Raw genomic sequence first — 55,771 nt, forward strand, 5'->3', positions numbered from 1 at the left:
GCTCGGCGGAGCGATAACGTCGTGATACAGCGGCCAGAGCGTGTCGTTGGAAAAGCCCTCGTAGTAATCTTCGATGTCGGCTTCATCGAGCCTCACCGGCACGAGCGAGATCCCGTCATTTTCGAACGGTTCGAAATCGCGGGCGGCGACACCCGGCCAGCCGACCCAGGCCCCATGCGAGGAACGCATCAGCGGTTCAAGTGCGGTGACCAGCCCGCCGGGCGACGTGCGCCAGGTGACGGCGCCATCCTTGGCCTCTTCGTAATCTACCGGTAGCCGGTTGGAGACGACGACGAAAGTGTACGTGCCGGCGGGGGTAGGCGCCGGCGCCACGGGGGGCGGGTCGACCAGGGACCGTGTGGGCTCGGCTGAAGTTGTGATGGATCATCCGTTCCGGGCACACCCGAGGTGCACACCTCTGTTGCAGCCCTAAGGTTACCAGTCGGACCACGCCTATTCTCGGGTAACCTGATGCCGGAGGAACACATGCGAAAATTCTTGTTCAGCACCGCAATGATCGGCGTTATCGCCGGTGGTTGGAACACCGTGCAGGCCACGCGGCACGGCCCGCGGGACTGGCGTCTCGTGATGCTGTGGCTCGGCTGGGGCCTGAGCGCCGCCGTCGCCATCGGCACGGTCATCGAAGACGCAAATAAACGTCAGGTCGAGAGCTGAATTCAGCTCCCAATCGGCTAGTTCGGCGGCGTGTCCCCCGGTAAGTCGACGACTTTTCACCCAAAATATAGAGCGGCTCATTTCAGCTGCACACGCGCACCGGAAAGGGGCTTGTCATGTTTGGTCGTCGACGCCGACGTTTGGCCGCGAGTGCGGCGCTGAGCGTGGCCTCCACCCCGGTGCTGCGCGACGAACAGATTTTCGAACTGCTGCACGACAAGCTCACGGCGTTGGTCGGTGAGCACGGCGCCTGGACGCTAGTGGCCCGCAGCGCGGACGACACCGAGGTCATTTTTCACGGGTTGAAGGCCAGAGAGATCGCGACCGAATTGACCGACGCGATCACCACCCAACAAGCCGCTCTGCGCGGCGAGACCAGCGGTGAGCCGACGGCTCTGACCTGGTCTCCCGCGCCAATCACGACCTGGAGCGAACCAGCCGCGAGCCAGGCCCCGGCACGGGACGCTGCACCAATCACCGCTGCATTAGCCGACACTGCCTCGATGCACGCCCTGCTCGCCGAGGCCACGTCGGTTGAACCGAACGACGACGACCCGGCTGCGGCCTCCGCTGCCTGGATTGACAAGGCCTCCGCAACGCTCGCATCGGCCCGCCTCGTCGTCTAACCGCATCAGCAACAATCGACGATGCCCGATCGTCGGCGAATTCTCACCCTGTTGCTGACAGGATGGCCTGATGGCACTCAATATCGAGGACTACGCGCTCATCAGCGATTGCCATTCGGCGGCTCTCGTAGGTCGAGACGGCAGCATTGACTGGCTCTGCCTGCCACGCTATGATTCCGCTTCCATGTTTGGAGCCCTCCTCGGCAGCGAGAACCACGGCCGTTGGCTGCTGGCACCGGCCGACGAGGAAGCCACCGCCACCCGCAGCTATCAGGGTGATACCTTCGTGTTGTCGACGGTGTGGACCACGAAAACAGGCCAGGTCGAGGTACTCGACTTCATGCCGCACGGCAACGGCCGGGCCGATCTGGTGCGCCGGGTGCGCGGCATCAGCGGCACGGTGCACATGACTCAGGATCTGCGCATCCGCTTTGGCTATGCCACAACGATCCCGTGGGTGCGCCAGCTCAAGGGCGAGTCGGTGCACGGCCTCGTGGCGATCGCCGGGCCCGACGCCATCGTGGTGCGCGGCCCTGCCCTGCGCGCCTCAGACCACCGCCACGTGTCCCATTTCGACGTCACCGCTGGCGACACGGTCGACGCCCATCTGACCTGGTATCCCTCGCACCGCGATACTCCAGCCGCCATCGACATCGATGCCGTCCACGCCGCAACCTGCGCCTGGTGGCAGAAATGGGCGTCGAATTGCAGCCACGAGGGCCCCTTACGCGCCCAGGTGGTTCGTTCCCTGCTCGTGCTGCGGGCGCTGACGCATGAGCGAACCGGCGGCATTGTGGCGGCCGCGACTACCTCGCTGCCCGAGCAGATCGGGGGCACCCGCAACTGGGACTATCGCTATGTCTGGCTCCGCGATGCCTCGCTCACGCTCGAGGTTTTACTCAGCCACGGCTACGAGGTGGAGGCCGGCGGCTGGCGGGCCTGGCTGCTTCGCGCCATTGCCGGCGACCCGAGCGACGTGCAGATCATGTACGGGCTCTCCGGCGAGCGCTACCTGCCCGAACACGAACTGACCGCCCTGCCCGGCTACCAGGGCTCCTCCCCCGCGCGCGTGGGTAACAGCGCGGTCGACCAGTTCCAATCCGACGTGATCGGCGAGGTCATGGTAGCCCTGCATGCAGCCCGCGCCGCGGGCGTGCGCGAGAACGAGTTCTCCTGGCCGCTGCAGCGCGCCCTCATGAGCTTTCTCGAGAAGAACTGGCGCCGCGCCGACCAGGGCATCTGGGAAGTACGCGGCCAAGCCCGCGAATTCACCCACTCGCGGGTGATGGTCTGGGCCGCCTTCGACCGCGCCGTGCGCGGCATCGAAGAGTGCGGCCTCGACGGTCCGCTCGACCGTTGGAGGACCCTGCGCGACGAGGTGCGCACCGACATCGAGACTCGCGCTTTTGACGCGAATCGAAATAGCTATGTGCAGTACTGCGGCAGCACCGAAGTGGATGCCTCGCTCCTCGTACTCCCACAGGTCGGCTTCTGCGCACCCACCGATCCACGCATGCTCGGCACGGTGGCTGCGATCGAGGCAGACCTCATGCGAGATGGGCTGTTGCTGCGTTACCGCACCCACGCCGCGGTGGACGGATTGCCGCCGGGTGAGCATCCGTTTCTAGCCTGTTCCTTCTGGCTGGTCGAGCAATACGCCAAGTCGGGAAGACGTGATGACGCCAATGCGCTCATGAATCGACTGCTCGGCTTCGTGAACGATGTCGGGCTGCTCTCCGAGGAGTACGACGTGACCAGCGGGCACCAGATGGGCAACACCCCGCAAGCGCTCTCACACCTGGCCCTGGTGCGGGCAGCGGATGCGATTGAAGCTGCTGGCTCGTGATCCCGATCACGACCTCTACAGTTCGCGGTGTTTTGTTGTAGATATTCTTCAGCGGCGGGTAGGCGCCGAATTCTAGATTTAAAACCATGACCGACACCGCACGTTCGAGCGCCCCGACAAGGCGCATTATGCCCGCCCGTGATCTTGCCCAGATCGCTATCTTCGCCGCCCTCATCGCGGCGCTCGGCCTGCCGGGACCCCTCAACATCGGGCCGGTGCCGATCACCATGCAGACCCTCGGCGTGATGCTCGCCGGGGCGATTCTCGGCCCGCGCAAGGGAACCCTCGCCGTGCTGCTGTTTCTCGTTCTGACAGCGGTGGGTCTCCCCCTGCTCGCCGGCGCTCGCGGCGGCATCGGCGTCTTCACAGTCAGTCCGGCCGCAGGATACCTGTACGGCTGGCTGCTCGGTGCCTTCGTCACCGGATACCTCACCGCCCGCCTGCTGCCGAAATACCCGTTTTGGCCCGCTCTCGGCGCCACGATTCTCGGCGGCATCGTCGCCGTCTACCTGGTTGGTATTCCCGTCATGGCCCTCAACCTCGGACTGCCGCTCGTGACCACGATCGGCCTGAACCTCGCGTTCATACCCGGCGACCTGATCAAGGTCATCGTGACCGTGCTGGTCGCCCGCCAGGTGCACAAGGCCTATCCTGGCCTGATCGCGAAGGGTCGCCGGCCGGTAGCGTGAGCGTCATACGCTTCGACCAGGTCGGGCAGTCATTCGGTGAGCGCAGGGTGCTGCGCAACGTGAACCTCAGCCTGACCGAGCACCGCATCGGTATCGTCGGCGCGAACGGCTCGGGTAAATCCACGCTCGTGCGCATGATCAATGGGCTCGTCACTCCAACGAGCGGCACCGTGACGGTGGACGGGCTCGACGTGGCCCGCCATGCTCGCGACGTGCGCCGCAAGGTGGGGTTCATTTTCACGAATCCCGACAACCAGATCGTGATGCCCACCGTGCAGGAAGACGTGGCGTTCACCCTGCGTCGACGCGGTCTCTCCCCCGCCGAGATCGCCGAGCGCACGGCGGCCGCCCTGGAACAGTTCGGTTTGAGCGAGCACGCCGAGCAACCAGCGCACCGCCTCTCCGGCGGGCAGAAGCAACTGCTCGCCCTCGCCGCCGTTTTGGTGGCACGTCCGGCCACGGTCGTTGCCGACGAACCGACGACGCTGCTCGATGCCCGAAATGCCCGGCGCATCGGAGAGCTACTGCACACGCTTCCCCAGCAGGTCATCGTCGTCACCCACCACCTGCACCTGGTCGAAGAATTCGATCGCGTGATCGTGATCGAAGACGGTACGGTCGTCGCTGACGGCGCACCCGAGCAGTCCCTGGCGGCGTACCGCGCCCTGCTGCAGTGAGCAGCGGCACATGATCGGCCTGTACAGCCCCGGCACCTCGCTCATTCACCGGGCGCCCACCCTGCTCAAGCTGTTTCTGCTCTCACTCTGCGTCGTTCTGATCGGAATCTCGCCCAATCCGTGGGTCGTCGGCGGCGCGGCGGCCGGCGTCGTGCTTTTGTTTTTATTGGCGCAGGTTCCGGTGCGAGCGGCCGCAGCCCAGATCGCCCCGATTCTGCTGATCCTGCTGGTCGCGGTACCAATCCAGGGATTGCTCTCCGGCTGGATGGTCGCCGCTCTGATGGCTGGCCGTCTGCTCGTGGCAGTGGCCCTCGCCGCCCTGTTCACGATGACCACGACGGTCACTGCCGTGCTCGAAGCGTTCCAAGCCCTGCTGCGACCGTTCCGCCGGTTCATCGACGCCGACCGGGTGGGGTTGCTCGTCGCGCTCACCATTCGCTGCATTCCGTTGGTGAGCGACATCGTGCGCGAGGTGCTCGAGGCCCGCACGGCCCGCGGTACGCGGGGCTCGCTCCTGTCGATCGCCGTTCCGGTGGTGGTGCGCTCGCTCTACGCAGCGGATGCCCTGGGTGAGGCCCTGATCGCCCGCGGTCTCGACGACTGACTCTCGCCTGCCCGGTCGCCACGCCGAGGCATCCACTCAGCCCGTTCTGAGGCGAAGCGTGGCAGAGTAGGGATTTGGGCGTTCGCGCCACCCAGACATTCACCCGATCCGTGCCTGCCTGTCTGCAGCTACGTTCTCGAAAGAGGCCCCGTGTCGAAGATTCCCGCCCTGCTCGCCATCGTTGGCCTGACGCTCGCGCTGACCGCTTGCGGAAGCAGCGATACTCCCCAGCCAACGGATACCGCTCCCGCGGCCGATGCTGCCTTTGCCGAATGCACCTCCCCGGGCAAGATCTCGGACGCCGTCGATGTGACCGGCGACTTCGGCGGCGTTCCCGCCGTGGACTTCGCCGAGCCGCTTGACCCCTCGTCTACCCAGCGCACGGTGGCCATCAAGGGAACCGGCACCACCGAGGCAGGCGGCGGTTCCTTGGTAGCTGCCTCACTCTCGGTGTATAACGGAACCACCGGCGCCGTGGTGCAGGAAACGAAATACCCGACCGACGGGTCCAGCGAGACCGTCACCGTCGGCGATACGTTCCTGCCGGGACTCGTGCGGGCCGTCAACTGTGCCGTTGAAGGCGACCGCATCGTGACGGTCAGTACGAGCGACGATGCCTTTGGCACCACGGGCGCCTCCGAAATCGGAATCGCAGCGGGTGACTCGGTTGTCTTCGTCATCGACGTCATCTCTGTGACCAACCTCGCCGACCGTGCCGACGGTGTCGACCAGCCCGCCGTCGACGGCCTTCCCACCGTCACACTCGCCAAGGATGGTGCTCCGACCATCACCATCCCCGACACAGACGCGCCGACCGAACTCAAGATCGCACCCTTGAAGCTGGGTGACGGAGCCGTGGTCGCCGATGGCGACACCGTGTCGGTTGAATACACCGGTGTGATCTGGGCCAGCGGCAAAACCTTCGACTCCTCATGGACCACGGTCGGACCGGCGACCTTTGCCACCAACCGGGTCGTTCCGGGCTTCGGCGCCGCGCTCGTCGGCCAGACCGTCGGATCCCAGGTACTAGCGGTCTTGCCACCGGCCGAAGGCTATGGCGAAGCGGGCAATGATCAGGCTGGTATCAGCGGAACGGATACCCTCGTGTTCGTCGTCGACATTGTGGGCACTGCAGCGACTCCCGCCGCCTAACGCGGACGCCCGGCACGCCGCCCATCGACCCTTCGGTTGGTGGGCGGCGTTTTTTCGTCTACTGACGAGCCGTTCCTGAGTGTCTACCCAGCCGCGCCGGGGGTTGACGTGAGAGTGTGGAGTTCTGAACCAAATGCCCGGCAGCGTGTCGGGCGTGATCTCTCCCATCGAAAGAGGCTATCCACCTGACATCCACACCCGCCCCCATTGCCCCGATCAAGCCAACGGCCAAGCCGTCGAATATTGACGAGTACGTTGCCGTTCCCGCCGAGCCGCTCGCCAGCGTTGTTGACCTGCTCCGGTCCACGTTCGATCTAGGGCTGCCGGAGACCGCAACGGAACTGTGGCACGGACATCCGGTCTGGCTCAACGACGATGTGCCGGTAGCCGGCTTCAAGGCCTACCCTACCTTCGTGACCGTGTTGTTCTGGCGTGGCCAGGCCATCACCGATGACTCGGGCAAACTTAATGCGAGCGGGTCGGCCGAAATGAGCGAGCTCAAGCTGAAAAGCGTCGACGACTTCGACAGCGACCTGTTCGACGGCTGGCTGCAGCAGGTGCGCGAGCTCGAAGCCGCCTAACTCTGCGCCGCGCACAGCACAACAGAACGGCCCGCGTCCGAAGAGGACGCGGGCCGTTCTGTTGTGCAGAAAGCGTGACTAGCTGGTGAGGCCGTCCACGTACTCCTGATTGTCTTCCATCCACTGGGCGACGATCGGGGCGTAGTCCTGGCCGTCGTAGTCGACGAACATGGCGTTCTCGAGCGAGTAAAGCATGTCCAGGTCCATCTCGAAGTTCTCAACCCAGCCGGCAGCCGTCGGGAACTCGGTCTTGAAGTCACCCTTGGCGTAAGAGTGGATGCTCTCGACGCCGCCCAGGGCACCCTGCGGGTCCTCAAGGTTCTTGAGCGGGAACACGCCATAGGCCCAGTGCGGTTCCCACAGGGTGACGACGATGTTCTCGCCGTTGTCGGTGGCCGTCTGCAGTTCGGTGAGCATGGCCGCCGTCGACGAGGTGAGGTATTCCATGCCTTCGAGGCCGTAGCCCGGAATAACGTTGTTCGTGGTCGCGAGGGTCAAGCCGGCGCCGGGCTCGATGCCGACGATGCGGTTGCCGAACAGGTCGGCGTTGGCCGCGAGTTCCTCGAGCGAGTCGATCGGGGCATCCGCGTTGACGGCGATCGCGTTGCGAGACTCCTCGTTCCAGGCTCCGAGGTCAACGATTTTGTCGCCATACTCGTCGAGGTACTCGGCGTGGGTGACCGGCAGCCAGACGTCCATGCTGAGGTCATAATCGCCCTCGGACAAGCCGAGGTAGACCGGCGCGACATCTGCGTATTCGAGCTCGACGTTGTAGCCCTTGTCATCGAGGATGGACTTCCACAGGTGGGAAGCCGCAATACCTTCGTCCCACCCGTTAAACACGGCGATCGACATGTCTTTGTTGTCGTCGTTGCCGTTTCCGACGGTTTCGGTCTCACCGGAGGCGGCGCAGCCGGCGAGGGCAAACATGCTGACTGCTCCGAAGGCAAGGATGGATTTAGAACGGTACTTCATAGGTCTTCCTTTCGTGCCACCTGCTGTGGGTGACTGGGGTTGACTCGTGGTGCATATGGCGGGAGCCATACTGTGAACGGTTGCGGATGCAGCCGTAGATCTGTTGGGCTCGCGTTAGACGCGAGCAGGATGCGGGGCCAGATTCGTGTCGGCAACGGACGCCGCGGCATCCGTTCCCCGGCGCGACCGCAGAACGCGACGGATGCTGCCGAAGAGGCCACCCGAATCGGAACTGCCGAGCGACGCCGTGATGCGGTCGAGGAAGATTGCGAGGATCACCACGGCCAGGCCGGCTTCGAAGCCGAGCGCAATGTCGATTCGGTTGAGGCTCGCGATGACCTGCGCTCCGAGTCCGCCTGCTCCGACCAAGCCAGAGATGACGACCATGGAGAGCGAGAGCATGATGACCTGGTTAATGCCGGCCATGATGCTCGGGGTGGCCAGGGGCAGCTGAATCTGACGCAGGATGCGCCACGGGGAAGCACCGAAGGCCTGTCCGGCCTCGACGACTTCCTGGTCAACACTGCGGATGCCGAGCTCGGTCAGGCGCACTCCGGGGGCCATCGCGAAGATGATCGTCGCGACGATTCCGGGTACCACACCGATCCGAAACAGGATGAGCGCCGGGATAAGGTAAACGAACGCTGGCATGGTCTGCATGAAGTCGAGTACCGGGCGAATGATGTTCGACGCGAGCGTCGACTTGGCCGCCAGGATGCCGAGCGGAACGCTGATCACAATGGCCAACACACTCGCGACGAGCACGAGGGCGAGGGTGTCCATTGCGTTGTCCCACTGGTCGACTCCGAGAATGACGAGCAATCCGACAACGGTGCCCACGGCGAACTTCCAACCACGGATGCCGAGAGCGAGGACGCCCAGCACGAGCATGATCGCCCAAAACGGCGGTGCTCCGAGCAAGAATTCGACGCCCTCGTACGCGCCGTCGAAACCCGCGCGAACGAAGTCGAAGATAAAGCCGAAGGTGTCGGTGATGAAGTCGACGAAGGACTCGACCCATGAGCCGAGAGGAATGCGAAAGTCGTTCATGCGTGTACTCCTTCGGTATCGATCTGTGTATCATCGGCGGTTTCTCCGAGAATTTCGGTGATCTGGCTGATCGAGATGGTGGCCGGCGGCAATACCACCGGCAGTGGACCGGTATTCGACGTGACGTTCCCGATGGCGGCGAGCAGGGTCACGCGAGGAATCACGCCGAGCAGGCGGTTCTTCTCATCGACGACGGCGATCGGCAATTCGCTCTCGACCGAGGGCTCGACGAGATCGACCAGGGCGGTTTCGGGCAGCACCGCTTTAGCGTCATCACGAATGATGCCGCCCAGATCGGTCTCGCCGGCTTTGACCAATTTCAATACATCACGGTCGCGCACGATACCGGCGAAGCTGCGGTCGCGGTTGAGCACAAAAGTGACGGATGTCTGCAGGTCACGCATGGTCCGCAGCGCCGCTCGGGGGCCCGCGGTCTTCGTGATGACCGAACGCACCGGTTCCATCACGCTCGCGGCGGTGAGAACGCGCGCCCGGTCGACATCCTGCACGAACTGAGCGACGTAGTCGTTGGCCGGGTCGGTGAGAATCTCCTCGGGCGTGCCGATCTGCACGATGCGACCATCGCGCATAACGGCGATACGATCACCGAGAAACATGGCCTCGTTCAGGTCGTGGGTGATGAAGATGATCGTCTTGCCGAGGGCGGCCTGCAGCTCGATGAGCTGCTCCTGCATTTCGCGGCGAATGAGCGGGTCGAGGGCCGAGAAGGCCTCGTCCATGAGCAGCACGTCGGTGTCGGCCGCGAGGGCACGACCGAGGCCCACCCGCTGCTGCATTCCACCGGACAACTCGGAGGGCAGGTTGTCGGCCCAGCCAGCCAGGCCGACCAGATCGATGATGATCTGGGCCTTCGCGAGGCGTTCCGTGCGACCCATACCCTGGATTTCAAGGCCGTAGGCGACGTTGTCGATCACGGTGCGATGCGGCAACAAGGCGAAGTGCTGGAACACCATGGAGATGTTCTTGCGGCGCACGTCGCGCAGTTCCCTGGCGGACACGCGCGTGATATCGGTGCCACCGACGGTCACAGTGCCGGAGGTGGTGTCCCAGAGGCCGTTGAGCATGCGAATGAGGGTCGACTTGCCCGAGCCCGACAGGCCCATGACGACGAAGATCTCGCCCTTCTTGACCTCGAAGGAGGCGTCGATGACGGCGGCAACTCCGAGGGAGGAGATTTCAGCGCGGCTCTTGCCGGCCTTGAGCTTCTTGACGATCTCATGCGGGCGGCGCCCGAAGGCTTTGTAGAGGTTATCTGCCTTGACGGCTATGGTTTCTGGACTCTCGGTCACGCGTTCTCCGGTGCACGCCCCCGTAGCCGATCTCACGGTCTACGCAGCGCTGTGCTCTCGTGTCGGACGGGTGGGCACCAAGCGGCCCGGGCGCGAGAATCAGCGTGGGCTGGAGCGATCATGGGATCACGTCCGTCGGCGCCTCACCATACGCATGCGACCGTTCCATCTCAAATGGTGGCTACGCGTGCGCGTCCTGGTGAAGGGTTGTAAGACCGTGCATGAGCCTAACATACCGACTTTTCGGTACACCGAAAGAATGCATAAAAGAAAGGTGTCGCCCGGGAAGACTTCTCCGGACGACACCCGTAGCGCGAGTCGAATACTCGCGATTTGTACTTAAGCGCGTTCCAAAACCTTGGACTGCGCGGCCTGCTCGGCGGTGCGCTGGCTCTCCGCCGCGCTCACGTGACCGTGTGTGAGCATGGTGCGCTCGTCGAACGGTTCGAGCTTGTCGAGCACACGGTCAACCTGCACCCGGTCGAGTTCCTTGGTCCAGGAGCCGATCATGACGGTCGCCACAGCGTTGCCGGTGAAGTTGGTCAGCGCGCGAGCTTCAGACATGAAGCGGTCGATGCCGACGATGAAGCCGACACCACCGACGAGTTGCGGGGCGTGGGCCTGCAGGCCCGCGGCCAGGGTGGCGAGGCCGGCGCCGGAGACTCCGGCGGCGCCCTTGCTGGCGATGATCATGAAGACGAGCAGCCCAATCTGTTCGCCGAGGGCGAGCGGCTGACCGAGCGCGTTGGCGATGAACAGCGAGGCCATGGTGAGGTAGATCGCGGTGCCGTCGAGGTTGAATGAGTAGCCGGTAGGCACGGTGACTCCAACGACGGGCTTGGAGACGCCGAGGTGTTCCATCTTGGCGATCAGTCGCGGCAGCGCGGCTTCGGACGACGACGTCGACACGATCAGCAGGTATTCCCGGCCGAGGTAGCGCATGAGCTTGAACAGGTTCACACCCGTGACCAGCTTGAGGAGGCCGCCCAGGATGACCACGATGAAGAGGATGCAGGTGATGTAGAAGGCGGCCATGAGCGTGAACAAACTGATCACGGCCTGGATGCCGGTGGCACCGACGACCGCGGCGATCGCACCGAACGCACCGATCGGGGCAAGCCACATGACCATGATCAGAATGCGAAAGACCAGGGCCTGCACGTGGGCTAGCCCATCGAGGATCGGCTTGCCGGCCGGGCCCATGCGCTGCAGCGCGAAGCCGGCGATGAGTGCCACGAGCAGCGTCTGCAAAATGTTACCGCTGGTCAGCGACGAGAACAAGGTGGTGGGAACGATCCCGAGCAGGAACGATTTGGTGTCGGCTGATTCGGTGGCCTCGAAGGTGGCATCCGACAGGTTGATGCCCTCACCCGGGTGAATCATGTTTCCCACGACCAGTCCGATGCCAAGTGCAAAGGTCGACATGATCAGGAAGTAGCCGAGGGCCAGGCCACCGATCTTGCCGACGGTGGCAGCCTTGGCGATCGAGCCGATGCCGAGAATGATCGTGCAGAAAATGATCGGGGCGATCATCATCTTGATCAGGGCGATGAACAGGTCACCAAGCGGCTTGAGCGAGACCGCGAAACCCTCGGGCCCGCCCCAGACCAAGCCGACGACGATACCCAGAATAACCGCGACGATGACGGCCATGTACAGGTAGTGGGATGAGTCGATTCGCTTCTTCGGCTTGCCGGATTTGTTAAGTTTGGTTCGGGTTGATGGCGTCGATGCCATGTCAGACTCCTATGTCTAGGCTTAACCTGGTCCACCAGGGGCTCCGGTCGGTGCAATTCGTTCCACACTGGTCGACGCAGCCCGCTCGCGCACGGTTGCGGTCATATTGTTCACGAGCTCACGAAAGAGGCAGGCAGTGCGTAAGGAATGGAGCATCGCTCGACGGCTCTTTTTCGCGCACGCACTGTTCATCGTCGTGCTCACGGTCTTCGTCGGAACGGCCTTCTTCGTCGACACGCGCGATCGCGGCTACATCGAGACCGGCAACCGGATGCTCGCGGTCGCCACCGCCATCGCCGACAGTCCACTCGTGCTCGCGGCGAGTGAGTCGGCCGACCCGAGCGCGTCGTTGCAGCCCTACGCGCTCGAGCTGAGCGCCGACGCGGGGCTCGATTTCATCACGATCATGGCTCCAAACCGCACTCGTTGGACCCACCCCACCGACACAGAGATCGGCCGGGACTACATCGGCGCCATCGAGCCGGCTCTGTCCGGAACCTCCTTCACCGAAATCAGCACGGGAACGCTCGGGCCATCCGTTCGTGCCGTGGTGCCGGTAACGGATGCCGATGGCGCCGTGCGCTCGCTCGTAGCGGTGGGCACCACCACGAGCAACATCACGATCGCCCTGAACGCCCGGTTGCCCTCTGTGCTCGGTCTGGCTCTCGGGCTGCTCGCGTCGGGGTCAGTGGTCACCTGGCTGCTCGGGCGCTACTTACGCCGGGTGACCCTGGGCTGGGGACCGGAACGTCTCGCGCAACTATTCGTCTATTACGATTCGGTACTGCACTCGGTTCGTGAGGGGCTTGTGCTGGTCGACCTGCGCGGCGATCTCGTTCTGTACAACGATCAGGCCGCGCGCCTGCTCGGCATTCCGCCGCGGCCGGCTGCGGGCAGCGACGAGCGGCCGCCAACCCTCACCGAATTGAGTCTGCCCCCGAGCCTCGGCGAGTTGCTGCGCAGCGGCCGCACCGCGCTCGATGAGATTCATGTCACCGACGCGCGGGTACTCGTGGTCAGCCAGGAGCCCGCGATCGCCCCATCGACTTCGGCGACTGGGCCCCGGGCAACCCCGATGGGATTCGTGGCGACGATTCGCGACCACACCGACCTGCAAAACCTCGGCAGCGAATTGCAGTCAATGCACACACTCTCGGACGCGCTGCGGGCGCAGACCCACGAGCATTCCAATCGATTGCACACGATCGTCTCCCTGATGGAGCTCGGCCGCACCGATCAGGCCCTCGAATTCGCCACGAAAGATCTCGAGTTGAGCCAGCAGCTCGCCGATGAGATGGTCGGTTCGGTGGACGAACCGGTGATCAGCGCCCTGATCATGGGCAAATCGGCGCAGGCCAATGAGTTGGGAATCGCCCTGACCGTCACGGCATCCGGCACCCTCACCCGGTCCGGGCTGTCGATTCAGGACCTGGTGACCGTGCTCGGCAATCTGGTCGATAATGCTCTGGACGCGGCGGCCGCCGGCCCGGACCCTCGTCGTGTCTCTGTCACGGTGTCATCTACCGAGCAGGCCGTCGTGATCGAGGTCGCCGACAGCGGCGATGGCGTGAGTCCCGACATTATCGACGACGTGCTTCGACTCGGCTTCAGCACCAAGAATTCCGGCCTCCCGCAAGCGGACCTCCTGGCTGCCGGCGGTCACGAAACAAACATCACGGTGCCGAGCCGATCGAGCGGCGGCCGTGGTCTCGGACTGGCTTTAGTGCGGCAGGCGGTGACCCGCCTCGGCGGCACGCTCACCATCGGGCGGCGCGAGGGCGCCGTCTTCACCGTGACGATTCCGGCCGAAACGCGTGTAGACCTGACCCGGGCGGAGGTCAATCATGGCTGAGGCCGCGCTCCCGGTCATTCGCGTGCTCGTCGTCGAGGACGAGCCGCTCGCTGCCGAGGCTCACGCGGTCTATGTGGGTCGATTGGCCGGCTTCGAGCTGGCTGGCACGGCCAGCACCGGGCAGGACGCATTTCGTCGCGTCGCAGCGGCTGCCTCGGCCGGAACCCCGATCGACCTCGTGCTCATGGACATGAACCTGCCCGACGGCCACGGGCTCGACGTGAGTCGGCGCATCCGTTCGGCCGGTCTCGCCACAGACATTATTGCCATCACCGCGGTGCGTGACCTCGACAACGTGCGCGGAGCCATCGCGGCCGGCCTCGTGCAGTACCTGATCAAGCCATTCACCTATTCGACCTTCGCTGCGAAATTGTCCAGCTACCGGGACTTTCGTGCGGAACTGCACGGGCAGGCATCCGTCGTGACGCAGTCGGCAGTCGATCATGCCTTTGCGAGCCTGCGCGCGCCGACCGATATCCCTCGGCCCAAGGGGCTGGCGGAATCGACATTGAACCCGGTGGTCAGGTACCTGCAGTCGCAGGCCATGCCCGTGTCGGCGAGTGAGCTGATGGAGCCGCTCGGACTCTCCCGGGTGACGGCACGGCGCTACCTGGAGTATCTCGCTGACACCGGCCTGGTGCTGCGCGCTCCCCGTTACGGCACGCCGGGACGACCCGAGAACGAGTACAGCTGGAAGCCGGGTCGTTAGCGGGCGTTCAACGGTTCGTGAAGACCGCAGGCCGCTTCTCGACGAAGGCGGCCATGCCCTCGCTCTGGTCATCGGTGGCGAACACCGAGTGAAACAGGCGACGTTCCAAGTGGATGCCGCCGCTGAGCAGGGACTCGTATGCCGCGTTGACGACTTCCTTGGCGAGCATGGCGATCGGCGCCGATTTCGCGGCGATGTCGGTGGCGGTGGCGAGTGCGTCGGTCATGAGGTCGGCAGCCGGCACGATGCGGGCCACGAGGCCGGCGCGTTCGGCTTCGACCGCGCCGATGGTGCGGCCGGTGAGGATCATCTCCATCGCCTTGGCCTTGCCGACCGCGCGGGTGAGTCGCTGGGACCCGCCCATGCCCGGGATGACGCCGAGCTTGATCTCGGGTTGGCCGAAGGTGGCTGTGTCGGAGGCGATGATGAAATCGCAGATCAGAGCCAGTTCGCAGCCGCCGCCGAGGGCGTGGCCGGAGACGGCGGCGATAACCGGCGTGCGCACGGCCGCGAGTCGGTCCCAGCCGGCGAACCAGTCTGCGAGGTACATATCCATATAGGTCATCGTCGACATCTCCTTGATGTCGGCGCCGGCTGCGAAGGCGCGTTCCGAACCGGTGATGATGATCGCACCGATCTCGGGGTCGGCGTCGAGCCGGGTGGCGGCACCGACGACGTCCTGCATGGTGGCGAAGTCGAGGGCGTTGAGCGCCTTCGGGCGGTTCAGGGTGATGACGCCGACGCGGCCGTGGCGGTCGAGCAGGATGTTGTCGTAGGTATCCGATTGTGCAGCGGTTGGGGTGCTGTCGCTCACGTGGTGGCCTTTCGTTCGGTGGTCGGTGTGGGTTCGAAGTCGCTCGGGCGCGGCAAGCGCAGCGCGCGGGCACCTAGCGGCGCGAAGTGCGCGTGCACGTCAGTGTCACTGACAGCGTCCAGGGTGCTCGGCTGCCACCGGGGAGTGCGGTCCTTGTCGATGACCTGCGCACGAATCCCCTCGATCACGTCGTGCCCGTCCACCATGCGCAGGGACACCCGGTATTCCTGTTCGAGCACCTCTTCAAGGGTGCCGAGGTTCCGGGCGCGGCGGAGCGACTCCAGAGTGACCGTGACGGCGGTCGGCGACTTGGCCAGAATCGCGGTGGCTGCTGCGCGGGCCGCCGCAACGGATGATTTCTGCAACCGGTCGATAATCACGGGCAGGTCGTCACCGGCGTAGCACTCGTCGATCCAAGGCCTCTCGGCCAGGAGCGGCCCCGGGGGCACGACCGTCGCGGCGTGCTCGGCGATAGCGTCGGCAGCGGGCATCCGTGTGAGGGCGTCGACCAGACTATCGAGCCGGGCCGAGTCGACGAAGCTGTCGGCGAGGCCAAGGGTGATCGCATCGGCGCCGGTCATGGTCGCGGCGGTGAGGGCGAGGTGGGTGCCGAGTTCGCCGGGTATGCGCGAGTAGAGGAAGGTTCCACCGACGTCGGGCACGAAGCCGATGGTGGTCTCGGGCATACCGAGCCTGGTGCGTCCGGTCACGACGCGGTAGGAGGCGTGACCGGAGAGCCCGACTCCCCCGCCGAGCACGATGCGGTCCATCAGGGCGACGAATGGTTTGGGGTACCGCTTGATCTGCGCGTTGAGCGTGTATTCATCTGCCCAGAATTGAGCGTTCTCGTCAGGGTCGCCGCCGGTGTCCGTGCGGGCGTCCCGGTAGATCGAGACGATGTCGCCGCCGGCACAGAGGGCGCGATCTCCGCTTCCGGTAAGCAGAACGGTGCGCACGGCAGGATCGTCGGCCCACTCCGTGAGAGCTGTGGCGATAGCGCGGATCATGCCGTGCGTCAGCGCGTTCAGCGCCTTCGGCCGGTTCAAGATGATGCGGGCGAGCGGTCCATCGCGCTGCAGCAGCACTTCTCCGTCGCTATCAGGGGGTGCTGCCGCGCCAACACCCGGCTTCACTCGCGTGCTCTCGCCCGATGTGCTGTTGATCGAATCCGTGCGGGGCATAGAAGACCTTTCCGCGTCGGTGCGGTTGAGTAGGAGTGAACGTGAGCCAGTCTATCGACGTGAATTTTCTGGTCTGCGAGCATTCGAGAAACTGATGCCGGGCTCCGTTCTTTCGCATAAGAACTACCAGTAAGCGAATCGCCCGTTAGGCAGCCCCCTCAAGAAACGGTCGATGACGCCCGGCATGATTCCCGACACGACCTCCCCGAACTGTCGCCCTGAGCGACCGGCTCACGTAGTCTCTGTACCACCGGTGGAGAAGAGACGTCTTTCGCCGGACGTCCGAAAGCGGCCCGTTATTGACTGAAAGCAGCAAAAATGGATGTTTCGCCCCTCGCTTGGATCTTGACCGTCGCGGCTATCGTCGCGCTCCTTGCTTTCGACTATGTCTTTCACGTACGCAAGGCGCATGCGCCGACTCTGAAGGAAGCAGCGATCTGGTCCTCGCTTTACGTGGGGATTGCCATCCTCTTCGGGCTGGGCGTTCTCATCGTGGGCGGTGCCACCCCTAGTGCGGAGTATTTCGCTGGCTACATCACCGAAAAAGCGTTGTCGGTCGACAATCTCTTTGTCTTTCTCATCATCATGACGAGTTTTCGAGTCCCGCGTGAAGACCAACAAAAGGTGTTGCTGTTCGGCATCACTTTTTCGCTTATCGCCCGTACCGGATTCATCTTCCTGGGCGCAGCGCTGATCAATTCATTCGCCTGGGTGTTCTATTTCTTCGGCATCATCCTGTTGATGACTGCGGGCAACATGCTCAAACCGGAGAGTTCAGAGTCCCGATCGTCTGAAAACTTCATGGTGCGAATCGCACGCAAAATTTTTCACACCAGTCCGGACTACGACGGAGACAAGCTCTTCACCGTGCACGAGGGCAAACGAGCGCTGACCCCGATGCTCCTCGTTATGGTCGCGATCGCTGGTACCGACCTACTGTTCGCTCTCGATTCGATCCCCGCCATCTTCGGCCTGACTCAGAACGTCTATATCGTGTTCACGGCGACCGCGTTCTCGCTCCTCGGCCTTCGACAGCTGTACTTCCTGCTCGACGGGCTGCTGGACCGACTGATCTACCTCTCCTTCGGTCTTGCATCCATTCTCGCCTTCATCGGCGTGAAGCTCATCCTCCATGCCCTGCACGAGAACAACTTGCCATTCATCAACGGTGGTGAACCGGTACCGGTGTTCGAAATCAGTACAGCTCTCTCATTGACCGTCATCATCGGTGTGCTCGTGGTCACGGTGCTCGCGTCGCTGCTCAGCCCGGCCGGCCGGGCGCAGACCATTATCGCCAACGCTCGACGCCACGCAATCAACTATTTGGACCTCGACTACACCGAGGACCACACCGAACGCGTCCGCGTGTACTCGGCCTTGATTCAAGAGGAAGAATCCCTCCGCGCACTCCGGCCGAAATATCAGGAGTTGGCCAAAGACAAGGCTGGACTGATGGAACTGCTCCACGCGGCACACGCCGAGCATGACGCGTCGGTGCAGCGCGCAGCGCGCGAATAGTCGAGCATCGGGGTTCTGGTCGCGGTCAGCTACTACAACCCCGGCGCACCGAACGTGTAAACGAAACCGCTGGTGAAGCGCCGGCGAACAAGCTGGATTCAAGAAAACGCCCGGTCAGATTTGACACCTGACCGGGCGTTGCTTGAAGCGTGTGCACCCCCCCGGACTTGAACCGGGAACCCACTGATTAAGAGTCAGTTGCTCTGCCAATTGAGCTAGAGGTGCATGTGCGGCAGCGAAATGACCCGCGGCAACGTGTAACCCTAACACCCCAAGAGGGCTCGATGCCAATCGAGGCCGAACCGGGGCGGAGACCGGCATCCGCTCACGAAATTACTATCCTTGGGAGGGTGACCGAACCGCGAATCTACGCCCTCTCCGATGACCTCCAGCTCGGCCTGGACCTCGCCGAAGCCGCCGACGCCATCTCCAGTGCCCGCTTCACCGCGCTCGACCTGGTCGTGACGACCAAACCCGACCGCACACCGGTAACGGATGCCGACCAGGCGGTCGAGCGCGCCATTCGCGACCTGCTCGCCGAACGTCGCCCCGACGACGGCATCCTCGGCGAAGAGTTCGGTACCGCCGGGTCCACGACCCGCCAGTGGATCATCGACCCCATCGACGGCACCGCCGGGTTCCTCCGCGGTATACCGATCTGGGCCACCCTCATCGCCCTCGCCATCGACGGCGTTCCCGTGCTCGGCGTGGTCAGCGCCCCTGCACTCGGCAAACGCTGGTGGGCGGCAGCGGGTAGTGGCGCCTGGTCAATCGACACGAGGCAGGCGGATGCTGCCCCCACCCGCCTGCACGTCTCCGGCATCGACACTCTCGCCGAGGCATCCATCAGCTACGGCAGCCTGCAGCAGTGGGATCAAGCCGGGCACCTCGACGAGCTCGTCACGCTGTCCCGCCAGGTCTGGCGCACCCGCGCCTACGGCGACATGTGGTCATACATGCTGCTCGCCGAGGGCCACCTCGACGTGGCCGGGGAATTCGACCTACAGCCCTACGACATGGCCGCGCTCGCGCCGATCGTGCAGGAGGCCGGCGGCACGTTCACCTCGGTCGATGGCCAGCCCGGCCCCTGGCACGGCAGCGCCCTGGCCACCAACACACTGCTGCACGCGGCGACGCTCGCGGTACTGAACCCGGAGCGGGCACCCTCACAGACACCGTGACGGTCAGGACGAAACACCCGAATCGTCGGGGAAGATGCCGTCACGCGCCCTGCGCGCGTCGAGCCGACGCTGGCGCCAGACCCGGGGGCTGAGAAGCAGAATCGGCCCCGGAATGCGCAGCGCGTAGCCGGTCGGCAGAATCCAGCCGTAGCGTTTGGCCAGCAGCGACAGCGCAGCGCCGCTGAGAATGGCCACGCCGGTACCGACCGCCACGAACCCGAGCTTGCTCAGAATCACCATCTCGGCGCTGGCCAGCAGGGCGCTCGTGGCATAGAGCGTATTGCCGCCGAAGATCGTCGGCACCTTGAGCAACATGATGTCGCGCACCATGCCGCCGCCGACCGCGGTGATCATGCCGAGCAGGATGGCCGAAAGCCAGCCGAGACCGGCATCCAGCGCTTTCTGCACACCCACCGCCGCCCAGCACCCCACGGCGAGCGCGTCAAGCAGCAACAGCACCCGTCGGGTCCACCGCCCGTTGAACGTGACGAAGAAGGCGATGACCCCGCCGAGGATGGCAAAGATCAGATAGGCCGGGTCGAGCAGTGCGGCCGGGCTGCCCTGCTGCAGCAGGGTGTCGCGGATCATGCCGCCGCCGAGCCCGCTCATGATCGCGAGCACCACGAAACCGACGATGTCGAGGCGGGCCGTGCGCGCGGCGACCCCGCCGAGGATAGCGTTGGCGAGCACACCGGCCAGGTCCACGAAGCGGATTACCTCAAACAGTGTCTCCGACTCAGTGTTCACTTGCCCCATTCTCTCTCATCTCGGCGAAAGTGACGGGCGCATCTACAGTTAAGGCATGAGGATCAACGCTTTTTCGGACGTGTGCCTGCGCGTCATCATGCTGCTCTGCGCGGCGCCGGAGAGCGTGACCTTCACCTCGCGAGTGGTCGCCGCCGAGGTCGACACGCCCTATAACCACGTGGCCAAGGCGCTGTTGCGCCTGCGCGAGCTCGGCCTGGTCGAGGCCATTCGAGGGCGGAGCGGCGGCGTGCGCGTCAGCCCGCTCGGCCGTGAGGTCACCGTCGGGGCACTCCTGCGCCAGCTCGACACGCGCACCGACCTCGCCGCCTGCGACTCGCCCGACGGACCCTGCCCCTTATTGAGCGGATGCGGCCTGCGCGCCGCCCTCCGCCGGGCCCGGGATGCCTTTTACCGCGAGCTGGATGACCTCGTCATCGCCAGTCTTCCGCACGGAAAACCTGCCGGGCCGGTTTTGGTCGAACTCGGATTGCTGCGGTAGGACTAAAGTCCCGACTTTCTACGACTTGTAGAAAGCATCCGTTTAATTGGCATATCAAATGCTACTTTTGTGGAAGACGCCCACAAACGGGAGTCGGTTTATAGAAGGAGTATTCATGCTTTCGGCCCAGTCCCTCCCCCTCATCGAAGCCACCCTGCCGCTGGTCGGCGAGCGGATGCCCCAGATCGCGAGAAACTTCTACAAGCGCATGCTCACCGCTCACCCCGAATTGTTCGATGGGTTGTTCAGCCGCTCGAACCAGAAGAACGGCACGCAGCAGCAGGCCCTTGCCGGCAGTATCGCTGTCTTCGCAACCCACATGGTGCAAAACCCCGACATCACTCCGGAGGCCATGCTCTCCCGCATCGCCCACAAGCACGTCTCCCTCGATATTCAGCCCGAGCAGTATGACATCGTCTACAAGTACCTGTTCGAGGGCATCGCCGACGAACTGAGCGACGTCATCACGGCCGAGATCGCCGCCGCCTGGACCGAGGTCTACTGGCTGATGGCCCACGCGCTGATCAAGATGGAGAAGGGCCTCTACGCGGGACTCGCCAGCGACAAGCCACTGGCCCCCTGGACTGTCGTGAAGAAGGAAGCGGCTGGAACGGATGCCGTCACGTTCACCCTCGAACCGGCCGACGACACCCCCGTGACGCCCGCCCTGCCGGGCCAGTACGTCAGTGTCACCGCCACCATGCCCGACGGTATCCGCCAAGTGCGCCAGTACTCCCTCTCGGCCGGCACGGCCACGACGCGAGTCTTCACCACCAAGCTCGACGCCGACGGCGAGGTCTCCCCCGTGCTGCACCGCGATGTGCAGGTCGGCGATACGCTCATCCTCTCCGTGCCGTGCGGCGATATCACCCTCGATGCGGGCACCGGCCCGCTGATCCTGGCCTCGGCCGGAATCGGCTGCACGCCCAGCGCTTCCATCCTGCGTTCCCTGGTGGACACGGCCTCGAAGCGTGAGGTGCTCGTACTCCACGCCGAGAGCAACCTCGAACGCTGGGCGCTGCGCGACCAGATGAACGAGGACGTCGCCCTACTGGAGGCGGCCGAACTCGAGCTCTGGCTGGAGATCCCGAGCGCGGGCCACCACGAGGGCTTCATGTCGCTGGAGAACGTGACGATCCCGGAGGACGCCTCGGTTTACCTCTGCGGTCCGCTCCCGTTCATGCGCAGCCTGCGCGCGCAGGCGCTGCAGTCCGGCGTGCCGGCCGATCGCATCCACTACGAGATCTTCGGCCCTGACCTGTGGCTTGCCAACGCCTGACCCGGCTTCCCGGGCGCAGCACGGTTCGGCTTGGCCCGGCACGCCCGCGCTAGGCTGAATCGTGGACGCTAACGGTGGTATCGAGATAGAACGCAAATTTGACGTCGACGAGCTGACTCCGGTGCCGCGGCTGAACGACCTGCCCGGCGTGCAGGCCGTCGCGAAACTGGTGACTTTCGATCTCGAGGCCGTCTATTTCGATACGAACGATCTCGTACTCAGCGCCGCGCACATCACGCTGCGCCGGCGTACCGGCGGCGACGACGCCGGATGGCACCTGAAACTGCCAGAGGCCGCTGGCCGTCGCCGCGAGATTCACGCGCCCCTCGGCGGGGAGGGGCAGGGCGAAGCGGATGTCGTACCCGAGTCGCTCGCGCAACTCGTGCGGGTCTACGTACGGGACGCGCCGCTCGTTCCCGTTGCACGCCTTCGCACCACCCGCGACGCGCATGCCCTGATCGGTGCGGGCGGCGAAACCCTCGCCGTGCTGTGCGACGATCGGGTGCGCGCCGATCGACTGATCGACCACCCGGCCTCCGCGGCGTGGCGCGAATGGGAGATCGAACTTGTCGACGGACCGGAAGACATGCTCGACGCGGGGCAGGCTGTGCTCGCGGCCGCCGGCATCCTCGTGTCACGGCACGCGTCGAAACTAGCGCGTACGCTCGGCGACCGGTTGCCGGCAGAACCGCCCCAGGATCGGCGGGGCCCAACGCCCACCGGACCGGCCGGGAACGTCTTAGTGGCCAGCCTGAGCGAGCAGATCAGCGTCATTCGCGCGCAGGACCCGCAGGTTCGCCAGCACGCGACCGGCTCTGTGCACGCGATGCGCGTCGCCTCACGCCGGCTGCGTTCGGTGTTGGCCACCTATCGGTCCCTCGTCGATCCGACCGTCGTGCAATACCTCCGCACCGAACTCGGCTGGCTCGCTGCCGTGCTCGGCGGATCCCGCGACGAAGAGGTGCTGCAACGCCGCCTCACCGGCCTACTCGACCGCGAGCCCCCGGTTCTGCTCCTCGGCCCGATTCGGGCGCGCCTCGAGACTCGCTCTGAAACGGATGCCGATACCGCCGGGCACACGCTCGTCACCGCCCTCAACACCCACCGCTACTTTCGGTTGCTCGACGCCCTCGATGCCCTCGTCGCCACTCCGCCGTTCACGGCTACGGCCGACCAAGATGCCCGCGTGGTCGCGCCCGCCCTGGTCGCGAAGGAGTGGAAGAGACTGCGCCGCGCCGTGCGCCGCGCAGCCGGGACCGTGCCGGGGCAAGAACGTGACCTCGCCCTGCACGAGGTGCGCAAGCGCGCCAAGAGGCTGCGCTACGCGGCCGAGACGGCGCGTCCGCTCAACCCGAAGCGTGCCGCTCGGGTGAGCGGATTCGCCCAGAAACTGCAGACCATGCTCGGTGACCAGCACGACAGCGTCATCGCCCGTGAGCGCCTGCTGCGCCGCGGCGGGGTCGACGCCTACCTTCGCGGCGAGAACACCTTCAGTTACGGCCGCCTGCACGCCCAGGAACAGCAGAAAGCAGCCGAGGCCGAGGCTCTCTTCTGGAAGGCCTGGACAAACCGCCCCTGACAGTTCAGCTCCAGAGCGCCGCGTACACCTGGGAGGCGCGCCGGGCGACGCTGCGTGATGCACCGGGGGCGACACGGCTGCGGTGGCTGGGCGGTCGGGACGTTCTCGTCAGACGTCCGTGTCCCACGGGGTGCTGTCGAGATCGCCGCGCAAAGTTCCGGTAGCCGCATCGACCGCCTCTCCGACAGTGACCGCGAACCGCTCCGGAGGAAACCGCCCGCTCAATCCGTAATCACGCAGGTGGTCTTTCACCGGGCCTTTCATCTCGGCAAAGACCAGCGTGATGCCGCGAGAAGCCAGAAAATTGTCGAGTTCGAGCAGTTCTTCCACAGCGGTCGTGTCAATATCGGTGATGGGCTCCGCCGCGAGGATGACCGTGTGTATCCCGCTACCGGCAGCCGCGACCGTGGCCCGCACATAGTCGTCGAAGATCCCCCCGTTGGCGAAGAAGAGTGGCGCATCGAAGCGAACGATGACGAGGCCGGGCAGCCGTTCGCCCTCCGGATGCCGCGACAGGTCGTGGTAGCCGCGCAGACCGCGGATCCGACCGAGCTCGGCCCGGTAGGGCCGCCAGGCCTGGCTGACGAATGCGCCGAGCGAGAGAACGATTGCCACGGCGATACCCTCGATCACGCCGACCACCAGCACCCCGAGAAAGGCCGCGAGTGAGAGCGTTGCATCGATTTTGTTCATGCGCACGAGCGCGATGAACCCTTTCACATCGACGAGCCCGGCCGCGGCGACGATGACGACCGCAGCGATCGCCGCCGAGGGCAGAAAATCCGTGAGACCGGGCGCGAATAGCATGAAGGCCAGAACGAGGGCAGCACCAACGACTCCGGTGAGCTGGGAGCGAGCCCCCGCCTTCTCGGCGACGGGGGTGCGCGAGGACGACGCCGAGACGGGGAATCCACCGAGCAGTCCGCTCGCGATGTTCGACGCGCCGATCGCCCTCATTTCCTGGCTACCGTTGACATTCTCTCCGCGGCGGGCAGCAAACGATCGCGAAAGCACGGCGGTGTCGGCAAAGGCGATGAGCGCGATACCCAGTGCCGGAGCCACTAAAGCCGCCGCATCCGCCCACTGCAACCCGCCGAGCGCGGGTGCGGGGAGCCCCTGGGGAAGCGCACCGACAACAGGCAGGGCATCTCTCAGCCCGAAGACCGCGGTCACCGCCGTCGCGAGTACGACGGCCGCAAGCACACCCGGAATCCGGGTCCTGCGCCACGACAGGACGACAATGACGGCCAGCGAACCGAGCCCGAAGAGCGTCGCCGTCAGGTTCACCTGCCCGCCGGCGATTCCGGCGAATATCCCGATCGCATCGCGCAGTGCCGAGTCCGGTTCGATGGAGAAGCCGAAAAGGGTGGGCAGCTGCGACACGATGACCAGCAGGGCGAGAGCGTTGAGGTAGCCGACGCGGATAGGTTTGGAGAGCAGGTCGGTCACGAAACCGAGGCGCAGGACACCACCAAGCGCGAGAATCAATCCGACCATGATGGCCAGGAGCCCGGCGAGGGCCACCGCGCGCGTATCATCACCGAGAGCGAGAGGCACAATCGCGGCTGCGATGATCGGCGCCAGTGCCGAGTCGGGACCAAGCACGAGAATGCGCGACGGCCCGAAGACGGCATAAGCGGCCAGGGGAATGATCGTGGCGTACAGGCCCGATGCCGGCGGAAGCCCCGCCACCTCGGCGTAGCCGATGCCGACCGGTATGAGCAGAGCGGTCAGGACGACGCCCGCACGCAGGTCGGGCAGTAGCCAGGAACGCCGGTAGCCGAGCGCCGTGTCGATCCCCGGCACCCACCTCCGCAGCCACGTCGCAGCCATGCCTTTCCTCTCCCGAAACCATCATGGTGCAGGACTCGCTCATGCACCGCGCGAAATACGAAAGTGGCGGCGCCCAACTCCTGCTTGTGCTCTGGTCGACGTTGACAGCCACGGTCGCGGGGAGCAAGCTGAGGCACGACAGTGTCGCGCAACGACGCGCGGTGCCGTGGAAACTTCTCAGTGAGGAGAAGCCCGTGCAGATTCCGGCTCCGTTCGATTACGTTCGTGCCAGTTCGGTTGACAATGCCCTCGCCCTGCTTGATCGCCACGGGGCCGAATCCCGGGTGGTCGCCGGCGGACACAGCCTGCTTCCCATGATGAAGCTGCGCCTGGCCCGGCCCGACTGGCTCATCGACATCAACGACCTCTACGAGCTGGACTACCTGCTGGTCGATGGTCCGGTACTACGCATCGGCGCGATGACCAGGCACACGACCCTGCTCCAATCCGGCGACGTGCGGCGCCTGTTCCCCATCATCTGTGACGCCGAACGCGTCATCGCCGACCCGATCGTGCGCAACCGCGGCACCATAGGCGGCTCGCTCTGCCAAGCCGACCCGGCCGAAGACCTCTCCACGGTGTGCCACGTTCTCGAAGCGGTGGCCGTCGTGCGCGGACCGGCCGGGGAGCGGATGCTGTCGATGGCCGAGTTCCACCGCGGCCCGTACGAGACCGCCGTCGCCCAGAACGAACTGCTCATCGAGGTGCGCGTTCCCATTCGGGCCGGCTCCAGCAGCGCCTACGAAAAGGTCGAGCGGCGCGTCGGAGACTGGGCTGTCGCCGCGGCCGGCGCGAGCGTGACGCTCGGCGCCGACGGCACCATCAGCGAGGTGGCCGTCGGCCTCACCGCGGTCGGACTCGAGCGTAACGTGACCGAGGTTGAAGCGGTACTCGTCGGACAGACACCCGATGAAACGCTCTTCGTCGAAGCGGGGCGTCTGGCGGCACTCGCCTGCGACCCCCTCGCCGACCAACGCGGACCGATCGATTACAAGCGGCACCTCGCCGACGAACTGACCCGCCGTGTGCTGCGGGTCGCGTGCAGCCGCGCCGCGGCATCCGTTTCCGACATCACGATTTAGGAGTTGAGCCCGATGCAGATCAGCATGACCATAAACGGCACCGACGTCACCCGCGAAATCGAACCGCGCGTGCTGCTCGTACACTTCATTCGCGACGACCTGCGGCTCACCGGAACGCACTGGGGCTGCGACACCAGCAACTGTGGCACCTGCGTGGTACTGATGGACGGCCAGCCGGTGAAATCCTGCACCGTGCTTGCTGCCATGGCTGACGGGCACACCATCACGACCGTGGAAGGGCTCGCCAACGGCACCACCCTCGACCCGGTGCAGCAGGGCTTCATGGAGGAGCACGGCCTGCAGTGCGGTTTCTGCACTCCCGGCATGATGCTCACCGCCCGCGCCCTGCTCGACTACAACCCGCACCCCGAACCACTGGAGATTCGCGAGGCCATCTCCGGGCAGATCTGCCGCTGCACCGGCTACGCCACCATTGTGCGGTCGATCCAGTGGGCCGCCGAGCATCCCGCCGGTGCGGCCCCGGAAACGACCACGTCCGAATCAACCGAGCACGAGGTGCACGCATGACCATTCTCGAGGACCGCCCGTCGAACCCGGCCGCCGGCGACCACGATCGGCCCATCGGCCACGGCCGCATGCAGCGCAAGGAAGACCCGCGTTTCGTGCGCGGCAAGGGCCGTTATGTCGACGACATCGTGCTACCCGGCATGCTGCACGGCGCCATTCTGCGCGCTCCCGTCGCCCACGCCCGGCTGGTCTCGATCGATACGACCGAGGCGCTCGCGCACCCCAAGGTGCTCGCCGTGATCACCGGTACCGACCTGCAGGCCCTCGGCTTGGCGTGGGCTCCGACCCTCTCGATGGACGTGCAGGCCGTGCTGGTCACCGACAAGGTGCGCTTCCAGGGCCAGGAAGTCGCTTTCGTCGTCGCCGAAGACCGCTACGCCGCCCGAGATGCCCTCGAACTGATCCAGGTCGAGTACGACGTGCTACCGCCCGTCGTCGACGCCCGCAAGGCGATGGATCCGGGTGCTCCCGTCATTCGCGACGACCTCGAGGGCCGCACCGACAACCACATCTTCGACTGGGAAGCCGGCGACAAAGCCGAAACGGATGCCGTCTTCGCGAGCGCCGACGTCGTGGTGAAGCAGGAGATCGTCTACCCGCGCGTGCACCCGGCGCCGATGGAAACCTGTGGCGCCGTCGCCGACTTCGACCCCATCGACGGCCGTCTCACCCTGTACGAGACGACGCAGGCGCCGCACGCCCACCGCACCCTGTTCGCGATGGTCTCCGGCATTCCCGAGCACAAGATTCGGGTGGTCTCCCCCGACATCGGCGGCGGGTTCGGTAACAAAGTCGGAATCTACCCGGGCTATATCCTCGCCGTCGTCGGCTCCATCGTCACCGGCAAACCGGTGAAATGGGTCGAGGACCGCTCCGAGAACCTCATGAGTACCTCGTTCGCCCGCGACTACATCATGCAGGGCGAGATCGCGGCGACCAAGGACGGCAAGATCCTGGCCCTGCGCACCAACGTACTCGCCGACCACGGCGCGTTCAACGCCACTGCCCAGCCCACCAAATATCCAGCCGGGTTCTTCCACATCTTCACCGGCAGCTACGACCTCGCCGCAGCGCACTGCACCGTCACGGGCGTGTACACCAACAAGGCCCCGGGCGGGGTGGCCTATGCGTGTTCCTTCCGGGTCACCGAGGCGGTGTATCTGGTGGAGCGGATGGTCGACATCCTGGCCCGCAAGCTCGACATGGACCCAGCCGAGTTGCGCCTGAAGAATTTCATCAAGAAGGAGCAGTTTCCCTACGCCAACAAGACCGGCTGGGAGTACGACTCGGGTGATTACGAACCCACCATGCGGCTGTCGATGAAGATTGCCGGCTACGACGAACTGCGCCGCGAACAGAAAGAGAAACGCGAACGCGGTGAGCTCATGGGCATCGGCATCTCGTTCTTCACCGAAACGGTCGGTGCCGGCCCGCGCAAGGACATGGACATTCTCGGACTCGGGATGGCGGACGGCGCCGAACTGCGCATCCACCCCACCGGCAAGGCCGTCGTGCGCATCTCGGTGCAAAGCCAGGGTCAGGGCCACGAAACGACGTTCGCGCAGATCGTGGCGGAGGAGATCGGCATCCCGCCGGAAGACATCGATGTGGTGCACGGAGACACCGACCAGACGCCGTTCGGCCTCGGTACCTATGGCAGCCGGTCCACTCCGGTCAGCGGCGCCGCCGTGGCGCTCGTCGCCCGCAAGGTGCGGGAGAAGGCCCGGTTCATCGCCGCGGCCATGCTCGAGACCCGGCCGGAAGACCTCGAGTGGGCGAAGGGCCGCTGGTTCGTCAAGGGCGATCCGCGCGTGGGCAAGACCATGGCCGAGATCGCGATGGGCGCCCACGGCACGGTCGCGCTGCCCGAGGGTATCGACGGCAATCTCGACGCCGAGGTCACCTATGATCCGCCCAACCTGACGTTTCCGTTCGGCGCCTATATCTGCGTCGTCGACATCGACCCGGGTACCGGTCATGTCACGGTGCGCCGCTTCATCGCCGTCGACGACTGCGGCACCCGCATCAACCCGATGATCATCGAGGGCCAGATTCATGGTGGCCTCACCGACGGTGTCGGCATGGCACTCATGGAGATCATCGAGTTCGACGACGAGGGCAACTGCCTCGGCGGCTCGTTCATGGACTACCTCATCCCCACCGCCATGGAGGTGCCCGACTGGGAGACCGGCTTCACCGTGACCCCGTCGCCGCACCACCCGATCGGGGCGAAGGGCGTGGGCGAATCTGCCACGGTCGGGTCACCGCCGGCCGTCGTCAACGCCGTCGTCGATGCCCTCGCCCCGTTCGGGGTCGTGCACATGGATATGCCCTGCACCCCCGCCAGGGTGTGGGAGGCCATGCAGGGCCGCACGAGACCGCCGGTGTAGCATGCCCGTTGCCCACCCGACCCGCGCGCAAGAGCTCATCGAGCGCCGCGAAGCGTTCGTGCACGCGACCGTCGTGCGCGCCCAGCGCCCGACGAGCGCGCACGCCGGAGACACTGCGCTCGTTCGTGCGACCGGCGAGATCGAGGGTTTTGTCGGAGGAACGTGCGTGGAGGCATCCGTTCGCCTGTACAGCCTGCAGGTACTCGCGAGCCGGCAGCCGCTGCTGCTCAAGGTCGTCGCCGGCGTGCCGTCGAGCACCGTGCGAGACGGCGCGGTCGAGGTCTCCAACCCCTGTGTGAGTGGCGGGGCGATCGAGATCTTTCTTGAGCCGCACCTTCCGCTGCCCCGAATGATCATCGTCGGCTCGACGCCCGATGCCGAGGCTCTCGCCGCCCTGGCACCGCTCGTCGGCTTCGACCTCATCCAAACGGATGGCGCCTCCGCCGCCCCGCAGGTCGGCGACGCCGCCCTGATCGTCGCCTCGCACGGCCGGAATGAGGAGCCCGCCCTGCTCGCCGCCCTCGCCGCCGGAGTGCCCTATGTGGCGCTCGTGGCGAGCCCCAAGCGCGGCGCTGCCGTGCTCGCCTCGCTTGACGTGTCGCCCGAGCAGCGCGCGCGTGTGTTCAGCCCAGCGGGCCTCGACCTCGGGGCGCGCACCCCCGGGGAGATCGCGGTGTCGATTTTCGCGCAGCTGGTGCAGGACCGGGCCGGGCACGGGCAACCGCAAGCCGCGGAGGTGGTTGAGACGGCGACGGCAGTGGACGCGATCGCGATCGACCCCGTCTGCGGCATGACGGTGGCCGCGCTGCCCACGTCGCTGCAGGTGCAGCACAACGGCACGACCGTGTACTTCTGCGCGGCGGGCTGCCGCACGGCGTTTGTCGGACATCCGGAGCAGTATGCGACCGCGCGCTAGGGGCCCGGTTGCCCGGTGCCGGCGATGGTGATGGTGACCGTGCCCGAGTTGGTGCCGTCCGTCGGCGCGCTGCAGCGTGCCCTCGATGCCGAGGACTACCTCGCCGATGAGGGCCTCGCGACCGCCGTATTCCTGGCCGTGCGCATGCAGCAGCCGCTCCTGCTCGAGGGTGAACCCGGGGTGGGCAAGACCGAGATCGCCAAGGCGCTCGCACGGCTGCTCGATACCGAACTGTTTCGATTGCAGTGCTACGAGGGAATCAGCGCTGGAGAGGCACTCTACGAGTGGAACTATCCGCGGCAACTGCTCGGCATTCGCCTGGCCGAAGCGCGTGGGGTGGAACTGGCCGAAACGGAGCTGTTCGGGCGCGACTATCTGCTGCGTCGCCCGCTGTTGCGGGCCATCGAACACGCCGGCCCGCGTCCGGCCGTGCTGTTGCTCGACGAGATCGACCGGGCCGACGCCGAATTCGAAGCCTTCACCTTTGAGCTGCTGGCCGAGGCGGCGGTCACCATTCCCGAGCTCGGAACCGTCACGGCGGAGCATCCGCCGATCGTGATTCTGACGAGCAATCGCACCCGCGACCTGCACGACGCCCTCACCCGGCGCTGCCTGTATCACTGGATCGACTACCCGGAGCCGGAGCGGATCGCGCAGATCGTGCGCCGCCGGGTGCCGAGCAGCTCGCAGGCACTCGCGACCGAGGCCGCGGCGGCGATCACCCGGTTGCGATCGCTCGACCTCGTGAAGCCGCCGGGTATCGCCGAGGCCATCGACTGGGTCAGCGCCCTCGGAGTGCTCGGCATCGCGCAGATCAGCGGCCACGCGGTCGAGCAGACCTGGGGCTCCGTGCTCAAGAACCGGGACGACCTGGATCTCGCTGCTGCCCGCGGCGGTGGCTGGGTGGCGGAGGCCGCGCATGGATGACCGCGGTCTTTATCGACCGATCGAAGCGGCCGCCCTCGCCGCCGGCTTCAGCACGGCCCTGCACCGGGCCGGTCTGCCGGTATCGCCGGACCGCGCGGCCCGACTGGCCGAGGCGCTGCGGCTGGTCCCGCCGACCGACCGGGCCGCCCTGTACTGGGCGTGCCGGATCGTGTTCGTCTCCCGGCACCAGCATCTTGCCCGCTTCGACGCGGTGTTCAGCGCCGTGTTCGACGGCCGGCTCGACCCGGCCGAAGCACGCGGTGACCCGAACGCTCCCCCGGCGATCGGCTCCGAGATGCGCACGAAAGCTGCCCCGCCAACCAACCGCCCGGTCTCTGCCCCCCAGTTGCAGCCAGAAGCTCGCCCGCCGGCTCCGTTGCCCGGTTTCGACGACTCGGGCGACGGCGACGGTCCCGAGCGCGACGCGATCCTTGCCATGGCCGCCAACGACGAGCACTTGCACGAGATCGCGTTCGCCGACCTCGACCCCGAGGAACTGGCCCGCCTGCGCCGGCTCGTCGCCCGCATCGTACTGTCGACGCCGACGCGGCTGAGCCGCCGGACCCATCCGTCGCCGCACAGCCGCGACCGGCTCGATGTGGCCCGCACCGTGCGGGCCGCGCAGGGCACCGGCGGCGACCCGATCACCCTGCACTACGCCCGCCGCCGCCCGAAGCCGCGCCGGCTGGTGCTGCTCTGCGACGTGTCGGGCTCGATGGAACCGTACACGAGGGTCTTCCTGTCGCTGCTGCAGGGTGCGGCGTCCGGCGCCCAGGCCGAAGCGTTCGTGTTCTCAACGCGTCTCACCCGGCTGACCCGCCAGCTGGCCGTACGCGACCCGGACCAGGCGCTCGCGCAGGCGTCCGCCACCGTGACCGACTGGGCCGGCGGCACCCGGCTGGCGGCCAGCATCCGCCGGTTCATCGACGACTTCGGGCGGCGCGGCCTGGCTCGCGGCGCGGTGGTCGTGCTGTTCTCCGACGGATGGGCACAGGACGACCCGGCCGACGTCGACGCCCAGATGGCACGACTGCGCCGGCTCGCGCATCGCATTGTCTGGGTGAATCCGCGCAAAGCCGCCGCCGACTTCCGGCCGCTCGTCGGCGGTATGGCCGCCGCCCTGCCCTACTGCGACGCGTTTGTCAGCGGGCACAACTACGCGGCCCTCGTCGAGGTGGCGGCCGCCATTCGCGGCGACCCGTCGGCATCCGCTCGACCATCCGTAACCATCCAGCAGAGGATACCCTGATGCAACTCGACAGTACCTTCACCGTCATCGCCCCCGTCGACACGGTGTGGAACACCCTGATGGACTTCGAACGCGTCGCCGGCTGTGTGCCGGGCGCGCAGATTCTGAACAAGCTCTCCGACGACAATTACCAGGTCGGCATGAAGGTCAAGCTCGGCCCGGTGACCATGCAGTACCGCGGCCAGATGAACGTCGACGAACGCGACGCCGAGGGCCTCCGCGCTGTCTTCTCCGGCAAGGCGCAGGAGACCCGCGGTCAGGGTACCGCCCAGGCCACGGTCACGCTCGTACTGGTCGAAACCGACGGCGTCACCCGGGGCACGGTCAGCGCCGATCTGTCGCTGTCGGGTAAGGCGGCTGCCATGGGCAAGGGCGTCATCAGCAGCGTCACCGAGCAGATGATGACCCTGTTCGCCGGCAACCTGCAAGATTTGATCACAGATGGTGGCCCCGATGCTGTGTCTGGCCTTGGCGAGAACGTCGACGATCCGGCTGCCGACAGGCTCCCCAACGTTGCAGCGGATGCCCCCGAGCGGGCGACCCCGTCGGCGAGCCCGGTCCCGCCGCGCGTCGCGCCCTCCGGCGAGCTTCAGGCCGCGCCGCACCGGTCTGTACCTACCGCCGCGCCGAGCCTCGACGCGATGAGCCTGGTCAGGGGCGTCATCACCGACCAGCTCAGTGACCCGATGAAACTCGTGGGCCTGCTGGCCACGGTAGCGTTTATCGCATACCGAATTGGTCGGCGCGCGTCCGGCCACTGACTCACCGACCGAAGGGATACCGACATGCGCGAGGTTTTGGATACCCTCCTCACCGGCTGGCAGAGCGGTGCCACCGCGGGCCTCGCCACGGTCGTGCGAACCTTCCAGTCCGCGCCGCGCCCGCCCGGCGCCTCGATGCTGGTCAGCGCCGACGGTACCGTGGCCGGATCGGTCTCGGGCGGCTGCGTCGAGGGAGCCGTCTATGAACTGGCCACCCAGGTGGCCAAGGACGGCGTGCCGGTGCTCGTGCGCTACGGCATCAGCGACGACGACGCCTTCGCCGTGGGGCTCACGTGCGGAGGCATCCTCGACGTCTTCATCGAACCCGTCTCCCGCGCCACCTTTGCCTTGCTCGATGGCGTGCACGACGACATGGCTGCCGGGCGCCCGGTAGGCGTGGCCACCGTGATCGAACATCCGGATGCCGGCTGGATCGGCCGCCACCTCGTGGTGCGGCCGCACGGATTTGCAGGAGACCTGGGCTCTGACCGCGCCAACCACGCCATCGGTGACGACACCCAGGGTCTGCTCGCCGCCGGTCGCAACACCACCCTGACCTACGGTCCAGACGGCGAAAGGCGGGGCGAGGGCCTGCGGGTGTTCTTCGCAAGCTACGCACCCCGGCCGCGCTTGCTGGTCTTCGGGGCGATCGACTTCGCCACCGCCCTGGCCCGGCTCGGCACTTTTCTCGGCTACCGGGTCACGGTCTGCGATGCTCGCGGCGTGTTCGCGACGGCCGCCCGGTTTCCCGGCGTCGACGAGGTCGTGGTGAGCTGGCCCGACCGCTACCTGCGCGAACAGATCGCCGGTGGATTCATCGATCCCCGCACGGTGATCTGCGTACTGACCCACGACCCCAAATTCGACGTTCCCTTGCTCGAAGCGGCCCTGCACGGCCCACCGGTGGCCTACATCGGCGCGATGGGGTCGCGGCGTACCCATGCTGACCGCCTGGAGCGCCTGCGCGCGGTGGGGGTGACCGATGCCGAGCTGGCCCGGCTGCGCAGCCCGATCGGCCTCGACCTCGGCTCGCGCACCCCCGAGGAGACCGCGGTCTCGATCGCCGCCGAGATCATCTCGCTGCAGTGGGGCGGCAGCGGAAAGCCGCTGCATACCCTCATCGATTCCATCCACCACGACGACCTCGTCGACCCCGACCCGCCGGCCGATCAATCAGCCCCCGGCGGCCAGAAGTTGATCGAGGCATGAGCCTGCTCGACCCCGTCACCTCCGTGCTTTTCGTGCACGCGCACCCCGACGACGAGACCATCAGCACGGGCGGTCTCATCGCCCATCTCGCGAGCCGCAACGTCCGAGTCAGCCTGGTCACTGCAACGCGCGGTGAGCGCGGAGAGGTCGTCGCTGGACCGCTCTCAGTGCTCGCCGGAACCCCCGCCCTGGCTAAGGAGCGCGAGCGGGAACTCGAGCGCGCCGCCCGCGCCCTCGGCGTCGACGAGGGCTTCTGGCTCGGTGAAATACCGGCCCGCGCGCCCGGGCTGCCCGCGCGCCGCTACCGAGACTCCGGCATGGAGTGGATCCGCCCCGGCCTGGCCGGTCCAGCCGCAGATTCCGAAGCGGATGCGCTCGCTCGTGCGCCGCTCGCCGAGGTCATCAACGACCTCGTGGCCGTGCTGCGATACGTGCGACCGAGCCTCGTCATCAGCTACGACTCGACCGGCGGCTACGGTCATCCCGATCACGTGCGCGTCCACGACGCCGCCCTCGCCGCCAGCCGCAGCCTCACGATCCGCTACGCCGAGATTCTCGATACTCCCGCAGCGGATGCTGAATGGTTCGACCTCGATGCCGAGCGCGACACTGTCGTGGCGGCCCTGCGCTGTCATGCCAGCCAGCTCACTGTTCACGGAGACGACATCGTGCACTCCGGCGGCCAGCGCGACGCTATCCGCACCGCGATCGGTCTGCGCCTGCGCTGACAGCCGCATCCGGTTAAACACAACTGGCCGCCCGGTGGGGCGGCCAGTTGTGAGAAGAAACTCAACAACGTGTGACAGATCCGATGGTGGAGATGCGGGGAATTGAACCCCGGTCCACTGCTGTGGTCATATGCCTTCTACGGGTGTATCCAGTGAAGTCGCTTTCTCGGCCCCGGAATTTGCCACTGGCATCTACTCCGACAGGCCCAGCCTTCGTTTAAGTCCCTCTACGCCCCGTGGCTCAATGTAGAAGCAAGCTCTCTAACTGGCGTCAGGATCCGGGTAGAGAGCATTCCCGGTCTGGCGGACTTCGTTAGTGCTTTCGCTTAGGCAGCGAGAGCGAAGTCAGTGCGGTTTGATTTGGCACTTATTGTTTTGCAGAGATCGTTTACGAGATAACCCTGCATCCTCGACCCGCTTCTCACAATTGCGCAAACAGTGTCGAAACCGATCATCCCCATACGCATCGCGCCCGGTGTCTTAATCAACACCGTGGCCGGCGATGGGTTCGTGTCACACGCTATTGAATTACCAAACTGCACCTTGCGGTGCAGCCTTCCATCATACAACAGAAGTAACTTAGCTGCAGGTCGCCAGCGACGGCTCCCCGATTGCACGCATCACGGCAAAGAGATCGGCCTTGCCCTCGAAACCGATTCCAGGATATTCGGGCATTGTAATGAAACCGTCGCGCACCTCGACACCATCGGGAAACCCCCCGAAGGGCTGGAACAGGTCAGGATAGGACTCGTTTCCGCCCAATCCCAGCCCCGCTGCGATGCTCAGCGACATCTGGTGCCCACCGTGCGGAATGCAGCGCGAGCGCGACCATCCGTTCTCCTCGAGCATGTCGAGGGTGCGCAGATACTCGACGAGACCATAGCTGAGCGCGCAGTCGAACTGCAGCCAGTCCGTCTCGCGCCGCAGGCCCCCGTAGCGAATCAGATTGCGGGCATCCTGCATCGAAAACAGGTTTTCGCCGGTGGCGATGGACTTGTCGTACACGGCGGCAACGGCGGCCTGCGCCTCGAAGTCAAGCGGGTCCACCGGTTCCTCGTACCAGAACAGGTCATAGGCCGAGAGTGCGTGCGCGTACTCCAGCGCTGTGGCCTGGTCGAAGCGTCCGTTGGCGTCGACCGCGAGCCGCTGGTGTGGCTCCAGCATGTCCAGAACCGCTTCGATGCGGTGCAGGTCGTCGGCAAGCGGCACCCCACCGATCTTGGCTTTCACCACGCTGTACCCGCGGTCGAAGTAGCTGCGCATCTCATCGGTGAGCCCCTGCACACCCTTCCCGGGGTGGTAGTAGCCGCCAGCGGCGTATACAAACACCTTTGGGTTGGCCGCGTCGCCCCCGCCAAAGCGCTCCGCCAGCAGCCGGAACAGCGGCTTCTGCTCGATCTTAGCCACGGCGTCCCAGACCGCCATGTCCACGGTACCCACGGCCACGGAGCGTTCCCCGTGCCCGCCCGGTTTTTCATTGGTCATCATGGCATCCCACACCCGCCCAGGATCGATATTGTCACGCTCCGGATCGAGCAGAGACTCCGGATCAGCCTCGAGAACGCGCGGGATGATCCTCTCTCGAATAATCGCGCCCTGAGCGTAGCGGCCATTGGAGTTGAAACCGTAGCCGACCACCGGGCGACCGTCCCGCACCACGTCGGTGACCACGGCGACCACGCTCAGGGTCATCTTGCTGAAGTCGATGAAAGCGTTGCGAATCGGCGAACTGATCGGCATAGTCTCCTCGCGCACGTCAACGATTCTCATCGCAGCACCGCCTCGGCAGTCACGGCGACGAAGGCGTCGGCGAGGGCGTCGGAAACCTCCTCGGTGGTGGCGCGTCCGCCGAGATCGGGGGTGCGCACATCCGTTTCGACCAACACGTGGCCCATGGTGTCAACGAGGGCGGCCCCGGCCTCGGGGTGGCCGAGGTGGTCGAGCATCATCGACGCAGCCCAGACCTGGCCGAGCGGGTTCGCCGTGCCCTGGCCGGCAATGTCGGGAGCCGACCCGTGCACGGGCTCGAACATCGAGGGGAATTCCCCCTCGGGATTGAGGTTGGCCGAGGGCGCGATGCCGATGCTGCCGATAATGGCCGCGCCGAGATCGGTGAGGATATCGCCGAACAGGTTCGACGCCACGACCACATCGAAGCGGCCCGGGTCGAGCACGAACAGGGCCGCAAGCGCGTCGATGTGGTATTCCGAAATATCAAGCAGCGGATGCTCCTGCCCCAGTTCGCGAAGAATTTCGTCCCAGAACGGCATCGTGTGAATGATTCCGTTCGACTTGGTCGCCGACGCGAGCTTGCCCGCGCGGGACTGGGCCAGATCAATGGCGTAACGCATGGCCCGGGTCACCCCGAAGCGGGTGAAAATCGATTCCTGAATGGCCATCTCCTGCGGCAGCCCGCGGTACAGACGGCCGCCGCTCTCGGAATACTCGCCCTCGTTGTTCTCGCGGACGACAAGAAAATCGATGCCGCCGGCGGGTACGGTGCGCAGCGGGCTTTCAATTCCGGGCAAGAGTTTCACTGGGCGCAGGTTGATGTACTGCTGGAACGCGCGCCGGATCGGAATCAGCAGCCCCCACAGCGAGACATGGTCGGGAACCCCGGGGAAGCCCACCGCGCCGAGCAGAATCTGATCGCACTCGGCGAGCTGCTCGAGACCGGTGGCGGGCATCATCGCCCCGGTCCGGGAATAGTACTCACAACTCCAGTCGAACTGTTGCCATTCGAAGGCGAAGCCGAACCGGGTTCCGGCCAGCTCGAGCAGCCGTTGCGCGGGCGGCATCACCTCGGTGCCGATGCCGTCGCCGGGAATCACGGCAATACGGTGGGTGGGAATGGTCATGGAAGATACCTCCGGGTCAGATAAAAAGTTCGGGAAGATTGACAAACAGAACGCGGGTAAAGGCGAGGTAGAAGCCACCGACTACGACGAATGCCACGGTGAGGTCGAGCGCCACGTTCTTGAGGGTGGGTCGTTCGGTGCGCATGAGCAGGGCCATCAGGGTGAAGAACACGATTCCGCCCACGACGTAACCCAGCAGCGGCAGTGACGCCACCCAGGCTGCAAGGAGCAGGAATGCCCGGGCGAGGCCGCCCCACCCCAGCCGTTCGCCGGCGTCCCATCCGGTTTCGGTGCGCCAGAACACGCCGCGCGCCACGAGGAACAGGCTCAGCACGGCGAGCGTGATCATCACGGCATCCGGAAAAAGACCGCCGTTGTCACTGCTGTAGTCGCGTTGCACCCAGAAGACCAGGCACAGGCCGAGCATGGCCAAACCGCCCACGATGTTGCCCATATCAGTTCTTCCCCCCGCGTTCGGACTGCCCAACGGGAACGGCCGGCACGGCTTGTGCTCGGCGGGCTTCAGCCCGCCGCTTCTGCACAAACGGCCAGACCGCTGAGACAACACACATCACGATGAGCACGATGCTGATCGGTCGGGTGAAGAAGGTGAGCCAGGGCAGGTCTTCCCCAGAGGAGGTAAGAATCCCCTGAACCAACCCGGTTTCGGCAATGGTCCCGAGCACCAGGCCGAGCACGATAGGTGCGCCGCCGATACCGACCCGATTGAGCAGGTAGGCCACCACGCCAAGCGCAAGCATAATGAAGACGTCGAAGACCGAGTTGCGGATCGCGTACGCGCCCACGATGGCCAGCACGGTGATGGACGGGGCGAGGTATCGCACCGGCAGTGCCATGATGCCGCGTTGCAGGCCGCGCCCGGCGATCAGCCCCACCGGCACCATCATCACGGCCGCGACGGCCAAAGCGATGATGAAGGTGTAGACGAGCGGCCCGGAGGTTTCGAACAGCTGCGCGCCCGGGCGCAGCCCGTGCAGCAGGAGCACGCCGAGGATGATGGCGTCGGGCGGGGTGCCCGGAACACCGAGGGTGAGGGTAGGAATAAACCCACCGCCCACAGTGGCGTTGTTGGCCGTTTCCGAGGCGATCACCCCGTCGATCTCGCCGGTTCCGAAGGTTTCCGGATGCTTCGACGCCCGTTTGGCCTCATTGTAGGCGACCAGGTTGGCGATGCTCCCGCCCGCTCCCGGTAGAATTCCGACCGCCGCGCCGATCAGGGACGACCGCAGCAGGTTGCCCCAACGGCTCAGCACGTCTTTCACCATGCCCCACACGGTGTCCTTCTTCTGCTGGTCGTCGTCGGCGATGGTCGCGTCGCGGGTGCGGCGCGCCACCAGACTGATGATCTCCGGGATCGTGAACAGCCCGATGAGCGCGGGCACCAGAGGAATACCGCCCTGCAGAGTGGACTCTCCGAAGATGAACCGCACGTCGCCGCCGACCGGGGCAATGCCCACGGTCGCCAGCAGCAGGCCGAACAGGCCGCCGATAAGCCCTTTGAGCAGCGACCCCGTGGCGAGACTGGCGATGATGGTGAGCCCAAAGATGGCCACCCAGAAGTATTCCTGGGGGCCGAATCGGAGCGAGAACTGCGCGAGCGGCGGCGCCAGAAAGATGAGCGCGATCACGCCGATGATGCCGCCGACGAAGGACCCCATGGTGGCGCCGACGATGGCATACTCGCTGCGGCCCTTCTTCGTGAGCGGATACCCGTCGAAGGCCGAAGCAATCGACGAGGGCGTACCCGGCGCGTTGACCAGAATGGCGGTGAAGGAGCCGCCGTAGATCGCCCCCATGTAGAAGGCACCGAGGAGAACGAGTCCCGAGGTGGGTTCCATGGCGAAGGTGAAGGGAACGAGAAGGGCCACGCCCATGGTGGCGCTGAGCCCCGGCATGGCCCCGATGGTCATACCGCTCAACGTGCCCACGAGCACGAGGAGCAGCATGGCCGGAGTCAGGTTGGCCAGAAGCCCCTGCCCGAGGAGATCGAACATCAGTCAAGCATCCCGAGCCGGTCCAGGAGATCTTCATAGATGGAGGCGCGCTCGGCGGTGAGTTCGGCCGCCTCCTCGGGGCCGTAGTTCTCCAGCACGAATGCCTGCTCCTTGAACGCCGCAATCAGACCGGGGTCCTGGTTCACTTGCTCGAAGGCCGCCCGCAGGGTCTCGACAACCTCGTCAGGGGTGTCTGTGGGCACGGAGATGCCACGGTAGGCGCCGTCGACGAGGTCGTAGCCTTGCTCTTTGAAGGTGGGAACGTCGGGCAGGGCATCCATCCGTTCGTCGGTGGCCACGGCGATCGCCCGCACCTGGTCCCCCAGCTGGATCACCTGCGGCGAGTAGCTCATGAGCCCGTCGACGTGACCGCCGAGGATGGCGGCGACAGCAGTTCCGGTGCCGGTGAAGGGCGTGTAGGTCACGTCGATATCGGCCAGGTCGCCCAGCAGCAGGGCACCGAGGTGGTTCGCGGTGAAGTCGCCGCTACCGCCGATCGACAAGCCGCCGGGCTTAGCCTTGGCTGCCGCGACGAAATCGTCGAGGTCCTGGATGTCGCTGTCGGCCGGGACCAGCAGGGCATTCGGGGTGCTCTGGAAGATGTAGACCTGTTTGATGTCCTCGGTTGCGTAGCCGGCGTCGCCACGCAACATCGGCTGGAGGATGATGTGCGGCAGGTTGCTACCCATGATGGTGTAACCGTTGGGAGCGGTGCGGGTGAGCTCGGACCAGCCAAGGGCCCCGCCACCGCCGGGCTTGTAGGAGACGCTCACGCTCTGACCGAGTATGTCCGTGAGCAGTTCCTGCTGTAGCCGCGCCGTGATGTCCGACTCTCCGCCGGGATCGAAGGGCAGCACATAGTCGATGCGTTTCTCCGGATAACCGGCGGGAGAGTCGCCTCCCGCGCTGCAGCCGGCAGCCAAAACGGCAACCCCCAGCATTCCGATAAGACTCAGTAGCGTACGACGGCTGTTCATCTTGTACCTCCATTGGTACGGTTGCGAACTGTTATGGTGCTGGCTACTCTCCGGTCGGCCGGTCCAATCGTTTAGGAGAGTTGAGCGATGATGGCCTCGGTGAGGGTGTCGGTGGGGGCGAACCCGCCCAGGTCGCGGGGTAGCACGCCAGCTTCGGTGACGGCGTTGATGGCCGCGTCGATGCGGTCGGCGTCGTCATCGAGGCCGAAGTGCCTGAGCATGAGGGCGGCGCTGGCAATTGCGCCGATGGGGTTTGCCACGCCGGTCCCGGCGATGTCGGGGGCCGAGCCGTGCACCGGTTCAAACATGCTCGGGTACCGGCGTTCCGGGTTGAGGTTCGCGCTGCTGGCGATACCAAGGCTACCAGCGAGTGCGCTGCCGAGGTCGGAGAGGATATCGGCATTGAGGTTGGAGGCGACCACTACCGAGAGCTCCTCAGGTTGCAGCACGAACTTGGCCGCCATCGCATCAACCAGCACGCTTTCGGTGTCGACGTCGGGGTAATCGAGCAGGACGCGTTTGAACACGTCATCCCAGAGGACCATTCCGTACTGTTGGGCGTTGCTCTTGGTTACGCTCGAAACCTTCTTGTGCGTGCGGGTGCGGGCCAGTTCGAAGGCGAAACGCATGATCCGTTCGCAGCCCACCTCGGTGAACAGCGCCGTCTGCAGGGCCACCTCGGAGCCGCGGCCACGGGCACCGAGATTGCGGCCGCCGATGCCGGCGTACTCCCCCTCGCTGTTCTCACGTACGACGACCCAGTCAAGTTCAGTGTGATCAGCCTTTCGCAGCGGGCTCTGCACTCCCGGCAGAAAAGTCACCGGGCGCACGTTGGCCCACTGATCGAATCCCTGGCAAATCGCCAGGCGTAGCCCCCAGAGGCTGATATGGTCGGGGACCGTATGCCAGCCGACGGCCCCAAAGTAGATCGCGTCGAAGTCGCGCAGTTGATCAAGCCCGTCATCGGCCATCATCGTGCCGGTCTCGGTGTAGTACTGCGACCCCCAGGGAAATTCGGTCCAGTCGAAGTTGAGTTCGGTGACGGATGTCCGTTCCACCGCGTCGAGCACGCGGCGCCCGGCCGCGACGACCTCAGTGCCGATGCCGTCGGCGGGGATCGCAGCGATGCGATAAGTCTGTTTAGCCATGCTCAGGAGTCAACCGTGTTCGTCGGAACCTCGTCCAAGACAAGAAACCAATTGAACCGATAGGAAATTCCTATACATCCTGATTAGCGGCATATTCGCGCACGATCGCCACAAAGGCTTTGGCCGACGGAGTGAGGATCTGGCCTTCTCGGTAGGCGAGCGCGACCTCGAGCGTTACGACGGGAGCGAGGTGCATCACAGCAGCGCCGCAGAGGCGGGCAAGCCGGGTCCACGCTGCCGGGAGCACAGCCAGTCCGCCGCCGACGAGTACTAGCGGCAGGATTGCTGCGCGGTGTTCGACCTCCACCGCAAGGTCCACGTCAATGCCGGCGGCCACGATCTCGTCGACGACTTTGCGCATGACGCTGCCGGCCGGGGATACGATCATTCTCTGGCCGGCAAGTTCTCGGCGATGCACGACGGCATTGTCGAGAAACGGCGCCCCGGGAATGCCAACGAGCACCATGTCCTGCTCCTCGATGTGCTCGAGGATGACACCCGCCGGTGGCAGGAACTTAGCACTGCCGAGAAGCCCGATCTCGCTCGCACCGCTGGCCACGAGCTCGGCAGTTTCCATTCCACTGAAGGCGGCCCTGGCCCGAATTGTCACCCCTGGGTAGCGCTTTCCGAAGGCGAGGGCGATGGTACTGAATGGCTCAACGCTCTGTGAGGGCATCAGCGCGAGGTCAACATGGCCCACCAATCGACCCTTTAGCGATTCGGCCATGGCTCTCACGGCGTCCAGTCCGCGAACGGCACGACGTGCCGGCTCGATGAGCGCACGGCCCGGTTCGCTCACGGTGACGGTGCGCCCGATGCGATGGAAAAGCTCAACGCCGAGATCTCGCTCCAGCGCCGCAATGGCCTGGGACAGTGAAGGTTGTGCCACATGCAACTGTGCCGCCGCTCGGCCGAAGCCGCCATGGTCGACAACTCCGAGAAAATATCGCAGATGGCGCACATCCATGTTCCGCTCCCGTCACAAGCTTCGAGTCTCTCACACCGGCGGCGGTCCGGCAGGACCTATCGATATCGTCCCGAGCGCTGCTCCACCCCAGGGGAGAGACGTCCTAGTCGCCGAGGTGGCGCTGCGCCGACATCGCGCGATCCGATTCGCGCTTGTCGGTGCGTTCCCGCAAGGTCTGACGCTTGTCGTATTCTTTCTTGCCCTTGGCGACGGCAATTTCCACCTTCGCGCGACCGTCCGCAAAATAGATGCGCAGCGGAATGAGCGTGTATCCACCCTCTTTGGTCTTATGGCTGATCTTCACGATCTCCTTCTTGTGCAGAAGGAGCTTGCGCTTGCGACGCGGGGGGTGGTTGGTCCACGATCCACCGGAGTATTCCGGAATATGCACCGCATCGAGCCAGGCCTCGCCACCCTCGATGAAGGCATAGCCGTCGACCAGGGTCGCCCGACCGGCACGGAGCGACTTGACCTCGGTGCCGCTCAAGACCATCCCGGCCTCGTAGGTGTCACTGATGAGGTAGTCATGTCGGGCCTTGCGGTTGGTCGCCACGACCTTTTCTCCACGTTCCCTGGGCATGTATACACCTCGATTCTTTTCTTCAAGCGGATGCCGTCGGCCGTTCGGCAGACAGCCCACCAGTCTAGCGGAACCCTGCCATGCCCGGCATCCGCTTCTGGGTTAGACCTTGAGGTAGCGAGTGATCGCGAAGTTGGCCGAGAACGCGGCGAGCACCGCACCCACCACGAGCAAAATGGGCACCACAACGAGGGCATCGTCCATGCCGATCAGGGCGAAGCCGGTGAGCCTCGCACCGAGGTAGCCCTGCACGAAGAAGTACACGAGCGCAACGATCGCGCCGCCGGCCAGCAGCGAGCCGAGCAGCGCCGCGAAGACGCCTTCCAGGATGAACGGCGTCTGGATGAACCGGTTGCTCGCGCCCACCAACCGCATGATGCCCAGTTCCCGTCGCCTGGAGAACGCGGACAAACGGATGGTGGTGGCGATCAGGAGCGCCGCCGCAATCAGCATCAACCCGGCAATCCCGATGGCCGTGTAGCTCGCCACATTGAGCACGGAGAAGATCTGGTCGAGGTATTTGCGCTGGTCAGCGACATTCTCAACGCCGGCAACCCCCGACAGGCTCTCCACCAGCACCGCGGACTGGGACGGGTCTTTCAGGTTCACCCAGAACGTCTGGTTGAGCTGGTCGGCCGTGACATAGTCGGCGACCGGGTTGCCGGCGAACTGCTTCTTGAAGTTCTCGAAGGCCTGCTCGTGCGTCTCGAAATAGTAGTTGTCGATGAAGGACGTCAGGGTCGGTGAGGTCAGCTGGGCTTCGACGGCGGCGATCTGCTCCGGTGACGCGTCGCCGCCGGTGCAGGTTTCGCCCGGCGAGATATCGGAGCACATGTAGATGCCGACCTGCGCCTTGTCGTACCAGAAGTTTTTCATCTGGCCGATCTGCATCTGCATGAGAATGGCCGCACCGACGAAGGTGAGCGAGATGAAGGTCACGAGCACGACGGAGACGACCATGGACGCATTGCGCCGAAGACCATTCGCGGCCTCGGACAGCACCAGGCCGAGCCTCATCGGGTCGGCCCCACGTTCTGTTCGCCCGTTTGATCGGGTTTCTCCCCCGGCGCCCGCAGCCCGAGTTTCTCGGCGAGAGTGAGCTGCTCCGGGTCATCGTTTTGGGCGACCGGCAGCACGGGGCGTGTCATCGGCGGCACCGGTGTAGCGAGGACGTCGTCGACAGCGGGGTCATCGACAGCAGGGTCATCGACAGTTGGGGCTTGGACGGGAGGTGCAGCGATCGGTGCTGGCGCCACGGCCGACGCTGCGGCAACAGCCGCCGCCGCAGCCTGATGCAACGATACGGAGGTTTCGGGAACCGGCGCAGAGGGGTGCGTCAACGATGGTTCCGACGCAGCGGCGGGCCGGGTGTAAGAGACGGGCGCCGGCTCGCTGGTGGGAGCATCCGTTGTTGACGCCTGCACGATGGTGGGAATGGAGGCGGTGGTGTAGCCGCCCTGGCGCTCGTCACGCACGATCTCACCGTGCACGAGCTCGATCACCCGGCGCTGCATCTGGTCGACGATGCCAGCTTCGTGGGTGGCCATGATGACGGTGGTGCCACTGGCATTGATGCTCGCGAGCAGCGACATGATCTCGGCGCTCGTGGTGGGGTCAAGGTTTCCGGTGGGCTCATCGGCCAGCAGAATCTGTGGTTTGTTCACGATGGCGCGAGCAATGGCCACCCGCTGCTGCTCACCACCGGAGAGTTCGTGCGGGAGGCGCTGGGATTTTTCGGCCAGGCCGACCATCTTGAGGGTGTCGGGCACGGCTTCCTGAATGAAGCCGCGGCTCTTGCCGATGACCTGCAGGCTGAAGGCGACGTTGTCGAAGACGGTCTTGTTCGGCAGCAGACGAAAGTCCTGAAAAACCACACCCATGTTGCGGCGAAAGTAAGGCACCTTGCGGTTCGAGATCGACCTCAGGTCCTGGCCGAGCACGTGGATGCTGCCGCTGGTCGGCTTTTCCTCCTTGAGCACGAGCCGCAGGCAGCTCGATTTGCCCGATCCGGAGGCGCCGACCAGAAAGACGAATTCGCCTCGCAAAATCTCGACGTCGATCGAGTTCAGTGCCGGCCGAGTGGTGCCGGGGTACTTCTTGGTTATGTGATCAAAACGGATCATAGCTCTTAGAGCCTAGGCATCCGCGGGCGTTTTCCCAACAGCGACATACCCGCCAGCACCGAAGCCTCAGCATCCGTTTAGTCTTCAGGAGCCGTCTTGCGCCAGCGGATGCCGGCCGAAATGAATCCGTCCAGGTCACCGTCGAAGACGTTGCTCGGGTTGTTCACCTCATACTCGGTGCGCAGGTCCTTGACCATTTGGTAGGGCGCAAGCACGTAGCTGCGCATCTGGTCACCCCAGCTCGCCGTGATGTTGCCGGCCAGTTCTTTCTTGGTGGCCGCTTCTTTCTCGCGCTCGAGCACCAACAGTCGCGACTGCAATACGCGCATGGCGGCCGCGCGGTTTTGAATCTGGCTTTTCTCGTTCTGGCAGCTCACCACCGTGCCAGTGGGGAGGTGGGTGATGCGCACGGCCGAGTCGGTGGTGTTGACGGACTGGCCGCCGGGGCCGCTGGAACGGAAGACGTCGACGCGGATGTCGCCGTCGGGCACGTCGATCGACTCGGTCTGTTCGATCAGCGGCACGACCTCGACCGCGGCGAAGGAGGTCTGGCGTTTGCCGGCCGAGTTGAACGGGCTCATGCGCACCAGGCGGTGGGTGCCGGCCTCGACGCTGAGCGTGCCAAAGGCGTAGGCGGCGTCGACCTCAAAGGTGGCGCTCTTGATGCCGGCCTCTTCGGCGTAGCTGATGTCGAGCACGGTGGTGCGGAAGTCGTGTTGTTCGGCGTAGCGCAGGTACATGCGCAGCAGCATCTCGGCGAAGTCGGCGGCGTCCACTCCCCCGGCACCGGCGCGAATGGTGATGACGGCGTTACGTTCATCGAATTCGCCGTTGAGCAGGGTCTGCACCTCGAGCTCACCGAGCAGTTTCTGCAGGCTGGCGAGTTCGACGGTGGCTTCATCGGCCAGTTCCTGGTCGCCCTGGCCGTCGTTGGCCATCTCCACGAGAGTCTCGAGATCATCGAGCCGCGTCGTGATGCTCTCGATGCGCGCCAGCTGCGCCTGCCGGTGGCTGAGGTCGCTCGTCACCTTCTGCGCGTGCTCGGTGTCGTCCCATAAATCGGGCATTCCGGCCTCACCGCTGAGGTCGTCGATGTCCGCGCGCAGTCGATCAATGTCGATCACCGAACGGATGTCGCCAAACGTGGTCCGCAGCGCGGCGATTTGTACTGAGAAATCCAAGTCAATCATGTTCCGCCCAGCCTACCGGGCTGGCGTAGCATCGGTTCTGATGAGTAATGCGCGGCGGGCCCTCAACCTGCGATCCATCGCCCTGACGGCGTTCCTACCCACTCTGCTGTTCTCGGTGGGTGAGGGCGCGATCATTCCGCTCATTCCGCTGGTCGCCAATGATCTGGGCGCCACGCTCGCCATCGCCGGGGTGATCGCCGCCATGGTTATGCTCGGCGAACTGGTCGGCGACGTTCCCAGCGGCTGGGTCGTCTCCCGCATCGGCGAACGCAACTCGATGATCTGGGCCTCCGTCATCACGATCGGCGCGGTGGTCATCTGCCTCACCGCACCCAACCCGCTCGTACTCGGCCTGGGAATCTTTTTGATCGGCATCGCGACGGCCGTGTTCGCCCTGGCCCGGCACGCTTTCATGACCAGTTATGTGCCCCTCGTCTACCGGGCCCGCGCACTGTCGACGCTCGGCGGCGTGTTTCGGGCCGGCTGGTTCGTGGGGCCGTTCCTGTCCGCCGCGCTGATCCACCTCACCGGCAGCACCCAGGCCGCGTTCTGGGTCTTCATCGTCTGCTGCGTGCTCGCCGTCGCGATGCTGGTGATTCTGCCAGACCCCACCCGTGACCTCGACGCGTCGGAACGCGCTGTGCCGGAACGCGCTGCACCGGACCAGTCTGTACCGGACCAGGCCGCGCCCGAGCGCGCTGCACCGGAATCCTCTGTGCCGGAACAGGCTGTACCGGAAGGGCGAGCATCCGCGTCACCGGCCGACGTCACACCGCCCGGGGCCGCCGAAACGGATGCCGCGGCACTCGCCGCACGCGGCCTCTTTCAGACCATCCGAGTCCACCGGGGCGTGCTCGTGCGGCTCGGCACTGGCGCCGCCCTCGTGGGCGCGATGCGCGCCAGCCGAACCGTCATGCTGCCCCTCTGGGCGGTCAGCATCGGCATCAGTGCGCCCGACACGGCGCTCATCATCGGCATCGCCGGCGGCATTGACTTCGTGTTGTTCTACGCCAGCGGCCAGATCATGGACCGCTTCGGTCGCATCTGGAGCGCGGTACCCTCGATGATCGGCCTCGGCGTCGGCCATGTCGCGCTCGCGTTCACGCACGATCTGCCGAGCAACGTCGGCTGGTTCATCGGCATCGCGATGTTTCTCTCCCTGGCCAACGGCATCGGCAGCGGCCTGCTCATGACGCTCGGCGCTGACCTCGCACCGCAGCGGTATCCGGCGCCGTTTCTCGGCGCCTGGCGATTCACCGCCGACTTCGGCAGCGCCGCCGCGCCACTCGCCCTCGCCGGTATCACCGCGCTCGCTTCGCTGTCGATCGCGAGCGGCATCGTCGGGGTCTTCGGCCTGTTCGGCGCCGTGCTGCTCAGCCGCTACATTCCCCGCTTCGCCCCCCACCGCCCCCGCACCCTGCTCTAGTAGCCTCGGGCACTTTCCCCCTCTTCCCTCCTTCCCTCCCGTCGTCCCCCTCTTCCTCTCTTCCTCTCTTCCTTTCTTCCCCTCTTCCCCTCTTTCCCTCTTCCCCTCTTCCTCTCTTCCTCTCTTCCCCTCTTCCTCTCTTCCTCTCTTTCCCTCTTCCCCTCTTCCCCTCTTCCCCTCTTCCTCTCTTCCTCTCTTCCTCTCTTCCTCACCCGTCTTCCCCCACCCGTCTTCCCCCACCTTTCCAGCGCGTAACTCCTGCAATTTCTTCGCGGCCAAAAATTCTGCCGCGAGTTTGCGGGCATCCGCTTCTGGAGGGTCCCGGATTGCAGGAGTTATGCGCCGATTCTCCTTGGAATGATCTGGGAAGCTCGGGCGTTGGCCCACGCATGCCCCTCATCGGAGAATACGAGCCAAGCACCGCCCAGTGGGTGCGCGATCAGGTCGACCTGTATGAGAAGTCCGGCGGTACCGAGGGCACAACCCTGCGCGGCATGCCCGTCATCGTGCTGACTACCCTCGGCGTGAAGAGCGGCAAGCTGCGCAAGGCTCCGCTTATGCGGGTCGAGCACGACGGCCAGTATGCTGCCGTCGCCTCGCTCGGCGGCAGCCCCAAAAACCCGGTTTGGTACGCGAATGTCGTTGCGCACCCCGAGGTCGAGCTGCAAGACGGCACCCAGAAGTGGGACATGCGCGCCCGCGAGGTCACCGGCGACGAAAAAGCCGCCTGGTGGAGGCGCGCCGTGGCGGCATTCCCCGACTACGCCGCCTACCAGATCAAGACCGACCGCGAGATTCCTGTCTTCGTGCTCGAACCGATCGAATAAAAGTGGCGAAAGCAACCATCCGCAAGGCGTTGATCGACCGTATTATCCTGCACGACCGTGTTGACGACGATGGTGTGTCGTTGCGTTCCGGCGACGCCCGTGAAGCGGAGCGGTACGCCGGCAGTGACTTGGATGGCCGCGACCTCACCGGCAGCACCTTGAAGGAGTGCGAATTCAGCTAGTGTCCCTGCACGAAACAGCATTGCGCGGGGCATTCTTTTCGGAGTGCCTCGCGACCGACCTGCATGCGCCGGTGCCCAGCGCGCCGCGCTCCAGCTCGCGTGACGTACGCATCGAGCGCGCTCGGCTCGGCTTGGCTTGGTTTGGTTTGGTTGAAACCTACGAGGCAAGGATGCGTTCCATGCACATCAACGGCTCGAAGCTCGATTTCGTAAACCTGCGCAACGCCGCCCTGACCGACGTGCTCCTCAGTAACTGCATCATCGGGGAACTCGACCTCGGCAGCGTCACCGTGCAGTGACTCGAGCTGCAGAACTGCCGCATCGGCACCCTCGAAATCGGTCGCGCCCAGTTCACAGATGTCGACCTGCGTTCGAGTGATTTCTCGGCCGTGCACGGCCTTGAGGGACTGCGCGGAGCGACGATCGACGACGCCCCGCTGAGCCTGCTGGCATCGTTGTTGGCCACGCACCTCGGCTGCGCGTCGAGTAGCGCTGTTCGATGAGTGGATGCCACGGTCTGGCCCCGCATATTTATCAGCCCTAGGGAATGGCGGTCGCGGTCAGCTCGAGGTCGTACATTGGCCGGTCCCGCTGGGTCGCGATTGCCGCGCCGGCCGCCACGCAGACGACGACGATGGCGATCTGCTGCAGCAGTGTGAAGGTCTCGCCCAGCACGAGCGCGCCGAAACCTGCAGCGATCACCGGGCCGAAGCTTGTGATGATCGCGTACAGGCGCGGGCTGATCCGCCGCAAAATGTAGGTGTCGAGCGTATACGGAAAGGCCGAGGAGACCACGCCCACGAGCAGGAGCAGTCCGACGACGCCCCAGGTGAAGGCCGACAGATCGAGGGTGAACAGTGCGATCGGTACCACGATCACGAGGCTGACCATGCTCGCAACGGAGATGCCTTCCAGTCCCGCGAATTCGGTCGCCACCCGGCGGGTGAGCAGGATGTAGAAGAACCACGAAGCCGCCGCGGTGAGCGCCAGCGCAATTCCGAGCAGGTCGAGAGTGCCGTCCGACCAGGTCAGCAGAAAGACTCCCCCGGCGGCGGCCGCAGCGCACACGACGTCCAGGATGCGCCGGCTCGTGATCAAAGCCAGGGCGAAGGGTCCCAGGAATTCAATCGTCGCTGCGATGCCGAGTCCGAGAATACTCACGGCCTGATAGAAAGTGAGGTTCATGACGGCGAGCACGACGCCGAGGGCCAGCGCCGGCCAGATTCGGGCCCAGGTCAGGTTTTTCAACTTGGGCCGGGCGAGCGGCAGTACCACGACGACCATGACGATTTGGCGGGCCGCGACCACGATGGGCGAACCGACGACGGGAATGAGGAGTCCGGCCAGTGCTGAGCCAAAGTTGATGCTGACCTCGGTGGCGAGCTGAGCTCCCGCACCGCTCAGTTTGTCCCGCCTGGTACGCACGCTGCTCCTGTCGGCGCCTTCAGGGCACCTATCGACAGTACCGCTCGCGGCATCCGCTCTGAAAATAAGGGCGCAAACCGCCCGCTACACCTGCAACGGAATGAACTGGTATTCGCTGGTGAGATGCTCGTGCCGGCACGACCCGCAATAGAGCACGCCGGATACGCGCATGGCGTCGACCCGCGACGCACACTGAATCACCTTGGGGCCACAGCACGGTGAAATCACCATGTAGCCCCCCGATTCGGCCGGTTCGTGACCGCTGAGTCCGCGATCGTGGTGCACGCCCTCGCAGGGTAGGAGTGCATCGAAGTCGAGCTCGTCCACGACGTGTTCGTCCAGTAATGCATCCATGATTTCACAGCCGATCTCGGTGTTGCAGAGCCGCCGGGTTGGGCCACGTCAACCGGCGGCGACCAACCCGGTTGAACGACGACTCAAGATCGCCGGCACTACCAACCGGGGACCGGGGCTGGCACGGTGTCGACTGCGGTACACAACCTGAAGCCCCCACACGGTAGGAGGCTGCCACGTCGACAACATGTCCGTGTAGCGTACGCTTCTATCCTGAAATTACCAGTGCCACTTTGTGCGCCCCCGCTAATGAAACACCGCCCGGGACACCACCGTCACCATGAGTGGCACCCCGTCTGGCACCACGAGGGTCAGCACGGGTGGACGCCACCAGGAGCGCAGCGTCACCGACGCGCTCTGCCCATCAGCGGATGCCGCGCTCGTCACGGTGAGCGCCTCGAATGAGGCGTGCGGAACGAGGCGCAGATACTCACCGACCGCAGCCGACACGTCGATTGACCTCAGCTGCGGCCTCGGCCCGACCACACCCACCTGCACCGTGTCGAGGGTGAACGCCTCAGACCCGGCCAGCGCTGCACCGTCGGCGAGGCTGAGCAGCCGCTTATGTTCAAGGTAAAGCGACGTCGCCGACAGGGCCACGAGCACGAGGCTCAGGGCCAGAAAGCCATAGAAAATAGTGAGCAACAGGGTCGAACCATCTTCGTTCAACGCGGGCGACCGGTGCCTGGTCATCCAAGGCCGCCAAATCGGGACACCATCTGCGTCGACGCCGCGGTCATCGGCACACTCGCGCTCTGGTTCAGTGCGAGCATGTCGGGCACCAACGGCAGCGCAATGCCGATTCGCACGGTGACCGTCACGAGCCCTTGGCTGGTCAAACAGCGGCTTGTTCCGCCAGCGCACTCGATCTGCACTTCGGCGTCGCCCGAGTCGAGCCCGTGATCCTCGAGCGCGAAGGCAACGGCTCGACGGGCCCGTTCGGTCGCGGTGACCTCGTCGGGGGCCTGCACGTAGACTCGGGCCGCCTGCCGGGCTGCTCCCTCGACGGCGAGCGCACCTCCCTGCAAGGCGGACAGCGCGAGCACCAGATAGACCAGGGGCACCAGCAGGATCATGCCCGCCGTGATGAATTCGAGCGAAGCCGAACCCGCCTCCGATCCCCTACCGCAACGATTCGACCGCAGCATGAGCAACCACTTCCAATCCATGCGGGACACCGAGCAGTCCCATAAGGGGCAGCGGTGCGACCACCCGAACTTCAACAGTGGGATATCCGGCACTTACTCCGTACTGCACCACGACATCGGTGGCATAGGTCGCTCCAATAGCTGTCGTGATCAGATCGCGGGTGCGTTGGGCGCCCGCAGGCAGACTGCTGTCGGCGAGCGCGGCGTAACGGGCGCCTTCAGCCGCGGCGTCGAGCACCGTGTTGCGAATGTGCAGCGCGAGGGCCAGCTGCATGACCATGAGCGTCAGAAAGGTCAGTAATGACACCACCATGACGAATTCGGCCACGGCGGAACCCTCCTCGTCTCGCAACGTGGTGCGGCGCAGCGAGGCGAGGCGTTGCATCCGCGTACCGAATTGGGGCATGTCGACCGGTCAGAAACTGCTCACGCGATCCATGGCCTGCTGGAACACACCGCTAAGGGCCGGGCCGGCGAGCCCCCAGATGATCAAAACCAGCCCGGCTGTCATCAGGGTGATCAGCACCCAGCCGGGCACGTCTCCTGTTTCATCGCGGAGCAGGCTGTTGATGCGGAGCATGATTCGGGTCATGACATTCTCTTTTCTCGTGGGGTGGATGGTGCAGTGGAGCGTCAGAACCCGGCCTGCAGCACAACGAGTCCGGGAAAAACAGCGAATAGAACAGTCATCGGAAGAATCAGAAAGACCAGCGGCACGAGCATCGCAACTTCTTTCTTGCCTGCCAGCTCGAGCAGCGTGCGCTTGGTCTGGTCGCGGGAATCCTGCGCCTGCGCCCGCAACACCTCGGCCAGCGGCGACCCACGGTCCAACGCGCCGGTGACCTGGTCGACAAACCGGGTCACCTCCGGCAACTGGATGCTGCGCGACAGCGACTGTAGTGCCGAACCGATGGGGATCCCGGTATGAACATCGGCGACCACGCCCGCGAATTCGCGAGACAGCTCCCCGGTGCTCGTGAGCGACACCCGTCGAATCGAATCCAGAATGCCTTCTCCAGCTGATAGCGACAGGGTGAGAAATTCAAGAATGGTCGGCAGTTCGCTGCGCATACGAGCCAGTCGTGCGGTGGCGGCCCGGTGGAGCAGCCAGTCCCGCAGCACGACTCCGCCGATCGCTGCCACGAACGGAAGCGAAAGACGGGCGGCCAATAGCAGCTCGGGCAGCACAACGATGGTGATCACGGTTGCGACGGCGAACCCCAGCAAGGCCCAGACGAGTTGCACGGAACGAAACTCCTCGACCGTCTTCACCGACCCGGATTGGTGGAGTCGGCGCGCAACGGTCTCGTTGCCGCCGAGAAGACTCGACAACCCCCGTGACAGCGCGCCGAACAGCGGAGCGAACAGGCTACCCAGCACGGGAATCGGGTTCACCGTTCGCCGGGCGACGATGCGGCGCGCTTCCGGAGAAATATCAAGAATGTAGGGCACCACGCGGTCGATCAGGCGGGGCCTGGTCAGCCGCGGCGTCAAGCTGACGAGCGACCATAACCCCACACCGAGGCCCGTTCCGCACAACACGGCCCAGCCGAGTGCGGCGCTCATCGGCACCCGCCGACTACGAGAACCATCGGCGTTCCTCCGGAAGTCGACCGAGAGCGATCATCACTCGATAGGCAATGACCGATAGGGCAAGGCCGCTCGCGATCACGACAATTCCGGCGGGTGAGTTGTAGGCAATGGCCGCTTCGGGCCGGGAGGCGAGCAGAATGAGAATGATCCACGGTGCCGCAACGCCCAGTCGGGCCGCGTTCACGACCCACGACTGGCGGGCTTCCACCTCGAGCCGCACCGCAGCATCCTGGCGCAGCCACGCGGAGAGGCTGCGCAGTACGACCGTGAGGTCGCTGCCGCCGACTTCGCGAGCCATCCGCAGCGTCTCGAGAATGCGGTCGGCAACCGGGTCGGCGAGGGAACGTTTGAGCTCGTCAACGCAATAGCTGAAATTGCCGGTGGCGCGATATTCACGCTCGAATTGGACGAAGGCGATGCGGGTCGCGACCGGACCGGCCTGGGCAAGGCTGCTCACGCTGTCTGGCAACGCCAGCCCGGAACGGAGTGCCGACACCAGATGGTCGACGACGTCAGGCCACACCGTGCGATTGGCCCGGCGCCTGGCCGCCGCCCGCCACGAGACGATCGACCAGGGCAGCAGCAGCCCGGCCAGACCGGCGACAGCGCTGAGCGCGAGCACCGCGAAGATTCCGTGCACCAGGGCAGCGGATGCCACACCGACGATCACCGACAGCGTCAGGAATGCCGGCACCGGAACGGAACGCAGCCCGCTTTGAACCAGGCGCACCCGCATCCGCTCGCCCACTCGGGTCCGGTGGGGCGTGGACCCGGCCGGCCACAGTAACGGTGCGAAAACCAAGACGAGACCACCCCCGAGCAGGCACCCCAGTGCGAGAGTCATGCGGCCCCCTGCCGCAATACCTGCGCCGGGTCGACGCCCGCTGCGCGAAACTTGGCGAGCTTGGTGGGATGCGAACCGGTCGGCTCGAGGTGGCCATGCAGAGAGAGGAAGAGTGGGCTCGCCTCGATGGTTGCGCCGGCTAACTGGCCGCTCGGGGCGATGATCTCGGTGACCCGCCTGCGGCCGTGGCGATCGATCTCGCAGTGCACCACGATGTCGATGCAGCCCGCCACGGTGGGCAGCACGAATGAGGAGTCAATGTTACGGCCGGCCAGCAGCGGCAGGGTTGAGAGTTTCGCGAGCGCGTCCCTGGCGCTGTTGGCGTGAATCGAGCACATTCCGGGCAGCCCGCTGTTCAGGGCGATGAGCAGGTCGAGACTTTCCGCCTCGCGCACCTCGCCCACCACGAGCCGGTCGGGCCGCATCCGCAGCGACTCCTTGATCAGCCGGCGCAGGGTGATCTCCCCGGTTCCCTCCAGACTCGGTTGCCGGCACTGCATCGCGACGACATCACGGGCCGACAGGTCGAGTTCAAAGGTCTCCTCCACGGTCACGATGCGTTCGCCCGGCCGGGTCGAGGAGAGCAGGGCGTTCAGCATCGTGGTTTTGCCGGTCTGGGTGGCGCCGGAGACCAGAATATTCTGCCCACCCAGCACGCAGATCCGAAGAAAATCGGCTGCCTGCTGGGTGAGCGCGCCGAGGCCGACCAGCTGGTTGAGATCGCGGATGCGCCGGGTGAACTTGCGAATGTTCACCGCCCAGTGCTTGCGCGTAATATCTGGAATCACCACGTGCAGCCGTGAACCGTCGGGTAGCGAGGCATCGACGAACGGCGACGAGAGGTCGACGCGGCGACCGGAGGCCTGCAGCATCCGCTCGACCAGGTCACGCACGTCTTGCTCGCCGAGTGACAGTGAGGTCAGTTCGGGCACCCCGTCTCGTGCTACGAACACTCGGGCCGGGCCGTTGATCCAGATTTCTTCGATCTCCGGATCGTCGAGAAACGGCTGCAGCACACCGAACCCGGTGAGCGCGGCCACGACCTCGCGGGTGGCCTGGTGCTCATCGGCGATCATCGGTGCGAGCCCGCCGAGCGCCCGCTCGCTGTAGCGCCGCAGTTCATCGCGCACGTACTGCTCCACCAACGCGTTGTTGGCCGCGAGGTCAACGCCCTCGCGGCGCACCCGCTGGCGCACCTGGTCTGTGATGA

Annotated in this window: 58 protein-coding genes, 1 tRNA gene and 1 other RNA gene (2 of these 60 running past the window's edge); 28 read left to right on the forward strand and 32 right to left on the reverse strand. The window is 65.2% G+C overall.

Annotated elements, in window-relative coordinates; translation table 11 throughout:
* Positions 1 to 333, reverse strand: partial view of a bifunctional alpha,alpha-trehalose-phosphate synthase (UDP-forming)/trehalose-phosphatase gene (locus CXY74_RS13975; protein ID WP_233193409.1) — the 5' portion only. 1,890 nt of this gene lie to the left of the window's left edge; only the first 333 of its 2,223 coding nucleotides appear in the window; it begins with the start codon at positions 331 to 333; the stop codon falls past the left edge of the window.
* Between the two features lie 153 nt (positions 334 to 486).
* Between CXY74_RS13975 and CXY74_RS13980 the strand changes: the two genes are divergently transcribed.
* The 8 genes from CXY74_RS13980 (at position 487) to CXY74_RS18065 (ending at position 6,850) form a co-directional block, all read left to right on the forward strand.
* Positions 487 to 675 (forward strand): hypothetical protein, encoded by a 189-nt coding sequence (locus CXY74_RS13980; RefSeq protein ID WP_104200980.1) that lies wholly within the window; start codon positions 487 to 489, stop codon positions 673 to 675.
* Between the two features lie 116 nt (positions 676 to 791).
* Positions 792 to 1,301, forward strand: a complete 510-nt coding sequence (locus CXY74_RS13985; protein ID WP_146070148.1) for a hypothetical protein — start codon at positions 792 to 794, stop codon at positions 1,299 to 1,301.
* A 70-nt stretch (positions 1,302 to 1,371) separates the two neighbouring features.
* The gene (locus CXY74_RS13990) at positions 1,372 to 3,147 is read left to right on the forward strand and encodes a glycoside hydrolase family 15 protein (RefSeq protein WP_104200982.1); all 1,776 of its coding nucleotides are present in this window, start codon (positions 1,372 to 1,374) and stop codon (positions 3,145 to 3,147) included.
* Between the two features lie 86 nt (positions 3,148 to 3,233).
* Positions 3,234 to 3,836, forward strand: coding sequence for a biotin transporter BioY (locus CXY74_RS13995; protein ID WP_104200983.1), 603 nt, complete (start codon positions 3,234 to 3,236; stop codon positions 3,834 to 3,836).
* On the forward strand, positions 3,833 to 4,513 hold the full coding sequence (locus CXY74_RS14000; RefSeq protein WP_104200984.1) for an ABC transporter ATP-binding protein: 681 nt from the start codon (positions 3,833 to 3,835) through the stop codon (positions 4,511 to 4,513). Before CXY74_RS13995 ends, CXY74_RS14000 begins: the two co-directional genes overlap by 4 nt.
* 10 nt (positions 4,514 to 4,523) lie before the next feature.
* The gene (locus CXY74_RS14005; RefSeq protein WP_104200985.1) at positions 4,524 to 5,117 is read left to right on the forward strand and encodes an energy-coupling factor transporter transmembrane protein EcfT; all 594 of its coding nucleotides are present in this window, start codon (positions 4,524 to 4,526) and stop codon (positions 5,115 to 5,117) included.
* Positions 5,118 to 5,267: 150 nt separating this feature from the next.
* Positions 5,268 to 6,269, forward strand: a complete 1,002-nt coding sequence (locus CXY74_RS14010) for an FKBP-type peptidyl-prolyl cis-trans isomerase (protein WP_104200986.1) — start codon at positions 5,268 to 5,270, stop codon at positions 6,267 to 6,269.
* Between the two features lie 293 nt (positions 6,270 to 6,562).
* On the forward strand, positions 6,563 to 6,850 hold the full coding sequence (locus CXY74_RS18065; RefSeq protein ID WP_255409549.1) for a DUF1801 domain-containing protein: 288 nt from the start codon (positions 6,563 to 6,565) through the stop codon (positions 6,848 to 6,850).
* Positions 6,851 to 6,928: 78 nt separating this feature from the next.
* Here the strand turns inward: CXY74_RS18065 and CXY74_RS14020 are convergent, their stop codons facing one another.
* The 4 genes from CXY74_RS14020 to CXY74_RS14035 form a co-directional block, all read right to left on the reverse strand.
* Positions 6,929 to 7,825: a glycine betaine ABC transporter substrate-binding protein gene (locus tag CXY74_RS14020; RefSeq protein ID WP_104200988.1), complete on the reverse strand. Its 897-nt coding sequence runs from the start codon at positions 7,823 to 7,825 to the stop codon at positions 6,929 to 6,931.
* Between the two features lie 114 nt (positions 7,826 to 7,939).
* On the reverse strand, positions 7,940 to 8,875 hold the full coding sequence (locus CXY74_RS14025; protein ID WP_104200989.1) for a proline/glycine betaine ABC transporter permease: 936 nt from the start codon (positions 8,873 to 8,875) through the stop codon (positions 7,940 to 7,942).
* A complete protein-coding gene (locus CXY74_RS14030) occupies positions 8,872 to 10,185 on the reverse strand; it encodes a glycine betaine/L-proline ABC transporter ATP-binding protein (RefSeq protein WP_104200990.1) in 1,314 nt (437 codons plus the stop codon). The genes CXY74_RS14025 and CXY74_RS14030 overlap by 4 nt, the downstream gene beginning before the upstream one ends.
* A 339-nt stretch (positions 10,186 to 10,524) precedes the next feature.
* Positions 10,525 to 11,922 (reverse strand): cation:dicarboxylate symporter family transporter, encoded by a 1,398-nt coding sequence (locus CXY74_RS14035; RefSeq protein ID WP_104200991.1) that lies wholly within the window; start codon positions 11,920 to 11,922, stop codon positions 10,525 to 10,527.
* 136 nt (positions 11,923 to 12,058) lie between these two features.
* Here CXY74_RS14035 and CXY74_RS14040 point away from each other — a divergent pair, with 136 nt between their 5' ends.
* Positions 12,059 to 13,774, forward strand: coding sequence for a sensor histidine kinase (locus CXY74_RS14040; RefSeq protein ID WP_104200992.1), 1,716 nt, complete (start codon positions 12,059 to 12,061; stop codon positions 13,772 to 13,774).
* Positions 13,767 to 14,483 carry a response regulator gene (locus CXY74_RS14045; RefSeq protein ID WP_104200993.1) on the forward strand — a complete coding sequence of 239 codons (717 nt, stop codon included), beginning with the start codon at positions 13,767 to 13,769 and terminating at the stop codon, positions 14,481 to 14,483. Before CXY74_RS14040 ends, CXY74_RS14045 begins: the two co-directional genes overlap by 8 nt.
* Before the next feature lie 7 nt (positions 14,484 to 14,490).
* On the opposite strand, the gene CXY74_RS14050 is transcribed toward CXY74_RS14045, so the two are convergent.
* Positions 14,491 to 15,297 carry an enoyl-CoA hydratase gene (locus CXY74_RS14050; RefSeq protein ID WP_104200994.1) on the reverse strand — a complete coding sequence of 269 codons (807 nt, stop codon included), beginning with the start codon at positions 15,295 to 15,297 and terminating at the stop codon, positions 14,491 to 14,493.
* A complete protein-coding gene (locus CXY74_RS14055) occupies positions 15,294 to 16,478 on the reverse strand; it encodes an enoyl-CoA hydratase/isomerase family protein (RefSeq protein ID WP_104200995.1) in 1,185 nt (394 codons plus the stop codon). The genes CXY74_RS14050 and CXY74_RS14055 overlap by 4 nt, the downstream gene beginning before the upstream one ends.
* A 318-nt stretch (positions 16,479 to 16,796) precedes the next feature.
* Here CXY74_RS14055 and CXY74_RS14060 point away from each other — a divergent pair, with 318 nt between their 5' ends.
* On the forward strand, positions 16,797 to 17,996 hold the full coding sequence (locus CXY74_RS14060) for a TerC family protein (protein ID WP_104200996.1): 1,200 nt from the start codon (positions 16,797 to 16,799) through the stop codon (positions 17,994 to 17,996).
* A 152-nt stretch (positions 17,997 to 18,148) separates the two neighbouring features.
* Here the strand turns inward: CXY74_RS14060 and CXY74_RS14065 are convergent.
* Positions 18,149 to 18,221: transfer RNA gene (locus CXY74_RS14065), tRNA-Lys, on the reverse strand.
* A 125-nt stretch (positions 18,222 to 18,346) separates the two neighbouring features.
* Here CXY74_RS14065 and CXY74_RS14070 point away from each other — a divergent pair.
* Entirely contained in the window at positions 18,347 to 19,177 is an 831-nt protein-coding gene (locus CXY74_RS14070; RefSeq protein WP_233193410.1) for an inositol monophosphatase family protein, read from the forward strand.
* Between the two features lie 3 nt (positions 19,178 to 19,180).
* Here the strand turns inward: CXY74_RS14070 and CXY74_RS14075 are convergent, their stop codons facing one another.
* Positions 19,181 to 19,924 (reverse strand): trimeric intracellular cation channel family protein, encoded by a 744-nt coding sequence (locus CXY74_RS14075; protein ID WP_104200998.1) that lies wholly within the window; start codon positions 19,922 to 19,924, stop codon positions 19,181 to 19,183.
* A 55-nt stretch (positions 19,925 to 19,979) separates the two neighbouring features.
* Here CXY74_RS14075 and CXY74_RS14080 point away from each other — a divergent pair, with 55 nt between their 5' ends.
* The 3 genes from CXY74_RS14080 (at position 19,980) to CXY74_RS14090 (ending at position 23,281) form a co-directional block, all read left to right on the forward strand.
* Entirely contained in the window at positions 19,980 to 20,423 is a 444-nt protein-coding gene (locus tag CXY74_RS14080) for an Rrf2 family transcriptional regulator (RefSeq protein WP_104200999.1), read from the forward strand.
* 115 nt (positions 20,424 to 20,538) lie between these two features.
* The gene (locus tag CXY74_RS14085; protein ID WP_104201000.1) at positions 20,539 to 21,702 is read left to right on the forward strand and encodes a globin domain-containing protein; all 1,164 of its coding nucleotides are present in this window, start codon (positions 20,539 to 20,541) and stop codon (positions 21,700 to 21,702) included.
* A gap of 61 nt (positions 21,703 to 21,763) precedes the next feature.
* The gene (locus CXY74_RS14090) at positions 21,764 to 23,281 is read left to right on the forward strand and encodes a CYTH and CHAD domain-containing protein (RefSeq protein ID WP_104201001.1); all 1,518 of its coding nucleotides are present in this window, start codon (positions 21,764 to 21,766) and stop codon (positions 23,279 to 23,281) included.
* A gap of 108 nt (positions 23,282 to 23,389) precedes the next feature.
* Here the strand turns inward: CXY74_RS14090 and CXY74_RS14095 are convergent, their stop codons facing one another.
* Positions 23,390 to 25,114, reverse strand: coding sequence for a SulP family inorganic anion transporter (locus tag CXY74_RS14095; RefSeq protein WP_104201002.1), 1,725 nt, complete (start codon positions 25,112 to 25,114; stop codon positions 23,390 to 23,392).
* Between the two features lie 41 nt (positions 25,115 to 25,155).
* On the opposite strand from CXY74_RS14095, the gene CXY74_RS14100 reads away from it, so the two are divergent.
* The 9 genes from CXY74_RS14100 to CXY74_RS14140 are packed head-to-tail and all read left to right on the forward strand — an operon-like array spanning position 25,156 to position 34,904.
* A complete protein-coding gene (locus tag CXY74_RS14100) occupies positions 25,156 to 26,196 on the forward strand; it encodes a xanthine dehydrogenase family protein subunit M (RefSeq protein ID WP_233193411.1) in 1,041 nt (346 codons plus the stop codon).
* A gap of 12 nt (positions 26,197 to 26,208) precedes the next feature.
* Positions 26,209 to 26,724 carry a (2Fe-2S)-binding protein gene (locus CXY74_RS14105; protein WP_104201003.1) on the forward strand — a complete coding sequence of 172 codons (516 nt, stop codon included), beginning with the start codon at positions 26,209 to 26,211 and terminating at the stop codon, positions 26,722 to 26,724.
* Positions 26,721 to 29,114: an aerobic carbon-monoxide dehydrogenase large subunit gene (locus tag CXY74_RS14110; RefSeq protein WP_104201004.1), complete on the forward strand. Its 2,394-nt coding sequence runs from the start codon at positions 26,721 to 26,723 to the stop codon at positions 29,112 to 29,114. Before CXY74_RS14105 ends, CXY74_RS14110 begins: the two co-directional genes overlap by 4 nt.
* A 1-nt stretch (position 29,115) precedes the next feature.
* Positions 29,116 to 30,030, forward strand: a complete 915-nt coding sequence (locus tag CXY74_RS14115; protein ID WP_104201005.1) for an XdhC family protein — start codon at positions 29,116 to 29,118, stop codon at positions 30,028 to 30,030.
* Between the two features lie 24 nt (positions 30,031 to 30,054).
* Positions 30,055 to 30,957, forward strand: a complete 903-nt coding sequence (locus CXY74_RS14120) for a MoxR family ATPase (RefSeq protein WP_233193412.1) — start codon at positions 30,055 to 30,057, stop codon at positions 30,955 to 30,957.
* Positions 30,950 to 32,206, forward strand: coding sequence for a VWA domain-containing protein (locus CXY74_RS14125; protein ID WP_104201007.1), 1,257 nt, complete (start codon positions 30,950 to 30,952; stop codon positions 32,204 to 32,206). The genes CXY74_RS14120 and CXY74_RS14125 overlap by 8 nt, the downstream gene beginning before the upstream one ends.
* Positions 32,206 to 32,967, forward strand: coding sequence for an SRPBCC family protein (locus CXY74_RS14130; protein ID WP_104201008.1), 762 nt, complete (start codon positions 32,206 to 32,208; stop codon positions 32,965 to 32,967). Before CXY74_RS14125 ends, CXY74_RS14130 begins: the two co-directional genes overlap by 1 nt.
* A gap of 24 nt (positions 32,968 to 32,991) precedes the next feature.
* The gene (locus CXY74_RS14135; protein ID WP_104201009.1) at positions 32,992 to 34,176 is read left to right on the forward strand and encodes an XdhC family protein; all 1,185 of its coding nucleotides are present in this window, start codon (positions 32,992 to 32,994) and stop codon (positions 34,174 to 34,176) included.
* Positions 34,173 to 34,904, forward strand: a complete 732-nt coding sequence (locus tag CXY74_RS14140) for a PIG-L deacetylase family protein (RefSeq protein ID WP_104201010.1) — start codon at positions 34,173 to 34,175, stop codon at positions 34,902 to 34,904. The genes CXY74_RS14135 and CXY74_RS14140 overlap by 4 nt, the downstream gene beginning before the upstream one ends.
* Positions 34,905 to 34,988: 84 nt before the next feature.
* On the opposite strand, the gene ssrA is transcribed toward CXY74_RS14140, so the two are convergent.
* From ssrA to prfB, 12 genes are all read right to left on the reverse strand, one after another.
* Positions 34,989 to 35,363: a transfer-messenger RNA gene (ssrA, locus tag CXY74_RS14145) on the reverse strand.
* Positions 35,364 to 35,483: 120 nt separating this feature from the next.
* Complete coding sequence (locus tag CXY74_RS14150; protein WP_104201011.1) at positions 35,484 to 36,674, reverse strand: mandelate racemase/muconate lactonizing enzyme family protein; 1,191 nt, start codon at positions 36,672 to 36,674, stop codon at positions 35,484 to 35,486.
* Complete coding sequence (locus tag CXY74_RS14155) at positions 36,671 to 37,762, reverse strand: tartrate dehydrogenase (RefSeq protein ID WP_146070149.1); 1,092 nt, start codon at positions 37,760 to 37,762, stop codon at positions 36,671 to 36,673. The genes CXY74_RS14150 and CXY74_RS14155 overlap by 4 nt, the downstream gene beginning before the upstream one ends.
* A 16-nt stretch (positions 37,763 to 37,778) precedes the next feature.
* On the reverse strand, positions 37,779 to 38,216 hold the full coding sequence (locus CXY74_RS14160) for a tripartite tricarboxylate transporter TctB family protein (RefSeq protein WP_104201012.1): 438 nt from the start codon (positions 38,214 to 38,216) through the stop codon (positions 37,779 to 37,781).
* A 1-nt stretch (position 38,217) separates the two neighbouring features.
* Entirely contained in the window at positions 38,218 to 39,777 is a 1,560-nt protein-coding gene (locus tag CXY74_RS14165) for a tripartite tricarboxylate transporter permease (protein ID WP_104201013.1), read from the reverse strand.
* A complete protein-coding gene (locus CXY74_RS14170; protein ID WP_104201014.1) occupies positions 39,777 to 40,754 on the reverse strand; it encodes a tripartite tricarboxylate transporter substrate binding protein in 978 nt (325 codons plus the stop codon). Before CXY74_RS14170 ends, CXY74_RS14165 begins: the two co-directional genes overlap by 1 nt.
* Positions 40,755 to 40,825: 71 nt before the next feature.
* A complete protein-coding gene (locus CXY74_RS14175) occupies positions 40,826 to 41,902 on the reverse strand; it encodes a tartrate dehydrogenase (RefSeq protein ID WP_199183241.1) in 1,077 nt (358 codons plus the stop codon).
* Between the two features lie 70 nt (positions 41,903 to 41,972).
* Positions 41,973 to 42,869: a LysR family transcriptional regulator gene (locus CXY74_RS14180; RefSeq protein WP_104201016.1), complete on the reverse strand. Its 897-nt coding sequence runs from the start codon at positions 42,867 to 42,869 to the stop codon at positions 41,973 to 41,975.
* Between the two features lie 103 nt (positions 42,870 to 42,972).
* Complete coding sequence (smpB, locus tag CXY74_RS14185; RefSeq protein WP_092108491.1) at positions 42,973 to 43,449, reverse strand: SsrA-binding protein SmpB; 477 nt, start codon at positions 43,447 to 43,449, stop codon at positions 42,973 to 42,975.
* A gap of 102 nt (positions 43,450 to 43,551) precedes the next feature.
* Positions 43,552 to 44,466, reverse strand: a complete 915-nt coding sequence (gene ftsX, locus CXY74_RS14190) for a permease-like cell division protein FtsX (RefSeq protein ID WP_104197603.1) — start codon at positions 44,464 to 44,466, stop codon at positions 43,552 to 43,554.
* A complete protein-coding gene (ftsE, locus tag CXY74_RS14195) occupies positions 44,463 to 45,572 on the reverse strand; it encodes a cell division ATP-binding protein FtsE (protein ID WP_104201017.1) in 1,110 nt (369 codons plus the stop codon). Before ftsE ends, ftsX begins: the two co-directional genes overlap by 4 nt.
* 77 nt (positions 45,573 to 45,649) lie before the next feature.
* Positions 45,650 to 46,762, reverse strand: a complete 1,113-nt coding sequence (prfB, locus tag CXY74_RS14200; protein ID WP_104201018.1) for a peptide chain release factor 2 — start codon at positions 46,760 to 46,762, stop codon at positions 45,650 to 45,652.
* Between the two features lie 40 nt (positions 46,763 to 46,802).
* On the opposite strand from prfB, the gene CXY74_RS14205 reads away from it, so the two are divergent.
* A complete protein-coding gene (locus CXY74_RS14205) occupies positions 46,803 to 48,188 on the forward strand; it encodes an MFS transporter (protein WP_104201160.1) in 1,386 nt (461 codons plus the stop codon).
* Here CXY74_RS14205 and CXY74_RS17355 read toward each other — a convergent pair.
* A complete protein-coding gene (locus tag CXY74_RS17355) occupies positions 48,185 to 48,400 on the reverse strand; it encodes a hypothetical protein (RefSeq protein WP_146070150.1) in 216 nt (71 codons plus the stop codon). The genes CXY74_RS14205 and CXY74_RS17355 overlap by 4 nt on opposite strands.
* Before the next feature lie 177 nt (positions 48,401 to 48,577).
* On the opposite strand from CXY74_RS17355, the gene CXY74_RS14210 reads away from it, so the two are divergent.
* From CXY74_RS14210 to CXY74_RS14220, 3 genes are read left to right on the forward strand one after another with little or no spacing between them, the layout of a single operon-like run.
* Positions 48,578 to 49,015 carry a nitroreductase family deazaflavin-dependent oxidoreductase gene (locus tag CXY74_RS14210; RefSeq protein ID WP_104201019.1) on the forward strand — a complete coding sequence of 146 codons (438 nt, stop codon included), beginning with the start codon at positions 48,578 to 48,580 and terminating at the stop codon, positions 49,013 to 49,015.
* 2 nt (positions 49,016 to 49,017) lie between these two features.
* Positions 49,018 to 49,197, forward strand: coding sequence for a hypothetical protein (locus tag CXY74_RS14215; RefSeq protein ID WP_104201020.1), 180 nt, complete (start codon positions 49,018 to 49,020; stop codon positions 49,195 to 49,197).
* A complete protein-coding gene (locus CXY74_RS14220) occupies positions 49,182 to 49,496 on the forward strand; it encodes a hypothetical protein (RefSeq protein WP_146070151.1) in 315 nt (104 codons plus the stop codon). The genes CXY74_RS14215 and CXY74_RS14220 overlap by 16 nt, the downstream gene beginning before the upstream one ends.
* 241 nt (positions 49,497 to 49,737) lie before the next feature.
* Here the strand turns inward: CXY74_RS14220 and CXY74_RS14225 are convergent, their stop codons facing one another.
* The 9 genes from CXY74_RS14225 to CXY74_RS14260 all read right to left on the reverse strand — a co-directional run.
* Positions 49,738 to 50,622: a DMT family transporter gene (locus CXY74_RS14225; RefSeq protein WP_104201022.1), complete on the reverse strand. Its 885-nt coding sequence runs from the start codon at positions 50,620 to 50,622 to the stop codon at positions 49,738 to 49,740.
* Positions 50,623 to 50,706: 84 nt separating this feature from the next.
* Complete coding sequence (locus CXY74_RS14230; RefSeq protein WP_104197597.1) at positions 50,707 to 50,976, reverse strand: hypothetical protein; 270 nt, start codon at positions 50,974 to 50,976, stop codon at positions 50,707 to 50,709.
* A 246-nt stretch (positions 50,977 to 51,222) separates the two neighbouring features.
* The gene (locus CXY74_RS14235; protein WP_104201023.1) at positions 51,223 to 51,669 is read right to left on the reverse strand and encodes a pilus assembly protein TadG-related protein; all 447 of its coding nucleotides are present in this window, start codon (positions 51,667 to 51,669) and stop codon (positions 51,223 to 51,225) included.
* Positions 51,666 to 52,145, reverse strand: coding sequence for a hypothetical protein (locus CXY74_RS14240; RefSeq protein ID WP_233193413.1), 480 nt, complete (start codon positions 52,143 to 52,145; stop codon positions 51,666 to 51,668). The genes CXY74_RS14235 and CXY74_RS14240 overlap by 4 nt, the downstream gene beginning before the upstream one ends.
* Positions 52,099 to 52,530 carry a TadE/TadG family type IV pilus assembly protein gene (locus CXY74_RS14245; protein WP_233193414.1) on the reverse strand — a complete coding sequence of 144 codons (432 nt, stop codon included), beginning with the start codon at positions 52,528 to 52,530 and terminating at the stop codon, positions 52,099 to 52,101. Before CXY74_RS14245 ends, CXY74_RS14240 begins: the two co-directional genes overlap by 47 nt.
* Positions 52,531 to 52,539: 9 nt before the next feature.
* Complete coding sequence (locus tag CXY74_RS17755) at positions 52,540 to 52,716, reverse strand: hypothetical protein (RefSeq protein WP_199183242.1); 177 nt, start codon at positions 52,714 to 52,716, stop codon at positions 52,540 to 52,542.
* A gap of 41 nt (positions 52,717 to 52,757) precedes the next feature.
* Positions 52,758 to 53,690 carry a type II secretion system F family protein gene (locus CXY74_RS14250; protein ID WP_104201025.1) on the reverse strand — a complete coding sequence of 311 codons (933 nt, stop codon included), beginning with the start codon at positions 53,688 to 53,690 and terminating at the stop codon, positions 52,758 to 52,760.
* Between the two features lie 13 nt (positions 53,691 to 53,703).
* Positions 53,704 to 54,561, reverse strand: coding sequence for a type II secretion system F family protein (locus CXY74_RS14255; RefSeq protein WP_104201026.1), 858 nt, complete (start codon positions 54,559 to 54,561; stop codon positions 53,704 to 53,706).
* Positions 54,558 to 55,771 carry the 3' portion of a CpaF family protein gene (locus CXY74_RS14260; RefSeq protein ID WP_104201027.1) on the reverse strand. Its footprint extends 19 nt past the window's final position, so the window shows 1,214 of its 1,233 coding nt (coding positions 20-1,233); its start codon lies off the right edge, out of view — the gene reads right to left on this strand; it ends in the stop codon at positions 54,558 to 54,560. Before CXY74_RS14260 ends, CXY74_RS14255 begins: the two co-directional genes overlap by 4 nt.

This window comes from Cryobacterium sp. Y29 (assembly GCF_002929825.1).
GTDB lineage: Bacteria > Actinomycetota > Actinomycetes > Actinomycetales > Microbacteriaceae > Cryobacterium.

Excerpts from the sequence above, each read along its gene's own strand:
- CXY74_RS17755 (WP_199183242.1), bottom strand. The coding sequence starts at position 52,716 with ATGACCCGAATCATGCTCCGCATCAACAGCCTGCTCCGCGATGAAACA.
- CXY74_RS13980 (WP_104200980.1), top strand. The coding sequence starts at position 487 with ATGCGAAAATTCTTGTTCAGCACCGCAATGATCGGCGTTATCGCCGGT.
- CXY74_RS14130 (WP_104201008.1), top strand. The coding sequence starts at position 32,206 with ATGCAACTCGACAGTACCTTCACCGTCATCGCCCCCGTCGACACGGTG.
- CXY74_RS14100 (WP_233193411.1), top strand. The coding sequence starts at position 25,156 with ATGCACCGCGCGAAATACGAAAGTGGCGGCGCCCAACTCCTGCTTGTG.
- CXY74_RS14095 (WP_104201002.1), bottom strand. The coding sequence starts at position 25,114 with ATGGCTGCGACGTGGCTGCGGAGGTGGGTGCCGGGGATCGACACGGCG.
- CXY74_RS14125 (WP_104201007.1), top strand. The coding sequence starts at position 30,950 with ATGGATGACCGCGGTCTTTATCGACCGATCGAAGCGGCCGCCCTCGCC.
- ftsE (WP_104201017.1), bottom strand. The coding sequence starts at position 45,572 with ATGATCCGTTTTGATCACATAACCAAGAAGTACCCCGGCACCACTCGG.
- CXY74_RS14080 (WP_104200999.1), top strand. The coding sequence starts at position 19,980 with ATGAGGATCAACGCTTTTTCGGACGTGTGCCTGCGCGTCATCATGCTG.
- CXY74_RS14160 (WP_104201012.1), bottom strand. The coding sequence starts at position 38,216 with ATGGGCAACATCGTGGGCGGTTTGGCCATGCTCGGCCTGTGCCTGGTC.
- CXY74_RS14245 (WP_233193414.1), bottom strand. The coding sequence starts at position 52,530 with ATGCCCCAATTCGGTACGCGGATGCAACGCCTCGCCTCGCTGCGCCGC.
- CXY74_RS14210 (WP_104201019.1), top strand. The coding sequence starts at position 48,578 with ATGCCCCTCATCGGAGAATACGAGCCAAGCACCGCCCAGTGGGTGCGC.
- CXY74_RS14025 (WP_104200989.1), bottom strand. The coding sequence starts at position 8,875 with ATGAACGACTTTCGCATTCCTCTCGGCTCATGGGTCGAGTCCTTCGTC.
- smpB (WP_092108491.1), bottom strand. The coding sequence starts at position 43,449 with ATGCCCAGGGAACGTGGAGAAAAGGTCGTGGCGACCAACCGCAAGGCC.
- CXY74_RS14055 (WP_104200995.1), bottom strand. The coding sequence starts at position 16,478 with ATGCCCCGCACGGATTCGATCAACAGCACATCGGGCGAGAGCACGCGA.
- CXY74_RS14205 (WP_104201160.1), top strand. The coding sequence starts at position 46,803 with ATGAGTAATGCGCGGCGGGCCCTCAACCTGCGATCCATCGCCCTGACG.
- CXY74_RS14175 (WP_199183241.1), bottom strand. The coding sequence starts at position 41,902 with ATGGCTAAACAGACTTATCGCATCGCTGCGATCCCCGCCGACGGCATC.
- CXY74_RS14020 (WP_104200988.1), bottom strand. The coding sequence starts at position 7,825 with ATGAAGTACCGTTCTAAATCCATCCTTGCCTTCGGAGCAGTCAGCATG.
- CXY74_RS13985 (WP_146070148.1), top strand. The coding sequence starts at position 792 with ATGTTTGGTCGTCGACGCCGACGTTTGGCCGCGAGTGCGGCGCTGAGC.
- CXY74_RS14085 (WP_104201000.1), top strand. The coding sequence starts at position 20,539 with ATGCTTTCGGCCCAGTCCCTCCCCCTCATCGAAGCCACCCTGCCGCTG.
- CXY74_RS14240 (WP_233193413.1), bottom strand. The coding sequence starts at position 52,145 with ATGGATTGGAAGTGGTTGCTCATGCTGCGGTCGAATCGTTGCGGTAGG.
- CXY74_RS14120 (WP_233193412.1), top strand. The coding sequence starts at position 30,055 with ATGGTGATGGTGACCGTGCCCGAGTTGGTGCCGTCCGTCGGCGCGCTG.
- CXY74_RS14045 (WP_104200993.1), top strand. The coding sequence starts at position 13,767 with ATGGCTGAGGCCGCGCTCCCGGTCATTCGCGTGCTCGTCGTCGAGGAC.
- CXY74_RS14105 (WP_104201003.1), top strand. The coding sequence starts at position 26,209 with ATGCAGATCAGCATGACCATAAACGGCACCGACGTCACCCGCGAAATC.
- ftsX (WP_104197603.1), bottom strand. The coding sequence starts at position 44,466 with ATGAGGCTCGGCCTGGTGCTGTCCGAGGCCGCGAATGGTCTTCGGCGC.
- CXY74_RS14140 (WP_104201010.1), top strand. The coding sequence starts at position 34,173 with ATGAGCCTGCTCGACCCCGTCACCTCCGTGCTTTTCGTGCACGCGCAC.
- CXY74_RS13990 (WP_104200982.1), top strand. The coding sequence starts at position 1,372 with ATGGCACTCAATATCGAGGACTACGCGCTCATCAGCGATTGCCATTCG.
- CXY74_RS14060 (WP_104200996.1), top strand. The coding sequence starts at position 16,797 with ATGGATGTTTCGCCCCTCGCTTGGATCTTGACCGTCGCGGCTATCGTC.
- CXY74_RS14155 (WP_146070149.1), bottom strand. The coding sequence starts at position 37,762 with ATGACCATTCCCACCCACCGTATTGCCGTGATTCCCGGCGACGGCATC.
- prfB (WP_104201018.1), bottom strand. The coding sequence starts at position 46,762 with ATGATTGACTTGGATTTCTCAGTACAAATCGCCGCGCTGCGGACCACG.
- CXY74_RS14115 (WP_104201005.1), top strand. The coding sequence starts at position 29,116 with ATGCCCGTTGCCCACCCGACCCGCGCGCAAGAGCTCATCGAGCGCCGC.
- CXY74_RS14110 (WP_104201004.1), top strand. The coding sequence starts at position 26,721 with ATGACCATTCTCGAGGACCGCCCGTCGAACCCGGCCGCCGGCGACCAC.
- CXY74_RS14250 (WP_104201025.1), bottom strand. The coding sequence starts at position 53,690 with ATGAGCGCCGCACTCGGCTGGGCCGTGTTGTGCGGAACGGGCCTCGGT.
- CXY74_RS14230 (WP_104197597.1), bottom strand. The coding sequence starts at position 50,976 with ATGGATGCATTACTGGACGAACACGTCGTGGACGAGCTCGACTTCGAT.
- CXY74_RS14150 (WP_104201011.1), bottom strand. The coding sequence starts at position 36,674 with ATGAGAATCGTTGACGTGCGCGAGGAGACTATGCCGATCAGTTCGCCG.
- CXY74_RS14170 (WP_104201014.1), bottom strand. The coding sequence starts at position 40,754 with ATGAACAGCCGTCGTACGCTACTGAGTCTTATCGGAATGCTGGGGGTT.
- CXY74_RS13995 (WP_104200983.1), top strand. The coding sequence starts at position 3,234 with ATGACCGACACCGCACGTTCGAGCGCCCCGACAAGGCGCATTATGCCC.
- CXY74_RS14235 (WP_104201023.1), bottom strand. The coding sequence starts at position 51,669 with ATGACCAGGCACCGGTCGCCCGCGTTGAACGAAGATGGTTCGACCCTG.
- CXY74_RS14135 (WP_104201009.1), top strand. The coding sequence starts at position 32,992 with ATGCGCGAGGTTTTGGATACCCTCCTCACCGGCTGGCAGAGCGGTGCC.
- CXY74_RS14165 (WP_104201013.1), bottom strand. The coding sequence starts at position 39,777 with ATGTTCGATCTCCTCGGGCAGGGGCTTCTGGCCAACCTGACTCCGGCC.
- CXY74_RS14005 (WP_104200985.1), top strand. The coding sequence starts at position 4,524 with ATGATCGGCCTGTACAGCCCCGGCACCTCGCTCATTCACCGGGCGCCC.
- CXY74_RS14180 (WP_104201016.1), bottom strand. The coding sequence starts at position 42,869 with ATGGATGTGCGCCATCTGCGATATTTTCTCGGAGTTGTCGACCATGGC.
- CXY74_RS14255 (WP_104201026.1), bottom strand. The coding sequence starts at position 54,561 with ATGACTCTCGCACTGGGGTGCCTGCTCGGGGGTGGTCTCGTCTTGGTT.
- CXY74_RS14035 (WP_104200991.1), bottom strand. The coding sequence starts at position 11,922 with ATGGCATCGACGCCATCAACCCGAACCAAACTTAACAAATCCGGCAAG.